The sequence below is a fragment of the Gemella parahaemolysans genome (genome assembly GCF_053758945.1).
Genome location: NZ_JBSMTP010000011.1, coordinates 1 through 46,748, shown reverse-complemented (window position 1 = coordinate 46,748; position 46,748 = coordinate 1). Strand labels below are relative to the sequence as shown.

39 protein-coding genes, 6 tRNA genes and 1 CRISPR repeat array are annotated in these 46,748 nt (G+C 29.3%); of the genes, 39 read left to right on the top strand and 6 right to left on the bottom strand.

Features of this window, described 5'->3' with window-relative positions; translation table 11 throughout:
* Positions 1-166 precede the first annotated feature (166 nt).
* Both ACWOBP_RS06950 and trkA read right to left on the bottom strand, forming a co-directional pair.
* Positions 167-1,660: a TrkH family potassium uptake protein gene (locus ACWOBP_RS06950; protein WP_455338066.1), complete on the bottom strand. Its 1,494-nt coding sequence runs from the start codon at positions 1,658-1,660 to the stop codon at positions 167-169.
* 3 nt (positions 1,661-1,663) lie between these two features.
* Entirely contained in the window at positions 1,664-3,037 is a 1,374-nt protein-coding gene (trkA, locus tag ACWOBP_RS06945; protein ID WP_455338065.1) for a Trk system potassium transporter TrkA, read from the bottom strand.
* 252 nt (positions 3,038-3,289) lie between these two features.
* Between trkA and dnaG the strand changes: the two genes are divergently transcribed.
* Together dnaG and rpoD are read left to right on the top strand one after the other, a co-directional pair.
* A complete protein-coding gene (gene dnaG, locus ACWOBP_RS06940; RefSeq protein ID WP_455338064.1) occupies positions 3,290-5,080 on the top strand; it encodes a DNA primase in 1,791 nt (596 codons plus the stop codon).
* A gap of 11 nt (positions 5,081-5,091) precedes the next feature.
* The gene (gene rpoD, locus ACWOBP_RS06935) at positions 5,092-6,177 is read left to right on the top strand and encodes an RNA polymerase sigma factor RpoD (protein WP_455338063.1); all 1,086 of its coding nucleotides are present in this window, start codon (positions 5,092-5,094) and stop codon (positions 6,175-6,177) included.
* A gap of 722 nt (positions 6,178-6,899) precedes the next feature.
* Here rpoD and ACWOBP_RS06930 read toward each other — a convergent pair.
* Positions 6,900-7,163: a TM2 domain-containing protein gene (locus ACWOBP_RS06930; protein ID WP_455338062.1), complete on the bottom strand. Its 264-nt coding sequence runs from the start codon at positions 7,161-7,163 to the stop codon at positions 6,900-6,902.
* A 168-nt stretch (positions 7,164-7,331) separates the two neighbouring features.
* Entirely contained in the window at positions 7,332-7,718 is a 387-nt protein-coding gene (locus tag ACWOBP_RS06925) for a rhodanese-like domain-containing protein (protein ID WP_294683053.1), read from the bottom strand.
* A gap of 120 nt (positions 7,719-7,838) precedes the next feature.
* Between ACWOBP_RS06925 and ACWOBP_RS06920 the strand changes: the two genes are divergently transcribed.
* From ACWOBP_RS06920 to rpsI, 29 genes are all read left to right on the top strand, one after another.
* The gene (locus tag ACWOBP_RS06920; RefSeq protein ID WP_455338061.1) at positions 7,839-8,594 is read left to right on the top strand and encodes a TrmH family RNA methyltransferase; all 756 of its coding nucleotides are present in this window, start codon (positions 7,839-7,841) and stop codon (positions 8,592-8,594) included.
* A 68-nt stretch (positions 8,595-8,662) separates the two neighbouring features.
* On the top strand, positions 8,663-9,616 hold the full coding sequence (gene corA / locus ACWOBP_RS06915) for a magnesium/cobalt transporter CorA (protein WP_455338060.1): 954 nt from the start codon (positions 8,663-8,665) through the stop codon (positions 9,614-9,616).
* 22 nt (positions 9,617-9,638) lie between these two features.
* Positions 9,639-9,845, top strand: a complete 207-nt coding sequence (locus tag ACWOBP_RS06910) for a DUF1146 family protein (protein WP_455338059.1) — start codon at positions 9,639-9,641, stop codon at positions 9,843-9,845.
* 20 nt (positions 9,846-9,865) lie between these two features.
* A complete protein-coding gene (locus tag ACWOBP_RS06905) occupies positions 9,866-11,014 on the top strand; it encodes an AI-2E family transporter (protein WP_455338058.1) in 1,149 nt (382 codons plus the stop codon).
* 266 nt (positions 11,015-11,280) lie between these two features.
* Positions 11,281-11,700 carry a cell division protein SepF gene (locus tag ACWOBP_RS06900; protein ID WP_455338057.1) on the top strand — a complete coding sequence of 140 codons (420 nt, stop codon included), beginning with the start codon at positions 11,281-11,283 and terminating at the stop codon, positions 11,698-11,700.
* 1 nt (position 11,701) lies between these two features.
* Positions 11,702-11,983 carry a YggT family protein gene (locus ACWOBP_RS06895; RefSeq protein ID WP_455338056.1) on the top strand — a complete coding sequence of 94 codons (282 nt, stop codon included), beginning with the start codon at positions 11,702-11,704 and terminating at the stop codon, positions 11,981-11,983.
* Between the two features lie 4 nt (positions 11,984-11,987).
* The gene (locus ACWOBP_RS06890; protein ID WP_455338055.1) at positions 11,988-12,758 is read left to right on the top strand and encodes a YlmH family RNA-binding protein; all 771 of its coding nucleotides are present in this window, start codon (positions 11,988-11,990) and stop codon (positions 12,756-12,758) included.
* A 136-nt stretch (positions 12,759-12,894) separates the two neighbouring features.
* Entirely contained in the window at positions 12,895-13,779 is an 885-nt protein-coding gene (locus tag ACWOBP_RS06885) for a phosphate/phosphite/phosphonate ABC transporter substrate-binding protein (protein ID WP_455338054.1), read from the top strand.
* 199 nt (positions 13,780-13,978) lie between these two features.
* Positions 13,979-14,052, top strand: a tRNA-Asn gene (locus ACWOBP_RS06880).
* A 2-nt stretch (positions 14,053-14,054) separates the two neighbouring features.
* Positions 14,055-14,142 (top strand) — tRNA-Ser (locus ACWOBP_RS06875).
* Between the two features lie 10 nt (positions 14,143-14,152).
* Positions 14,153-14,227: transfer RNA gene (locus ACWOBP_RS06870), tRNA-Glu, on the top strand.
* A 30-nt stretch (positions 14,228-14,257) separates the two neighbouring features.
* A tRNA-Asp gene (locus ACWOBP_RS06865) sits at positions 14,258-14,333 on the top strand.
* 5 nt (positions 14,334-14,338) lie between these two features.
* A tRNA-Phe gene (locus tag ACWOBP_RS06860) sits at positions 14,339-14,411 on the top strand.
* 26 nt (positions 14,412-14,437) lie between these two features.
* A tRNA-His gene (locus tag ACWOBP_RS06855) sits at positions 14,438-14,513 on the top strand.
* Between the two features lie 135 nt (positions 14,514-14,648).
* Positions 14,649-14,996 (top strand): thioredoxin, encoded by a 348-nt coding sequence (locus ACWOBP_RS06850; RefSeq protein WP_455338053.1) that lies wholly within the window; start codon positions 14,649-14,651, stop codon positions 14,994-14,996.
* Positions 14,997-15,207: 211 nt separating this feature from the next.
* Positions 15,208-15,945, top strand: coding sequence for a phosphonate ABC transporter ATP-binding protein (phnC, locus tag ACWOBP_RS06845; protein WP_455338052.1), 738 nt, complete (start codon positions 15,208-15,210; stop codon positions 15,943-15,945).
* Positions 15,920-17,479 (top strand): PhnE/PtxC family ABC transporter permease, encoded by a 1,560-nt coding sequence (locus tag ACWOBP_RS06840; protein WP_455338051.1) that lies wholly within the window; start codon positions 15,920-15,922, stop codon positions 17,477-17,479. Before phnC ends, ACWOBP_RS06840 begins: the two co-directional genes overlap by 26 nt.
* Before the next feature lie 31 nt (positions 17,480-17,510).
* Complete coding sequence (gene rimM, locus ACWOBP_RS06835) at positions 17,511-18,020, top strand: ribosome maturation factor RimM (RefSeq protein WP_455338050.1); 510 nt, start codon at positions 17,511-17,513, stop codon at positions 18,018-18,020.
* On the top strand, positions 18,020-18,751 hold the full coding sequence (trmD, locus tag ACWOBP_RS06830; protein ID WP_060913888.1) for a tRNA (guanosine(37)-N1)-methyltransferase TrmD: 732 nt from the start codon (positions 18,020-18,022) through the stop codon (positions 18,749-18,751). The genes rimM and trmD overlap by 1 nt, the downstream gene beginning before the upstream one ends.
* 81 nt (positions 18,752-18,832) lie before the next feature.
* A complete protein-coding gene (gene rpsA / locus ACWOBP_RS06825; RefSeq protein WP_455338049.1) occupies positions 18,833-20,041 on the top strand; it encodes a 30S ribosomal protein S1 in 1,209 nt (402 codons plus the stop codon).
* Between the two features lie 156 nt (positions 20,042-20,197).
* The gene (der, locus tag ACWOBP_RS06820) at positions 20,198-21,505 is read left to right on the top strand and encodes a ribosome biogenesis GTPase Der (protein ID WP_299323406.1); all 1,308 of its coding nucleotides are present in this window, start codon (positions 20,198-20,200) and stop codon (positions 21,503-21,505) included.
* Positions 21,506-21,735: 230 nt separating this feature from the next.
* Positions 21,736-22,461: a zinc metallopeptidase gene (locus ACWOBP_RS06815; protein ID WP_455338048.1), complete on the top strand. Its 726-nt coding sequence runs from the start codon at positions 21,736-21,738 to the stop codon at positions 22,459-22,461.
* A 224-nt stretch (positions 22,462-22,685) separates the two neighbouring features.
* Positions 22,686-23,051 (top strand): holo-ACP synthase, encoded by a 366-nt coding sequence (gene acpS, locus ACWOBP_RS06810; protein WP_455338047.1) that lies wholly within the window; start codon positions 22,686-22,688, stop codon positions 23,049-23,051.
* Positions 23,041-24,171, top strand: coding sequence for an alanine racemase (gene alr / locus ACWOBP_RS06805; RefSeq protein ID WP_455338046.1), 1,131 nt, complete (start codon positions 23,041-23,043; stop codon positions 24,169-24,171). Before acpS ends, alr begins: the two co-directional genes overlap by 11 nt.
* 1 nt (position 24,172) lies before the next feature.
* A complete protein-coding gene (locus ACWOBP_RS06800; protein ID WP_455338045.1) occupies positions 24,173-26,341 on the top strand; it encodes a Tex family protein in 2,169 nt (722 codons plus the stop codon).
* Positions 26,342-26,352: 11 nt separating this feature from the next.
* Positions 26,353-28,212 (top strand): acyltransferase family protein, encoded by a 1,860-nt coding sequence (locus tag ACWOBP_RS06795; RefSeq protein WP_455338044.1) that lies wholly within the window; start codon positions 26,353-26,355, stop codon positions 28,210-28,212.
* Positions 28,213-28,420: 208 nt separating this feature from the next.
* Positions 28,421-29,884, top strand: a complete 1,464-nt coding sequence (gltX, locus tag ACWOBP_RS06790) for a glutamate--tRNA ligase (RefSeq protein WP_455338043.1) — start codon at positions 28,421-28,423, stop codon at positions 29,882-29,884.
* A gap of 258 nt (positions 29,885-30,142) precedes the next feature.
* Positions 30,143-30,580, top strand: coding sequence for a 50S ribosomal protein L13 (gene rplM / locus ACWOBP_RS06785; RefSeq protein ID WP_003144827.1), 438 nt, complete (start codon positions 30,143-30,145; stop codon positions 30,578-30,580).
* A gap of 19 nt (positions 30,581-30,599) precedes the next feature.
* The gene (gene rpsI / locus ACWOBP_RS06780; protein ID WP_003145894.1) at positions 30,600-30,992 is read left to right on the top strand and encodes a 30S ribosomal protein S9; all 393 of its coding nucleotides are present in this window, start codon (positions 30,600-30,602) and stop codon (positions 30,990-30,992) included.
* 193 nt (positions 30,993-31,185) lie between these two features.
* Here the strand turns inward: rpsI and ACWOBP_RS06775 are convergent, their stop codons facing one another.
* On the bottom strand, positions 31,186-31,806 hold the full coding sequence (locus ACWOBP_RS06775; protein ID WP_455338042.1) for a hypothetical protein: 621 nt from the start codon (positions 31,804-31,806) through the stop codon (positions 31,186-31,188).
* Between the two features lie 229 nt (positions 31,807-32,035).
* Here ACWOBP_RS06775 and ACWOBP_RS06770 point away from each other — a divergent pair, with 229 nt between their 5' ends.
* The 4 genes from ACWOBP_RS06770 to ACWOBP_RS06755 all read left to right on the top strand — a co-directional run bounded on the left by ACWOBP_RS06770 (position 32,036) and on the right by ACWOBP_RS06755 (position 36,958).
* Positions 32,036-32,698: a gamma-glutamyl-gamma-aminobutyrate hydrolase family protein gene (locus ACWOBP_RS06770; RefSeq protein WP_455338041.1), complete on the top strand. Its 663-nt coding sequence runs from the start codon at positions 32,036-32,038 to the stop codon at positions 32,696-32,698.
* A gap of 278 nt (positions 32,699-32,976) precedes the next feature.
* Positions 32,977-33,579, top strand: coding sequence for a 30S ribosomal protein S4 (gene rpsD, locus ACWOBP_RS06765; RefSeq protein WP_003145898.1), 603 nt, complete (start codon positions 32,977-32,979; stop codon positions 33,577-33,579).
* 622 nt (positions 33,580-34,201) lie between these two features.
* Positions 34,202-35,317, top strand: a complete 1,116-nt coding sequence (gene ald, locus ACWOBP_RS06760) for an alanine dehydrogenase (protein ID WP_455338040.1) — start codon at positions 34,202-34,204, stop codon at positions 35,315-35,317.
* Positions 35,318-35,584: 267 nt separating this feature from the next.
* On the top strand, positions 35,585-36,958 hold the full coding sequence (locus ACWOBP_RS06755) for an amino acid permease (protein ID WP_455338067.1): 1,374 nt from the start codon (positions 35,585-35,587) through the stop codon (positions 36,956-36,958).
* 67 nt (positions 36,959-37,025) lie between these two features.
* On the opposite strand, the gene ACWOBP_RS06750 is transcribed toward ACWOBP_RS06755, so the two are convergent.
* Complete coding sequence (locus tag ACWOBP_RS06750) at positions 37,026-37,571, bottom strand: thermonuclease family protein (protein WP_455338039.1); 546 nt, start codon at positions 37,569-37,571, stop codon at positions 37,026-37,028.
* A 243-nt stretch (positions 37,572-37,814) separates the two neighbouring features.
* On the opposite strand from ACWOBP_RS06750, the gene cas9 reads away from it, so the two are divergent.
* From cas9 to csn2, 4 genes are read left to right on the top strand one after another with little or no spacing between them, the layout of a single operon-like run.
* Positions 37,815-41,993, top strand: a complete 4,179-nt coding sequence (gene cas9, locus ACWOBP_RS06745; RefSeq protein ID WP_455338038.1) for a type II CRISPR RNA-guided endonuclease Cas9 — start codon at positions 37,815-37,817, stop codon at positions 41,991-41,993.
* Complete coding sequence (gene cas1, locus ACWOBP_RS06740; RefSeq protein ID WP_455338037.1) at positions 41,968-42,843, top strand: type II CRISPR-associated endonuclease Cas1; 876 nt, start codon at positions 41,968-41,970, stop codon at positions 42,841-42,843. Before cas9 ends, cas1 begins: the two co-directional genes overlap by 26 nt.
* 4 nt (positions 42,844-42,847) lie before the next feature.
* Positions 42,848-43,153, top strand: a complete 306-nt coding sequence (gene cas2 / locus ACWOBP_RS06735) for a CRISPR-associated endonuclease Cas2 (protein ID WP_455338036.1) — start codon at positions 42,848-42,850, stop codon at positions 43,151-43,153.
* Complete coding sequence (gene csn2 / locus ACWOBP_RS06730) at positions 43,150-43,824, top strand: type II-A CRISPR-associated protein Csn2 (protein WP_455338035.1); 675 nt, start codon at positions 43,150-43,152, stop codon at positions 43,822-43,824. Before cas2 ends, csn2 begins: the two co-directional genes overlap by 4 nt.
* A 162-nt stretch (positions 43,825-43,986) precedes the next feature.
* Positions 43,987-46,723: direct repeats of the CRISPR family, unit length 36 nt; unit sequence GTTTGAGAGATATGTAAATTTTGAATTCTACAAAAC.
* Positions 46,724-46,748: the final 25 nt, after the last annotated feature.

The window sequence follows — 46,748 nt, the reverse complement described above, 5'->3', positions numbered from 1 at the left end:
TAGCATGCTTTTTCGCTAACGATCTTATGCTTATGTTTTCATTTATATACTCTAGTACGACTTTCTTTTTAAATTCAAAATTATATTTAGTCATAAAAATACCGACCTCCAAAAAGTTAGATTTTTTGGTCTAACTTTTTGGGGTCGGTACAAACCTCGTCTTTTTTTATTCGTGATAATTATTGATTATTCTATGGTTTTCTCTAGCTTTTTTTCTACGTTTTTTCCAAGTATTAGCAGAGAAGAACACTATTAATGGCATTAATTCTAAACGTCCCAGTAACATTGAAATAGACAAAACTATTTTTGTAAAGTAAGGTATCTCAGAAAAATTACTCATAGGACCATAGTGATTAAATGCAGGACCAGCATTGCTAATAGATGTTACTGTTAAAGAAATTGCATCTTCAAAGTCGTTAATTTGAAATGTTATTAAGAAAAGGATAATAACATATACAAAGCCAAATAATAGTAGATAGTTAGATAATGGGGTAGTGTCTTTAACTATTTTTCCATCTATCTTAAACATTGAAATTTTTCGTGGATTTAATGCTTTACTTATGCTTTGTTTAGCATTTTTAACGAAGAAGATTAGACGTGGAATCTTAATTCCACCGGCAGTACCACCAGTACAGCCGCCAACAATCATAAGAATCAATATTATCATTTTAGAAAATACAGGCCAGATGTTAAAATCGTTGTAGGTGAACCCTGTAGTTGAGACTACTGAAGAAACGGTAAAAAATACATCTAGTAAGCTGTGATTTGGTGTGTCATAAGACCTATAGATATCTAAAAACATTATTATTGATAAAATAGAAATCATACCGAAGAACCAACGTAACTCTTCACTTTTCAATACCTTAAAGTATCTTTTAAATACAATGAAATATATTAAGGTAAGATTCATAGAGAAAATTAGCATAAAAATAGCTATGACTACAGTAATATATGTACTATTATAATATGCTATTCCAGTATTCTTTACAGCGAATCCCCCAGTCCCAGCAGTAGAGAATGCTAGATTTATACTATCGAAAGGTCCGATTCCACCTATCATTAATAAGAAGAATAAAATGATAGTTAGGGAAATATAAATTCCGTATAGATAAATTGCTGTTTGTTTCATAGAAGATACAACTTTCCCAAAGTAAGGGCCAGGAACTTCAGCTTTTGCAATATGAATAGTGTGAGGTGAACGTGGGAGAATTGCTAATGCAAATACTATAACTCCCATCCCCCCGATAAAATGTGTAAAACTACGCCAAAATAACAAACTTTTTTCTATAGATTCAACGTCTTGTAATATTGTTGATCCTGTCGTAGTAAAACCACTAACTGTTTCAAAGAAACTATCAATATAATGAGGTATTTCTCCAGATAAATAGAATGGAAGTGCACCAAGAATAGAGAAGATAACCCATGTTAATGTAACAATTACATATCCTTCACGTTTATAAAAATCACGTTCGATAACATCTCTTGTAAGAAAATGTATTATTAATGATAGAATAAAACAAATAAAAATTGTACTGAAAAATGAATTAGTAATTTTAATGGGTTCATGATAAATCACTGACACTATGGTAGGTAAAATTAATAAAGCAGCTAAGAGCATTATCATCTTACCAACAACGTGGAAAACCATTTTAAAGTTCATAGATTACCTCCTTACAAGAATATCGTCAATATGTTCAATTTTATGACCATAGTTTACTACGACAACATTATCATGTACTTTTATCTCATCTTCACCATTTGGAAAAATTTGTTTATTATTACGAATTATAAAAGCAATAAGCATATTATCGTTAATATCTAACTCTCTTAGTTTCTTTCCAAGAACTTTAGTATTGGGGCTAGAAATTTTAAATTCAATAACTTCAGCTTTACTGTTAGCTATACGATAGTAGCTTTCTATATCAGTGGCTCTACTACATTGTAATGATTTAGTGTACTTTTTAATAATATTTCCAACAATTTCTTTTGGTGTGATATATGAATATTGACCAATATCTTCAGCTATTTGTTTTAGTGATGCTCGGTTAACTTTAGCGACTGTCTTTTTAATTCCTAATTTATCAGCGTATAGGTTAATTATAATATTTTCTTCATCCAGTCCTGTTAATGAGATACAACTGTCAAATGTTTGGATACCTTCCTCTATCAAGGTATCACGATCACTTCCATCTGCCCATATAACGTCAATTTCAGGGAAAGTCTCGCTTAAAGAAATTGCCTTCTCTTTGTCAATCTCGATTACTTTCGTGTAGAAAGATGCTTTTTGTAAAAATTCTACTAAATAATAAGCAACTTTTCCTGCTCCAATTATTAAAGAAGAGGTTACTTTTTTTTCAAGATTTTCTTTATTTCCTAGTAATTTATAGAATTTTTTTAAATTTTTATTAGAAGCGGTAATATGAACTTTATCACCTACTTCAAAAATATAATTTCCTCGAGGAACAAAAACAGTTCCTTTTCTTTCTACAAGACATACTAATGAAGGAAAATCAATATATTTTCTACTATCAATAAGTGAAACACCGTTAAGTAAGCTGTTTTCATTGATAATAACTTCTAAAATATTGAATTTATTGTTAGAAAAGCTCTCAACTTTTATTGCAGTAGGATATTTTAACATATAGAAAATTTGTTTTGCAGCTTCATATTCTGGATTAACCATTAGGTCAATTCCTAGAGATTTTTTTATGAATTCTTTTGTTTTTGAATATTCAGGGTTACGAATTCTCGCAATTGTGTATTTAGCGCCCATCTGTTTAGCAGCTATACATGCAATCATGTTTATTTCATCACTAGTTGTAACCGATATAAACATATCTGTATTTGCGGCATCGGCTTCAGATAATATATCTGAATTCGCTCCATTTCCGACTAATCCATTAATATCATATGTTTCAACTAGTTTTTCAACACGACGTTCATTTGTGTCAATAATTGTTACTTCATCAAATGTGTTAGAAAAGTCTGCACATAATAACTCACCAACTTTTCCACCACCGACTATAATTACTTTCACGTTAATACTCCTTTTTTTAATGATATTCATATTATAACGCAAAATATAATAAATTTCTATAAAGTATTTTTTTAGAATTAATAATCATATATGAAATAGATAAAAAGTAATGTCTAAAAAATTAATCATCGAAGATTTATAAATAATTAAACAATCTATATTAAAATAATTAAGTTTATGATATAATTAATGTTGGGAAAAAATCTTCTCATTTTATTCTTAATAATTAGTTTTTAAATAAGGAGGAGTCAGGTGGCAAAAATATCTAAACAAGACATCGATTATATTTTTGATAACATTGATATAGTAAGTTTAGTTAGTGAATATGTCAAGTTAGAAAAAAGAGGTCAAAACTACTTAGGATTATGTCCATTTCACAATGAAAAAACACCATCTTTTACTGTTTCTCCTGAGAAAAAAATAGCCCATTGTTTTGGATGCGGTAAAGGTGGAAATATTTTTCAGTTTGTATCGCTGATAGAAAATATTACATATAATCAAGCAATCGCTAAACTAGGAACAAGGTTAGGACTAGATTTAGAGTCAAATGATAATAAAGAAGCTAGTTACGATTTTAATAATGAATTGGATATAATGTATTATGGGCACAGGCTTTTATCGGATTATTATAATTATATTCTACTAAATACAAAAGAAGCAGAAGATGCACTTAAATATTTATTAGATAGGGGACTAAGTGAGGATGTTATTAAACACTTTAATCTTGGCTATGCTCCTCGAGATAACAATATTGCTTTAAACTTTTTTAATTCGAATAAGATTAATTTGGATTTAATGGTTGAAGCGGGATTACTAGGAAAAAATGATAATGGAGATTATTATGATGTCTTCAAAGATAGAGTAATGTTCCCTATAAAAAATAATCAAAATCAAGTTGTAGCATTTTCAGGAAGAACAATGTCTTCTGATAAGAATGTTCCGAAATACTACAACACGCACGAAACGAAAATTTTTGAAAAAAGAACAGTTTTATATAATTTTTCAGATGCGCGTTCATTTATAGCTAAAGAAAATGAAGTGATTTTATGTGAAGGATATATGGATGTTATTAAAGCTCATCAAAATGGTATGAAAAATACCGTTGCTTTGATGGGAACAAATATAGATAATAATAAATTAAAAGAACTGTTATCACTTGTAAAAAAAATAACGCTAAGTTTAGATAATGATGAAGCGGGATCGAAAGCTCAGATAGAGATTGGAAACAGAATTATCCAAACAACTGACAATATATATAAGTTGAAATTTTCTGGTGCGAAGGACTTAGATGAATTTTTAACTGAAAAAAATATTAAAAATCCTGATTTTGATGTTGAAAATTATTTAAGAAATAATAAAGAACACTTTATTAATTATAAAATTGAATATTATAAAAATGATTCAAAGTCAAATATAGAACAACGTATCAAATATAAAAACGAAATACTTGTTAATATTGCTTATGTAGAAGATGAATCATTAAAATATATATTGCTTACTAATTTGGCAGAGGAGTTTGGAATCGAACGGCAAGTTCTTCTTAAAGAATTAGGTAAAGTGAATGTGAAGAGGAAGAAAGCAGCGGTAGAGTGGGTGGCACCAACAAATCCAGAACTGTTGTTTAGAACAATTAATTACGACAAGAAAATGTGTAAATTATTTAAATACTTTTTTGTCGATAGATCATTATTTGTAGAAAAATATAACGACTTAGAAAAATGTCAATTTCCGCAAGAAGCCTTTGTGAACCTAATGGATTACTTGGTAATTTATTATAATAATAATTTAGAATTCCATATCTATAAGTTTATTCATAGCATTGAGGATGATGAAGTGATACGACTTGCAACATATATAGATGAAACAGATTTTCTAATTGAAGAAAATCCAACTGTTGATGTTGTAGGTGATTATATACGCTATTTTTCAAATACACAAATGACATTAAAAGAAATAAAAGAAAGACTTAGAGTAGCCATTCAAGAAATGGATACTGAAACTCAAAAAGAATTATTAATAAAGTTAAAACAATATAAAAAATAGAGGAGAATGACATGGCTAAGAAAGTAAAAGATTTTGAAACAATAAAAAAAGAATTACTAGAAAAAGGTAAAAAACAAGGAGAGTTAACGCAAGAAGAGATCGTAGATGCTTTATCGAAATTAGATGTTTCTTCAGAAGCAGTCGACGATTTTTATGAAGAGCTAAATAATGAGGATATCATATTAATCAATGCTAATCATGAAGAAGAAGAGGAAGAAGAATTAGATTTAGAAGATTTATCAGTTCCAGCTGGGATTAGAACAAATGATCCAGTGAGAATGTATTTAAAAGAAATCGGGAAAGTACCACTATTATCAAAAGAAAAAGAATTAGAGCTTTCTAAAATTATCGAAACAGGGACTGAAGCAGAAAAAGAACAAGCTAAAAAAGATTTAGCTGAAGCTAACTTACGTCTTGTAGTAAGTATCGCAAAACGTTATGTAGGTCGAGGAATGCTATTCTTAGACTTAATCCAAGAAGGTAACATGGGATTAATCAAGGCGGTAGAAAAATTCGACTACTCAAAAGGGTTCAAGTTTTCTACTTATGCAACTTGGTGGATTCGTCAAGCAATTACCCGTGCTATTGCAGACCAAGCTAGAACTATTCGTATTCCAGTTCACATGGTTGAGACTATTAACCGTCTAATTCGTATTCAAAGACAATTGCTTCAAGATTTAGGTCGTGAGCCAAAACCTGAAGAAATCGCTAAGAAAATGAATATGACTCCAGAAAAAGTTCGTGAAATTTTAAAAATAGCTCAAGAGCCAGTTTCATTAGAAACACCAATCGGTGAAGAGGATGATTCACATTTAGGAGATTTTATCGAGGATAAAGAAGCACAATCTCCAGTAGAACATGCAGCAAATGAGTTATTAAAAGAGCAATTAGAAGAAATATTAGAAACACTTACTGATCGTGAAGAAAATGTGTTGAAATTGCGTTTTGGGCTAAAAGATGGTAAGACTCATACTTTAGAAGAAGTAGGTAGTGCGTTTGGGGTAACTCGTGAACGTATTCGTCAAATTGAAGCAAAAGCTATAAGAAAATTAAAACACCCATCTAAGCTTAATAAACTAAAAGGCTTCATGGAATAATTCCAAAGTGTTAAGTTAATAAGATGTGAATTTAAGAATTCAAAATAAAGAATATAATACCCTTTTTATTAAAATAATTAATAAAAAGGGTATTATAGCATTTTGTAGTTTATTATCTTGGTGAAATATGGAATATAAATAGTTTATGATAATTCAATATCAGTGTATTAAAAATAAGTTTGTCGTTATTATTTTTTAATATTTATTATAAGTGCATAAATTGAAAGGGAAGATGCGATAATTCCTAATTGAATATCGTTAAATGTAGTAATAAAGAAAAATAGGATACTTATGACAATAACTGTGAATTGGTATTTTTTGAATAAGAATATCAAATATGTTTCTTTTAATTTTGTGTATTTTGGTAATAAGTAAGATAAAGCTCCATAAATATTAAGAATTGTAAAGTATAACATAAATGAAATACTTGCGTTTTGAATGGTTGACAATAATAGAAAGATTAAAAAATTTATAAATAATTGTACCTTCATTTATAGATACAAATTTATTAAATAGGTCAATAAATATTTTTAAAGAAGAGTATATTGATAGAATCATTATAAGGGATTTTAAGTATATTTTTAAAACTGAATATAATGAATGTAGTATATATTTTAAATTCATAAAGAGGTTCTCCTTTGATAAGATATATATTATACATAAAGAAAAACTTCAGTAAATATAAGGTTATTAATAAGTTATATTTATTGAAGTTTTTATCATTAGTGATACGGGATAAATATATCACCATGTTCATTTGCTGGTCTGAATAATGTTACTATGAAAGAAAAAACTGCTATGATTGATGGAATAAAAGTCCAACAAAATAGTAGACATAGTAGTCCTTTGAAGTTCTTTCCTACATAAAAGTATTGAATTCCGAAGTGCCCTAAAAAGAAGGTGATTAATAAGAATACTACTTTATTAACATATCTTCCAGGAATATATCCGCGGTTATTAGTGGGATCATAATAGTATTTAGTCATTAGTAGACCTCCATATGGATTATTTAAGGATAATAATAACATAAAATAATTTAGTATTCAATAGTAAAAAAAAAGCTAAGCTCTATATTTTTAAGTAATTTAATATCATTCTTTAAAATAATAAAAAATATACCTAACATAATAAATTAGCCAGGTATATTAAAATTATTATCGTTTTGTTTTAAGGTTTTCTTTCCAATCTTGAAGACCATTTTTTAGCATATAAACGTTTGTATAGCCATTCTTTTTAAGAGTTAAAGCAGCACGTGGAGCTAAAGTTCCATTTTTATCACATAGATAAATAGGTTGATCTTTTCTTAAAGATGTATATAAGAAATTGAATTGAGAAGAAGGCATATTACGAGCACCGTTAATGTGAGCGTATTTAAAATCTTCTTTTTCTCTAACGTCGATTAATTGAACTTTTCTAAGATTTTTTCTGAATTCTTCATAAGGAAGTTTCGTTACAGCGCCTTTTAATCTGAAGTAATTAAATAGTCCCACTGCTCCTAAAACAACCACTAAAACTATTGTCGATAGTAAAAATGATGACATAATGAACTCCTTTTAATAAAATATATGTAAGTGAATTATATCATAATTTGAAAATTTGTTCAACATTGATTATAATTAGTATGAACGCTAAAAATATAAAATGTATTAATTGGAGATAAAATGATTACATCGATTGGAAATAAAAAGATAAAAGATATTCAGAAATTAAAAGAAAATAGAAATATAAAAAAATATGGTAGGTATTTAATAGAAGGAAAACATCTGGTAGAAGAAGCGTTAAAAGCAAGAGTAGTAGAGGAAATAGTAATTTCTGAGAGTTTTGATGACTATAGTATAGTTGATTCTTTCACTGGCGATTTAATAAAAGTCACTGATAGTGTCATGAAAAGTATATCTGATACGATAACTACGCAAGGGATTATAGCGGTATGCCGTATTGATAAAAAAGAGTTAGATATTAACAATTATAGTAAAGTTCTAATCTTAGATAAGGTTCAAGATCCAGGAAACTTAGGAACAATTATCAGAACAGCAGACGCCTTTAATTTTGATTGCATTATTCTGGGAAAAGGAACGACAAGTTTATATGGCCAAAAAGTTATTCGAAGTACACAAGGTAGCAACTTTCATTTAGATTGTTTTGATAATATAGATTTAGTTGAGTTAATTGATAAAATGAGTAATTTCAATATTTTTGCTACTAGTCTAAAAGCGGATAAATATATAGAACAATTAGATAATATTACAGGAAAAGTTGCAGTTGTCTTTGGGAATGAAGGTGCGGGAGTTAGTGAAGAAATATTATCAAAAGTAAATAATCTACTTAAAATTGCAATGCCTGGAAGAGCCGAGAGTTTAAATGTATCCATTGCAGCAGGGATTGTAATGCATTATATTTCTACTAATTTAAAATAATAAATTTACTATTTTTTATAAGTGTGGTATTATGGTAAATGTGAAAATAATGAGAGAGGTGAAATCTAATGTTAAAAACTATTGCAGTAGACAAAAAAGGTGATATCCTTACTGACGTTAGTTTAGAAAGACTAAAAGAGCAAGACATAGCTTGGTATTGGGTTGATTTTGATACGCCAACACGAAGTGAAATACAATTGCTTACAACATTCTTCAAGTTTCACGAACTTTTAATTGAAGACTGTTTAACACTTTTACAAAGACCAAAAATTGAAATTTCAAGACAACAAATATTTTTAGTATCGCATGTCCTTAAAAATATTGATTCAGATTATGAGACTTTAAATATGTTTGTTGGAAAGAACTATATAGTAACGTTCCACCTCTCACACATACGTTACGTAAATAAAATAGTTCCAAAAATCTTACAACGTGGATCGGAGTACTCTCCACTACATGTGATGCACATGTTAGTGTCGGAAATTGTAGAAGGGTATATCCCGATAATTTCTAAAATTGAAAATCGTCTTGATGAGATAGAAGAAACCGATTTTTATAAATCAGGTAGTAAAATTATGGATGAGGTTTTTGAATTAAGAGGAGATTTATTAAAGCTTCGTCGTGGTCTAAGACCAATGCGTGAGGTTCTACACAGATTCTTAGTTTCGCGTCGTGTAGAAATGACAGATAATGATAGAAAATACTTCCATGATATCTATGATGACCTTGTTCAACAGACAGAGATAATTGAGGCAAACCGTGAGTTAGCTAGTGATATTCGTGAGAACTTTATGACATACAACTCACTTAAATCTAATAATATTATGATGATATTAACGGTTATATCTACAATTTTCTTACCGTTGACCTTCATAGTAGGATGGTATGGTATGAACTTTAAGTATATGCCAGAATTAGAATGGCAATATGGGTATTATATCGTTGTTGCTATAATGTTTGGTATAGCATTTGGTATGCTATGGTTCTTCAAGAAAAAAGGTTGGCTTGATATGTTTAAATAACATTGTCAAAAAGGTTGGAATAATGAATATTTTTAAATTAATGATCTTATTTTTTATGATATTACTTGCAAATTTCTCAATGATACGAATTGATTTTGTGAAGTTTTTCAAAAAAAATAGTACGAGAGAAATAAAAGTTTTCGTAATGTTAGTTTCTTTTGCACTAGGATATATTGCATATATGACCATTATTACAATTTATGAATTATCTTTAACTATTGTAAGATAATTCATTAGAAAGGAAATTGTATGGATAAAGAATTAAAAAAAAATAAAAAAGAAACAAGGAGTGAAAAGTCACGTGAAGATAAATTATTAGCTTTTATTGGTGGTAAATTTATAATTTATATACTATTAATAATTATTCTTTTGGGTATAGCTATTTATCTTTATACAGAAATATCGTATATTTTTACACCAATTAATACGATAATTTCAAGCATTATTACACCGATTATAGTTGCGTATGTATTTTACTACATGTTGAATCCATTGGTGAATTTTTTTGAGAAGAAAATGTCTAGGTTTATAGGAAGTTTACTTGCGATATTCGTTGGTATAATTACTATACTTATTGTAATTATTGGAGTAGTTCCTATTATTGTGGAACAAACACAGAATTTAATAACTGCATTACCTAGATATATTGAGATAGTTAAAGGTTACTTAGAAACATATTCAGATAATGCGTACGTACAGGTAGTTGTAGAATATGTTAATAATAATCTTAATGTTTCTAAAATTAGTGAAAAACTAGTTAGTATTGCTACATCTATTGCACAAGGGGTAGTATCATCTATTTCTTCTACTGCTTCAGTTTTAGTTACTATGCCATTTGTGTTATTTTTCTTATTAAAAGATGCATCACATTTTAACAAGTTTGTAATCAGTTTACTACCGAAAAAACTTGAACAACCAGTAGCTGATACTATTGATGAAATTGATGAAAAAGTTGGGTCGTATATTCAGGGGCAAATGCTAGTATCACTATGCATAGGTATTATGTTATTTATAGGTTATAATGTAATAGGTTTACACTATGCTTTCTCATTAGCTACTATAGCTGCATTCTTAAGTATAGTCCCTTACCTAGGACCTGTTATCGCAATTACACCTGCAATGTTAGTAGCAGCTTCAACAAGCTGGGTCATGGTTGTTAAGATGCTTGTTGTTTGGGGAATTGTTCAGTTTTTAGAAGGGAATATTATTTCACCTAATATAATGGGAAGAAGCATGAATATGCATCCGCTTACTGTTATCTTTGTAATTCTTATAGGAGTTAATATTGCAGGTGTAGTGGGAGCTATTCTAGGGATACCTGTATATTCTATCTTGAAAGTTTTAATAGGAAAATTATTACTTTCAATAAAAGATAGATATAATAAATTTTATGGATAAAGTTAATAAGAAGCTCTAGAGTTTAAATCTAGAGTTTTTTTTATTTTTTAGTAGAGTAAAATTTTTTTAAAATATATAAAGAGGTATAAGATTAAGAAAATATAAAAAATATATCTACTTTAAAATTAATGAACAATATGTAAACCGAAGAAAATAACGTTACTATCAAAAAAAGTTTTGAAAGTGTTTGTTACTTATTACTTTATAAATCATCACTTACATGCTATAATGATATAGTTAAATATTAGTAATTGAGGTTTGAGAATATGAATATGATGAAAAAGTTCAATAATCTTTTTGTAGGAGAAGATGATTTTGAAGAAGTAGTAGAAAAAGAAGAAGTGAGACAAGAACAACCTAAGCCAAAACCGATAAAAAAGGAGAATTCAGTGGTAACTAAACAAAATGTACAAAACCAATCAACAGGAAGAACTAGTAATGTTATATTAACAGAACCATTAGTTTTTGCTGATAGCAAGGATATTGTAGATGACATTAAGCGAAACAAAGTAGTAATTATAAATTTAAGTAAATTAGATGTTGAAACATCAGACAGATTATTAGATTTCATTTCTGGCGGAATTTATGCATTAGGAGCTAGATTAAAAACAATAGGTGAAGATATTTATTTATGTGTTCCTAATGGTGTTGAAGTTTCAGGAGACTTTTACGAAGGAGAGTATTAATTTGCTAAATATTACAGAATATTTTTGGGTATATAAATTCGTAAAATATCTTTTTAACTTTTATGAATATAGCTTGTTAGCTTATATTTTAACTTCTTGGGTACCACAAATAAAAAATAATTTTATTGTAGAATTTCTTGAAGCTATTTGTGAACCATATTTAAAATTCTTTAGAAAAATAATTCCACCATTAGGAATGTTAGATATTTCACCAGTAGCTGCACTTATAGTATTAAGTATTATAGAAAATATTATAATAACATTATTATTTAAAACAAATTAGTGTCATGAGGAAATTGAATTTTTTACAGCAAGCATCTGCTGAGCATAGAGAAGTAGCTGAGAAATTACTACAAAGTGTTAGTTTTGTGGAGAATCGTAACACTGTTACAAAATTCTTAACAAATTTTGAACAAGTGATTCTAAGTCAAATAGTATCGTATAACTATAGTGACTTTAAAGTTGAATTTTTTGGTGGTTTTAATGATGCTGAAAGAAAAAAAGCTAAGATTATTTCTAATGAATATTATGATGTAGATTTTGACATTGTTTGTTTAAAAGCGAAATTTAATAATAAATTCAATAAAGTAGAACATAGAAATATTTTAGGAGCTATTCATAATCTTGGTATTAATTTTAATAGATTTGGTGATATCATTGTTTTAGAAGATGAAGTTTTTATTTTTGTTGATGAAGAAATTGCGGATTTTATCTCAATGGAATTCACAAAAGCAGGAAGGGTAAGCTTAAATTTTGAAAGAGTTGATCTTTCTGATGTGACTATCAAAAAAAAGTATGAAGACTTTGAAATAATTAGTTCATCCTTTAGAATTGATTCAATAGTAGCGAAGATTACTAATAAATCTCGTAGCAAGGTAAAAGAATTTTTAGAACAAGATTTCATTAAACTAAACCATGTTGTTTTAAGAAATGGAGAGAAAACATGTGATACAGAGGACATTATTTCTATTAGAAAGTATGGGAGATTCGTAGTAAAAGATTATAGTCAAAATAAAAAAAGTTTAAAATATAGAATAACAATTTCAAAATTAATTTAAAAATAGCTAGTATAAGAAATACTAGTTATTTTTTTGTTGTTAAATTTTTATGAGCGTTTTCATTTTGTTAAAGTAAATTTTGTGATATACTTTGTGGTATAAAACAAAATATATATATAAATATGAGGTAGGTAAAATGAAAAAAATATTATTAACTATTTTTTCTTTTTTATTGGTATTTTCTTTAATTGGATGTTCTCAAAAGAGTACAACGAAAGAAGAAAAAGTTTTAAAATTAGGTGTAGTGCCTAGTAGTAATAGTGAAAAGCTAGTAGATGACCTGACACCATTTGCAAAAGCATTGGGCGATAAATTAGGGATGAAGGTCGAAGTGTTTACGGCAAGTAGCTATATAGGAGTTATAGAAGGAATAGGAAGTGGAAGTGTTGATTTTGGATTAGTTCCACCGTTCTCAGCAGTTCTTTCTAATAAGCAAAGTAATACAAAAAACCTTCTTGTGGGAAGAAGTACGAGTGGTAAACCTGGTTACTTTGCAGAAGTATTTGTTAGAAAAGATTCTGACATAAAAAGTATAGCGGATTTAAAAGGTAAGAAAATAGCTTTTGTTGATCCATCTTCAGCTTCTGGGTATATATATGCAGGAGCAATGCTAAAAGAAGCTGGTATTGATTTAGAAAAAGATATTCAGTATCAATTTAGTGGCGGACATGATAAAAGTTTACAATTATTATTAAATAAAGATGTTGATGCAGTAGCAAGTTATGAAAATGTCATAAGAAAATATACAAAAGAATTTCCAACATTAAAAGAGGATGTTAAAGTTATCGCTAAAAGTGAATTAATACCAGGAGTAACGGTGGTTGCATCAAACAATCTTGATGAAGAAATGCAGAAAAAAGTTAAACAAGCGCTATTGGATATTCAAAATGATAAAGAAACACTACAAATTTTAACAAATTTATTTAGTATTACAGGTTTTGAAGAACCAAATAATGATGCATATAAAGCTATAGAAAAAATCTCTGAAAAAATGAATATAGACTTAAATAAAGTTAAATAATAAGGTTAAATAGAAAATAAGTTTAAATATTTTTCAAAAAAACAATATTTTTATTAAGTGATAAATCTTGATATATCAACGTTTTAGAAGTTTATTTAAAATAGAAATTAAAAAACAGAAAAAAAGTTATACAAAAGTATTGACATTATGTTAATACTTTTGTATAATAAATATTGTTCGTTAGGAACACAAATATTTATCCACAGTAGCTCAGTTGGTAGTAGCATCTGACTGTTAATCAGAGGGTCGCAGGTTCGAGTCCTGCCTGTGGAGTTGGAGTAGTACTCAAGAGGCTGAAGAGGCGCCCCTGCTAAGGGTGTAGGTCGGGAAACCGGCGCGAGGGTTCAAATCCCTCCTGCTCCGTTTTTTTATTGGCCCGTTGGTCAAGTGGTTAAGACACCGCCCTTTCACGGCGGTAACACGGGTTCGAATCCCGTACGGGTCACCATTTGAATTAATACATTGAGAATAAGAGTTAGGTCCCGTGGTGTAGCGGTTATCACGCCTGCCTGTCACGCAGGAGATCGCGGGTTCGATTCCCGTCGGGACCGCCATTATTGCCTTGATAGCTCAGTTGGTAGAGCAATGGATTGAAGCTCCATGTGTCGGCAGTTCGACTCTGTCTCAAGGCATTTTTTTATTTTATCTTACTATTTTGGCGGCTGTGGCGAAGTGGTTAACGCATCGGATTGTGGTTCCGACATTCGGGGGTTCGATTCCCCTCAGCCGCCCCATTTTTTTGAATTAGAGTGAAGAAGTAGTGTAACTGTACATTACTTCTTTTTTGTTTACTTTTGTAAGCAAAATATTAGCATAATTTAAAAAAGAGGAGTAAAATAGTATCTATAAAATATTAGGAGATTAAAATCATGGAAAAAACATTCGAACAACACTTAGAGAACTTTAAAGTAATTGATTCAAAAACTGCATTAGAAAAAATTGAATCAAAAGAAAAATTCGTATTATTTATTGGAAGATCTTCATGCCCATTTTGTAGAAAATTCATGCCGAAAATTAGTGAAGTTGTAGCTTCTAATAATGTAGAAGCGTTCTTCATTAACTCTGAAGATTTTTCTGATGCTTCAGGAATTGAATCATTACGTTCAAAATACTCTGTAAGAACTGTACCTGGTTTACTAGTTGCTGAAGCTGGTGAAGTCAAAGTTGTATGTGATTCTAGCTTATCTGTAGAAGAAATTATTGCATTTATTAAATAATTTTTATACTCGTCTATTTTAAGTAGGCGAGTTTTTTTATTTTGATATAGAAATATTAAGATAAAAATTAAGGCTGTAAAATATTAAAGAAAATATAATATTAAAATACTGAAAAATACTATGTTAAGTGATATAATAGTAATTATAAAATTTTACTAACTATAATGGATAGTAATGCATATAAATCATTATAGAATAATGAGGTGATAGAGTGAAAAGTGAGAAGTTAGAAGTTAAGAATCTAGTGTTTAACTACGGCGTGAAAAACATTTTAAATGATATATCATTTGAGGTTTCAAATGGGGATTTTATTGCAGTCGTTGGTAAAAGTGGTGCAGGGAAATCTACGTTGTTAAGGTGTTTAAACTTGTTAAATAAACCTAAATCTGGTGAAATTATTATTTCTGACGAAAATATAGTTAATTTTAATAGGGCAAAATTGAAACTATTAAGAAGAGATATTGCTTTTATATTTCAAGATTATAATGTACTAGATAATTTATATACAGTTGAAAATGTTTTGACACCTTATTTAGTAAAAAAATCTGTCATGGGTCTTTTATTAGGATATACAAAAAAAGAATATAATGAGGGTGTTGATTTCCTAAAGCAAGTTGGACTAGGAGATGAAGCTTTTAAAAAGTCTAAGTATTTATCAGGTGGTCAAAAACAAAGGGTTGCTATAGCTAAAGCATTAGCACAAAATCCAAAAATTCTACTAGCTGATGAACCTGTAAGTAGCTTAGATGAAAAAAATACGACTCTTATAATGGATACATTTAAAAAATTAAATGTAGAAAAAGGAATAACAGTACTTATAAATCTTCACGATGTTAATCTTGCGAAAAAATATAGTACGAAGATTTTAGGATTAAAGGATGGAAAAGTTTTATTTTATAAAGATTCTGAGAAGGTGACTAAAGATGAATTTGAAGAACTTTATAATTAAAAAATCTATAACGAAGTTAGCTTCATTGGCTTTTATTGTTTTGATTATTTTTATTGCATATAGCCAATATGATACAAAGACTTTTTCATTAGGATTTAAAAGGATACAGAATCTTCTGGGACGCATGTATCCTGTTGATTTTTCTATTTTACCTGAATTGAAACAACCGATTATAGAAACAATTAATATTGCTCTATTTTCATCAATATTAGCTTTATGCACAACGTTAATATTACTACCAATACTAACTAATGTACTATTTAAACTTAAGATAATTCCAAAAATATTTAGTGCGGTATTCTCTGTTTTCAGAACAATGCCATTTCTAATAATTGCTGCAATCTTAGTAAGTTTATTTAGTACTGGAGTATTTAGTGGTTTTGTGAGTATTTATTTAATAAATATTCTAACATCAGCTAAGCTATTGAAAGAATATGCTGAAGAAGTTGAGATTAAACAGCTAGAGGCTATGGAATCATTAGGAGCTTCAAAATTTATTATCTATAAAAATGCGATTTTATCTAATCTTAAGCCCCAAGTTATCTCGGTATACTTTTTAACTTTGGAATCAAGTATACGTGGAGCAAGTGTTTTAGGATTAGTAGGAGCAGGTGGAATAGGTCAAAGATTATGGCAAGAACTAAATCACTTAAGATATGATAGAGTTTCTATAATAATTATTACTCTTGTTATTTTAATCTTCGTAATTGATCTAGTAAGTTATTATTTTAGAAATTTACAGAATACCTCTCAATTAACTTTTGAAAAGTTTATGCTTAGAAGAAATCTAGTAAAATTTGGTATTCCTGTTGTTATAGTAGGAAGTATACTATATGTTACTAATTTCATTAACATATCACAAGAGAGATTTTTCATAGGATTAAAACAGTTAAATGTGCTAGCTAAAGGGATTATAAATCCTGATTTAGCATATGTTCCAAAAATGCTTAGCGAGCTGTTTATTAGTATAGAAATTGCATTTAGTGCGACGATTTTTGCGGCTATAACAGCTATATTTACATCTTATTTATCATCGGTGAATCTTTTTGGTAAGTATAAAGCATTAGGTGTAAAAGTCTTTATCAATATATTAAGAACATTTCCACCGATAATAGTGGCATTAATATTTTTCAGAGGATTTGGACCAGGTGCAATTAGTAGTTTCTTTGCATTATATATTTATACAGTTGGTGTTATGACGAAAATGTATAATGAGGTATTAGAAGGAATTAATAACAATGTATTACTAATGACAAAAAGTCTAGGGCTTGGAAGTTTTATTAGTTATGTTAAGATAATATTTAATGGATACTTCCCTGAATTCGTTACTATAGTTTTATATAGATTTGAATCAAATATCAAAAATTCAACTATTTTAGGCATGGTTGGTGCAGGTGGTATTGGACATTTGCTTGTAAATAATATAGAATATAGAAATTGGAATAGAATTTCAACATTATTAATTGGTTTATCGTTATCGATAATTATTATAGAAAATATCTCATACTTTATTAGAATGAGAGTGAAAAAATAATTAAAGAAAATATTAAAACAAGGAGAAATAGATGCGTCTAAAAGTAGGAAAAATTGTTAATACTCATTCTTTAAAAGGAGAGGTGAAAGTAATTTCATCAACTGACTTTGAAGAACAACGTTTTAAAAAAGGGAGCGAATTATTAATAACTAGAGGAAATCAAGTTGTTAAAGAAGTAGTTGTAGAAAGCTACAGAACTCATAAAAATAATCTTCTAGTAAAATTTGTAGGAATTGATACAATTGAAGAAGCAGAAAAATTTAAAAATCTACAAATCAAAATCGATTCTGATAATATCGGAGAACTTGAAGAAAATGAGTTTTATTTCCATGAAATTATCGGATGCGAGGTGTTTGATGAAAATAGTAAATCACTAGGTGAGGTAGTTGAGATCCTTACACCTGGCGCAAATGATGTATGGGTAATAAAAGCAGAAAATGGTAAAGAAATTTTAATACCTTACATTGAAGATGTGGTTAAAAAAATAGATGTTGCTAATAAAAGAATTGATATCGAAGTTATGGAAGGGTTAATTGACTAATGAAGATTGATATATTAACGCTGTTTCCAGATATGTTTGATTCATTAAATCATTCAATCTTAGGAAAAGCAAAAGATAATAAGTTATTGGATATAAATATAGTCGATTATCGTAAATTTTCTGGAAATAAACATAACCAAGTAGACGATTATCCATTTGGTGGAGGTCAGGGGATGGTATTAAAACCAGAACCGATATTTAATGCTGTTGAGAGTTTAGATAAAACCGATAAAACACGAATAATTTTACTGTGTCCACAAGGTGAAAGATTCAGTCAGAAAAAAGCAGAGGAACTTTCTGAAGAAGAACACTTGATTTTCATCTGTGGTCACTACGAAGGTTATGATGAAAGAATTAGAGAGTACTTAGTAACAGATGAATTATCGATTGGTGATTTTATTTTAACAGGTGGAGAATTCGCTGCAATGACAATGGTTGATAGTATAGCGCGTCTTGTTCCGGATGTCCTAGGGAAGGAAGAATCTCACAAGGATGATTCATTCTCAACGGGATTATTAGAATATCCTCAATATACACGACCAAAGGACTATAAAGGAATGGTGGTTCCTGATGTATTGACAAGTGGGCACCATAAAAATATAGAAACTTACAGAAAAAAAGAAAGTTTACGAAGAACATTGACTAGACGACCAGATCTACTGGAAAACTATGAATTAAGTAAAGAAGAAGCCAAATTACTTGATGAAATAAAAAAAGAATTAAAAAATTAACGTAAAATAAATGACATAACTGTATTTTTGATGTATAATATTAATATAGTATGTATTGTAAGCACAGGAGGATTAGAAGTAATGACAACTTCATTTGAGGAATTATTAAATAGCTCAGAAATGCTGAAAAAAGGAGATAAAGTAACTGGTACAGTATCTAAAATCGATAACGATAAAGTATACGTTGATGTAGCAGGAGCTCAATATGACTGCGTAATTTTACGTAACCAAATTACTAGAAAGCCATTTGAAAACATTGAAGACGTATTATCAGTTGGTGATGAAGTAGAAGCTCAAGTAACTGGAATTAGAGCAGACCGTGAAAAAAGATCAGAAGATGTACCTGGTGTAATCTACTTATCTCACAAAATTTTAGAAAATGCTGAATATAAAAAATTAATGGAATTATCATGGACTGGAATTATTGAAAAATTCGAAAACGGAGAATTAATTCAAGCAACAGTTTCTGGACAAACTAAAGGTGGATTATTAGCTGATGTAGAGGGATTACGTGCATTTATCCCAGGTTCATACATTGACACTAAATTCAGAAAAGATTTATCTAAATTTGTAGGAAATGAATACACATTCAAAATTGAAGAAGTAGATAAATCTAAAAACAAAATTATCTTAAATAGACGTGTAATCTTAGAAGAAGAAAAAGCTAAAAAATTAGCTGAAGTTTATGGAAATATTAATGAAGGTGATGTAATCGAAGGTAAAGTTAGTCGTATTACTGACTTTGGAGCATTCGTTAACATCGGTGAAGTTGATGGATTATTACACATCTCAGAAATTTCTCACGCTCGTGTAGAAAAAGTTGCTGACGTATTATCAGTTGGAGACACTATTAAAGTTGCAGTTATCGCTGTAGACAAAGAAAATGAAAAAGTTTCACTTTCAGCTAAAACTTTATTACCAACACAATGGGAAGTAGCTCGTGCTACAATTAAAGCTGGAGATCTATTAGAAGGTGTTGTTCGTAACACAACTGCATTTGGAGCATTTGTTGAAGTATTACCAGATGTTGAAGGATTAGTTCACATTTCTCAAATTTCTCACGAAAGAGTTACAAACGTAGAAGACGTTCTTAAAAAAGGTGATAAAGTAAATGTAAAAGTTTTAGAATTTGATTTCGAAAGCGAAAGATTGTCTTTATCAATCAAAGAACTATTAGAAAAACCAGTTAAAGAAGAAGTTAAGGAAGAAGCTGAGTACGATACTTCTTACTTAAAAGATGAAGATACTTCATTCAATCTAGGGGACAAATTTAAAGATATCGAACTTTAATTTGAAAAAATAAAGAAATAAAGGCAGTAGATAGCTTGTCTATTGCTTTTATTTTTTAGGTAGAAATAAATAGTGAATTTTAGTTGAAATGTGGATTTTAACTATATAACTTTCGCTATTTTAGCTAAAAATATTGACAGATATGGAGGTAAAAACATGGCAAAACCAACAGTTGCGATAATAGGTAGACCAAACGTCGGTAAATCTACAATTTTTAATAAAATTATTGGTGATAGATTATCTATTGTAGAAGACGTAGCAGGTGTTACTCGTGATAGAATATACTCAAAAGCAGAATGGTTAAATTACTCATTCTTTATGATAGATACTGGAGGAATTGAATTAGAAGATACTCCTTTCCAAAAACAAATAAGAGCACAAGCTGAATTAGCAATCGACGAAGCAGATGTTATTATTTTCTTAACAAATGGTCGTGATGGAGTAACTAGTGATGATGAAGAAGTTGCTAGATTACTTTATAAAACAGATAAACCAGTTGTACTTGCAGTAAACAAAATTGATAACTTTGATATGAATCATATGATTTATGATTTCTATTCATTAGGATTTGGTGATCCATTCCCAATTTCTGGATCTCATGGATTAGGTATCGGTGATTTACTTGATGAAGTTTGTAAAAACTTTAAAGTACTAGAAGAAGAGGAAGAAGATGACAAGATTAGATTCTCTCTTATCGGTCGTCCTAATGTAGGTAAATCTAGTTTAATTAATACGATTTTAGGTGAAGAACGTGTTATTGCATCTGATATTGCCGGAACTACACGTGATGCAATCGATACTGATTTCAAACACAATGGAGATGAGTATGTAGTAATCGATACAGCTGGTATTAGAAAACGTGGTAAAGTATATGAGAGCTGTGAGAAGTATTCAGTACTTCGTTCTCTAAAAGCTATCGAACGTTCAGATGTGGTCTTAGTGGTTCTTAATGCTGAAGAAGGTATTATTGAACAAGACAAAAAAGTTGCAGGATATGCACACGAATCTGGAAAAGGTGTAATCATCGTTGTTAATAAATGGGATGCAATTGCTAAAGATGATAAGACGATGAAAGAATTTGATGAAAAAATTCGTGATAGTTTTGCTTACTTAGACTATGCTAAAATTATCTATGTTTCAGCGAAAACAAAACAACGTGTATTTAACATCTTCCCGTTAATTAAAGAATCATATGAAAATAGACAACGTCGTATTCAAAGTTCAACACTTAATGAAATCGTTGTTGATGCTGTTTCTATGAATCCAACTCCTCAAGATAAAGGTAAGAGACTTAATATTTTTTATGCATCACAAGTTGCTATTAATCCACCGACATTCGTGTTCTTCGTGAATTATCCAGAGCTTATGCATTTCTCTTATGAGAGATTTTTAGAAAATAGAATTCGTGATTCATTTAATTTTGAAGGAACTCCTATTAAGCTATTAGCTCGTCAAAGGAACTAATAATAAGACGAAGATATTATTATACGATCTAGAAGTAAATAAACTTTTGGATCGTATTTTTATGTAGAAAATTTTAAATACATCTAATAAATAATATGAAAACAAAATGAAAATAATGGAAATTAATTACTTGAATTATCAATGGTAAAATTTAGTCAAAATACTAGCAAATAACTTTAGAACGTGGTATAATTCTTTCTATATACTTTACTAATTAGGAGGTAATCTATATGCCATTAGGATATTATGGAATGTCAGGAAGTTATATACTTTACTTTTTACTAATTATGCTGATTCCTTTATGGGCTCAATTTAAGGTAAAAAGAACATACGAAAGATATAAAAAAGTAAGAACAAAATCAGGATTAACTGGAAAAGAAGTTGCAGAAATTATAATGCAAGCAAATGGAATAACAGGTGTTAAAGTAGTAAGAGGTGAGGTTGAGTTATCAGATCACTACGATCCAACTAATAATATTGTAGTACTTTCACCTATTGTTCATGATCAACCGACAGTTGCATCAGTAGCGATAGCAGCTCACGAAATTGGTCACGTTATTCAAGATAAAGTAGCAGACTATAAACCAATGAGATGGAGACACTCATTAGTACCATTAGCTAATCTTGGAGGGAACTTATCAACAATTCTTATTATGGTAGGATTCTTATTAACAGGATTAATTGGGCAATTCGGTTATACTGTTGCTTGGATTGGAGTAGGATTTATGTTATTTGCAGTACTATTCCAAGTAGTGACATTACCAGTAGAGTTCGATGCTTCGAAACGTGCATTAGAACAAGTGGTTGACTTAAACATCGTGGATGATCAAGAACACAGACACTGTCGTAAAGTTCTAACGGCAGCAGCTTTAACTTATGTTGCAGCAGCAGTTGTAGCTTTAATGGAGATGTTAAGATTCGTCTTCATATTATTAAATAGTAATAATAGAGATTAATGAATAATGGATTGTCAATGGAAATTGGCAATCTTTTTTGTTTTATAATGTGCACATTTTTAATTATTTTTAATATCAAAGTTTTACTTAACTATATCTATTGGAAATATAAAAAATAGCTAAACTTATATAAATAATAAAGGAAAATATCAAGCCATTATTTCTTTCATAATATCTCTATTAATGATATAATATTGTAAGACTATATAATAAAGAGGTAATAAATGATTTACGGAATTGGTTGTGATATTGTCGATATTCATCGTTTTGAGAAATATATCGATGACAAAAAGCGACTTGAAAAATTATATACAAAAAATGAGTTAAATGAATTTTATAAAATAATGAATCATAGAAGAAAAATGGAATACTTGGCTAGTCGTTTTGCTGTTAAAGAGGCAACATCAAAGGCGCTAGGAGTTGGAATTTCTAAGGAATTTTCTTTTCATGATGTCGAAGTGAAAAAAGATGATAAGGGGAAACCTTATATTGATTACAAAAATTTTAAAACACATCTTACAATTAGCCATACTGATACAACGGTTGTGGCATTTGTTGTTTTAGAGAAGGGGGATAATAATGATAATTAAAGATAGACCGACAAAACTTAGAGTAGATTTAGATGCACTACTTAATAATTATAATAAGCTAAATAGTCTTAATATTGAAAAAATCGGGTTAGCAGTTGTTAAAGCAGATTCATATGGACTTGGTGCAAAAGTTATTGCGAGACATCTTTATGAAAATGGGGTTAGGCACTTTGCAACTGCAACATTAGAAGAAGCGCTAGAATTAAAAGATATAATTAAAGACAGCATGATTCTTGTATTAGGGGTAATAAATCCTCTAAATGTTAAATATGCTGTAGAAAATAATATATCTTTAACATGTCCATCAAGAGAGTGGTTAGAAGATGCTTTATTACAAATACAGGGATTCGATAAAAAATTAAAAATACATGTGAAAATTGATACCGGAATGGGAAGGATTGGAGCATCTGAATTAGAAGAATTAGAAGAAATTAATAACTTATTGGCTTCAGAAAAAATAGATTTCGAAGGGATTTTCTCTCATTATTCAAATGCTGATGGAGAGAATGATAATTATGATAATTATCAGACAGAAAACTTCGAAAGAAGTATTAAAGTTTTCACGCACAAACCCAAATACATTCATATTGAGAACTCAGCAGGAACAGTAAAATATAGTGACAGAGAAGATCAATATAATCTTTCTAGAATAGGTATTACCTTATATGGTTGTTATCCTAGTGAAAATATAGAAAAACTAGATAAGATAAAATTAGAATCGGTAGCTTCGTTAGTTAGTAAAGTAACTCATGTTAAGAAATTTTCAAAAGGACAAAGGTTAGGGTATGGGATAAGTTACGAGGCTAAAGAAGATGAGTATATCGCAACAATACCTGTAGGCTATGCTGATGGCATTTTAAGGAGAGCTCAAGGGTTCAAGATTAAAGTAGGTTCAGAAAATTGTGAGATAGTAGGACGTGTTTGTATGGATCAACTTATGGTACGTTGTAGTGAAAGCATAAAAGTAGGAGACGATGTTTTAATTTTTGGAGAGAATAATGGCCAAAAAATATCAGTCGATGATTTTGCTACATATCAAGATACAATAAGTTATGAAATATTCTGTTGTATAAATAAACGTGTTCCAAGAGTTTATTATAAAAATAAAATGGAGTTATAAAATGTACGAGAAAATTACAAAAAACTTAGCAACTAAGTTAAAAATACAAGATAAGTATATAGTGAATGTATTAAACTTACTAGAAGAAGGAAATACAATTGCTTTTATTGCAAGGTATAGAAAAGAACTAACAAATTCTCTAGATGAAGTTGCTATTAAACAAATTCAAGATGAATTTAATTATCTAAAATCACTTGAAGAAAGAAAAGAAGAGGTAATTAGATTAATTTCAGAAAAAGGTCTACTTACAGATGAACTAAAAAAAGATATTTTAGCTCAAGAAAAATTACAAAGGGTAGAAGATCTATATCGTCCGTTTAAAGAGAAAAAACGTACTAAGGCTACGATAGCTAAAGAAAAAGGTTTAGAGAAACTAGCTAATTATATTCTGAAACTTCCTAAATCATTAGAAGATTTGAATAAAGAAGCTGCTAAGTATATAAATGCTGAAAAAGAGGTTAATACAGCTGAAGAAGCAATTAACTATGCATTAGATATTATTGCAGAAAATATTTCTGATAGTGCTAAATATCGTGAATACGTACTTGAAAACACTAGAAAATTCGGTCAAATTACTTCAGTACTTAAAAAGGGTGGAGAAGAAAAAGACGAAACTGCTACTTATAAAAATTACTATGAGTTTGGAGAACAAATTTCGAAAATTGCTTCGCACAGAATTCTTGCATTAAACAGAGCTGAAAAAGAAGGTATAATTCGTGTAAGTATCGAAAATGATAAAGACAGATTACATAACTATATACTACGTGGTTTGACAAAAAATCGTCAGACTGCTATTAGTAACTTGCTACTAGAATGTATAGCTGATAGTATGAAGAGGTTAATTTATCCATCAATTGAAAGAGAGATTCGTAGTGATTTGACAAAAAAAGCTGAGGAAGATTCTGTTGTTATCTTCTCAGAAAACTTAAAACAACTATTAATGCAAAGTCCACTAAAAAATAAAAAAGTTTTAGGAATTGACCCTGCATTTAGAACAGGTTGTAAGATGGCAATTGTTGATGAATATGGTAACTTTATAGATAAAATGGTAATATATCCGCATAAACCAGCTTCAGCAGATAAACAAGAAAAATCTAAAAAAGACTTAATAAAATTTATTAATAGACATAATATTAATTTAATAGCGATTGGTAATGGTACTGCATCTCGTGAAACTGAGAAATTCGTAGTAGATAATTTAAAAGAAGCAGGATTAAAAATTGACTATGTTATCGTAAATGAAGCGGGAGCGAGTGTGTACTCGGCTAGTGAAGTAGCACGTGAAGAATTCCCAGACTTTAATGTAGAAGAAAGAAGTGCTGTATCTATAGCACGTCGTATCCAAGATCCATTAAGTGAACTTGTAAAAATTGATCCTAAATCAATCGGTGTAGGACAATACCAACACGATATTACTCCTAAGTTTTTAGAAAAAGAGCTTACTTTCGTAGTAGAAACTGCGGTTAACAAAGTAGGGGTAAATGTTAATACCGCATCTGTTTCGCTACTATCATATGTTTCAGGTGTTAATAAACAAATCGCTAAAAATATCGTAGCGTATCGTCAAGAAAATGGAAAAATAGAAACAATTAAAGAAATAGCCAAAGTACCAAGACTTGGTAAAAAGACATTCGAACAATGTGTAGGATTCTTTAGAATTCCAGATAGTAAAAATATTTTCGATGCTACGGGTATTCACCCAGAAAGCTATAAAGCTGCAGAGAATTTACTAAAAGAGCTGAAACTATCTACTAAAGAAGTAGGAACAGAAGAGTTTGCTACTACAATAGACGGAGTAGATAAAAAAGCCCTAGCAGAAAAAATCGGTGTTGGACTTGAAACATTAGAAGATATAATTAAAGATTTAAAACAACCGCTACGAGATGAACGTGAATCATTTGCTAAGCCGTTGTTAAAATCTGATATTCTAACTATCGATGATCTTCAAGTTGGTGTGAAACTAGCAGGTACTGTTAGAAATATTACGCAGTTTGGAGCATTTATTGATATTGGTTTAAAACAAGATGCTATGGTGCATATTTCAAAAATTAGTAAAAATTATATAAAAAATCCACTTGATGTTCTTAGTGTAGGTCAAATCGTAGATGTTTATGTAATAGACATAGATAAAGAACGAGGACGTGTTGCACTAGCAATGTTTAAAGATTAAAGGAGGTAAAAATGAGTAATAACAAATCAAAATACCTTCCAAGTATAGATAGTTTGAGGGCATTGGCAGTATTAGCCGTTATTATTTATCATGTTGATGTAAATTACCTACCGGGTGGATTTTTGGGGGTTGATTTATTTTTTGTTTTATCAGGATATTTAATTAGTTCATTAATTATAAAAGAATTCAGAAAAACAGGGACTGTAAATTTATATAACTTCTATATAAGAAGGGCTAGACGTCTGTTACCAGCCGTTTACTTTATGATAACGGTTGGATTAGTAGTAATGGTGCTTTTTAATGAAGTTCTACTTCGAAAAAGTCATCTAGATGCTATATTTGGTTATATATACTCTAGTAACTGGTGGTATATATTCCATAAGCTTGACTATTTTGATAGCTTCGGTGCGCAAAGTCCATTTAAACATTTATGGTCTTTAGCAATAGAAGAGCAATTTTATATGATTTTTCCATTGCTATTTTTATTAGTCAATGGAAAGAAAAAATCAAAAGATGGAACGTATAAATTAAATAAGAACTTTTTATATGTTGTTCTTGGGTTAATATTAGTATCATTAATAGCTCATATTCTTTTATTTGATATAAACAATATTAGTAGAATTTATTTTGGAACTGATACAAGAGCATTTTCTCTGCTTGTAGGAGTAGTAGGAGCAATATTATATCCTATGGAAAGATTACATTCTAAGGTAACCCCTCAACAAAATATGATTTACAGTATACTTTCACTAGTTTCTATTGCAGGATTAATAACTGTTATGATTTACACATCTGAGTATAATACATGGTTATATAGAGGTGGATTTCTTCTTGTAGCTATATTAGGTTTAATTGTTATTATTAGTAGTGGTAAACAACACACATTAATGTCTAAATTATTATCATTTAAACCTATTGTGTTTATTGGGAAAATCTCATATAGTTTATACTTATGGCACTTTCCAGTATTAGTACTAACAACTCCGGTATCAGAGATTGGTAATCCAAACATATTCTTCGTTATTCTAAGAATAATTTTAACATTTGTTTTAGCAATTATGAGTTATGTATTTGTTGAAACTCCGATAAGAAAATTAGGATTTATAAATTACATAAATATTATTTTCAAAAAAATAAGAAAACGATCTAGAAAATCTCGTAATATTTATGTAGGTATTGTTGGAGTAGTTTCAATATTATTCTTAATGGGTATTTTTGGGAAAAGTGTTCCATTTATTTCTACAGCTTTTGTAAAAGAAATGGAAACTAATAAAGAAACTCAGTTTGTAAATAACGGAAATAATAAAGATAATAACCAAGAAAAATCTAGTGATTTTAACAAAGATAACAAAGAGAATAAAGATGATAAAAATAATTCTGATAAGAAATATAGTTCAGTATTGGTAATGGGAGATTCATTGACAGTTGATATTGGAGAAAAATTCCAAGAACTATATCCAGGAGCTGTTATTGATGGGAAAATTGGACGTCAATTATATGTAGCAGTAGAAGAGGCGAAAAGCTATTCTAAATACAATAATGAAAATTCAGCGATAATTTTCCAATTAGGAACTAATGGTCCATTTACAGAAAGTCAAATTGAAGAATTAGTAAAAGAGTTCGATAAAGCTGATATTTACTTCGTTAATATTAAAGTACCAAGAGCTTGGGAAAAAACGGTAAATACAGCATTAAAAGAAGCGCAAGAAAAGCATTCAAATGTTAAACTTATTGATTGGTATTCAGTGGCAAATAGCACTAAGGATTTATTCGAACCAGATAGAGTTCACTTAAATCAAACTGGTATAGCTGAAATGGTAACATTAATAGAGAAAAACTTAAAACGCCCAGTGGAAATTAAAGAAAATTAAAAATAATTTAGAGAACTAAGTAGTAAAATGCTATTTAGTTCTTTTATTTATAAAAGAATTAGTATTTGATAATAGATTTGATTAAAATATTATGAAATTAAAGTATCAATTCTGTTTGAAATATTTAACTTTCGTTGAAATATCAATATAGTTTGTGATATAATATCTTAGTATTATAATTTATTTAATAATAAAAAAGGAGATAACTATGACAAAAGTAAGAGTAAGATATGCACCATCTCCAACAGGAAATTTACATATCGGAAATGCAAGAACTGCATTATTTAATTACCTTTTTGCTAAACATAACGGTGGAGATTTCGTATTAAGAATTGAAGATACGGACTTCAAACGTAATAAAGAAGAAGGTGAACGTAGCCAGCTTAAATACATGAACTGGTTAGGTCTAGATTATGATGAAGGTATTGGAAAAGAAAAAGAATTTGGCCCATACCGTCAATCTGAGAGAATCGATATTTACCAAAAATATGCTGATCAACTTATCGCAGAAGATAAAGCTTATAAATGCTACATGACAGCTGAAGAATTAGAAGCTGAAAGAGAAGAGCAAATTGCTAACGGATTACCACCGCGTTACAGTGGAAAACATGCTAACTTAACAAAAGAAGAGCAAGAAGCTTTTGAAAAAGAAGGTAGAAAACCTGCTATCCGTATCCGTGTTCCTCAAGACAGAACATACAAATTTAACGATATGGTTAAAGGTGAATTATCATTCGAAGGGCATGACTTTGGCGATTTCGTAATCGTTAAAAATGATGGAGTAGCAACGTACAACTTCGCTGTTGTTATCGATGACTACTTAATGAAAATTTCTCATGTATTACGTGGAGATGACCACGTTTCTAATACACCAAAACAACTTGTTGTATATGAAGCATTAGGATTTGAACCACCGAGATTTGGTCACATGACTCTAATCGTAAATGAAAATAAGAAAAAATTATCAAAACGTGATGAAAGTATTATTCAATTTATCGAACAATACGATGAATTAGGATACCTGCCAGAAGCATTATTTAACTTTATCGCTTTATTAGGATGGTCTCCAGAAGGTGAACAAGAAATCTTCTCTAAAGAAGAATTCGTGAAAATTTTTGATGAAAAACGTCTAAGTAAATCACCTGCGTTCTTCGATAACAATAAACTTACTTGGATTAATAACCAATACATCAAAGCTCAACCTTTAGAAAGAATCGTAGATTTATCATTACCATTCTTCATTAAAGAAGGTGTAGCGACAGCTGAAGAAGTAGAAGCTAATAAAGCTTGGTTTGAAAAATTAATTTCATTATACCAACCACAAATGAGTTACGGAGCTGAAATTGTTGAGTTAACAAAACAATTCTTTGTAGAAGATGTTAAATTCGATGAAGAAGAATTAGAAATCTTAAAACAAGAAACTACAGCAACAGTATTCGAAGATTTCTTAACAAAAGTTACTGAAGTAGAAGAATTCACAGCTGATAACATCAAAGCTTTAATCAAAGCAATTCAAAAAGATACAGGGGTAAAAGGTAAAAACTTATTTATGCCGATCCGTATCGCATCAACAGGATCAATGCACGGTCCAGAATTAAACACAAGTTTAGAATTACTTGGTAAAGAACGTGTGGCTGCTAGAGTAAAAGCTGCATTAGAAACAATTAAATAGTATAAATTAAGAAAAAAATAACGAAAGATTAAGGGTGAAATAAGTTAGAATTACTAAATTTTAGAGTAGCTCTTAATTTTAATTTTTCAGGGCGAAAAAAGATAGAGAAATATAAATAAAAGTAAAGAAAATATCTTGACATTTATCGTTAAATAAGGTATTATTACTTATGATATTGTTTATATATCTTCACGAGTAAGCCCCGGAAAACTTAGTCGTTATGACAGATTAAAAACAACATCTAGGAGGAAAAAAGACATGCGTCAAACATATATGGCAAAGCCATCAACTGTAGAAAAAAAATGGTATGTAATCGATGCTGAAGGACAAACTTTAGGTCGCTTATCATCAGAGGTAGCTTCAATTTTAAGAGGAAAACACAAACCTACTTATACACCACACATCGATACTGGGGATAATGTTATCATTATCAACGCTGAGAAAATTGTGTTAACTGGTAAAAAATTAACTGATAAAATTTACCGTCGTCACACAATGCACCCAGGTGGGTTAAAAGAAAGAACTGCTGGATTAATGGTAGAAAAATATCCAGAAGAACTTTTAGAACTATCTATCAAAGGTATGTTACCAAAAAATACTTTAGGTAGAGCTCAAGGAATGAAACTTCACGTTTACCGTGGAGCTGAACACCCACACGCAGCACAAAAACCAGAAAAATACGAATTACGTGGATAATATAGGAGGAAATAATTAAATGGCACAAGTAGAATATCGCGGTACAGGACGCCGTAAAAGCTCAGTAGCACGTGTAAGATTAGTACCTGGAACAGGGAAAGTTGTTATCAACAACAGAGAAATGCGTGAATACTTACCATTAGAATCATTAGTATTAGACTTAATGCAACCTTTAGAAGTTACATCTACTACAGGTAACTATGACGTTTTAGTTAACGTTAACGGTGGAGGATACACAGGACAAGCTCAAGCAATCCGTCACGGAATTGCACGTGCTTTACTAGAAGTAAACCCAGAATACCGTAAAGACTTAAAACCAGCAGGATTACTAACTCGTGACCCTCGTATGAAAGAACGTAAAAAATACGGTCTTCGTGGTGCGAGACGTGCTCCTCAATTCTCAAAACGTTAATATTGGTCTTATACCAAATTACGTCAAGACATCAGAGAACTTTCTCTGGTGTCTTTTTTTATGAAAATTGAGAGGTGAAATTAAAAAAATTAATGATGTAGCTAACTAGAAAATACAAGTAATCCATTTTAAGAAAAAATACTTGAAAAATCATTATATTTATAATAATTTTCAAGTATTTTAAATTAATATATTATTCGTAAATCTCTGAATCTTTTAAAGTGAAAACTACTTCAGTTCCAGATGGATAATTATCTAATGATAAGAGAAGTATTTTTTCTTCAATTTTTTTAGGTTTAATTTCTGCGCTTACTTGAGCTATTTCATTCAATTCATCGTATAAATTTTTAAATAATTTTGCATCTTTTACTTTAATCTTTGGATTTATTTGATAAATTGGTGTTTCACCAAACCAAGTATCTTCATTTTGGAAATCGATTTCTGATTTCTCATTGATTTTTAATTTTATTGCGATATCATAATCAAATGTATAACGATCAAAAAGTTTAGCTAGATTACTGATATAGTCATGGGATCCTTTATTTGATCCATTGATAAATTTTAATTTTGCACTGTAATCTATAGCATTAAGATCGAAAATTTCTGCCATTTTGAAAACATCAAATTCATCGTAAACATCAGAAGTTACAAAATTGACTTTAATATCATATCCCACACGTTGAAATTCTTGATATTTTTCTAGTAGCTGTTCTACTGTAGCATCTTCAATGTTTTCTTTTACATTTGTAACAGATTCTTTTCCATCTTCAATAACTTCTTGTTTAGGATATTTAACTGTTAATATATAACTCATTCAATTATACCTCCTTAAATTTAACACAATTTATATTATACATATCTTTTCATCTATTTACAATAGTGTAATATTAGATTTAATAAATTTACGATTATTATCATAATTTATTAATTAATTGTTTTTTCAAATTTTCAGAAACGTCTGAAAATAGTGAATTTATAATCTTGACATTTTTATGCAAACTTTATATAATAAGAAACATAAATTAAAGAGGAGGTCATTGCATATGAAAATAATTGCAATTTCAACAAGAAGTGTAGATTATCAATCGGATGCTGGTATAGCAAAAAGACGTTTATACATTAATGGTTATTTTTCAGAAGTTGCAGAAAAAGCTGGATTTATTTTATTCCCAGTTTGTTCTGATAATGGATTAGAGGAAATTGCAACGATGTGTAGTGGCCTAATAATTGCTGGACGAGATAGAGATATAAATCCGAAATATTATGGAGAAAATCCCCTAGAAGGGTTAGAGTATCCTGATGATCCTTATGAGGATGAGTTAGACTTTAAACTTATTGAACTTTTTGAGAAGATTAATAAGCCTATCCTAGGGATTTGTAGTGGATTACAGAGTTTAAATATCTATCACGGTGGTACGTTAAAACAACACATTGAGGAACATACTAGTAAAGAAGAGCTAGTTCGTCATAAGATAGATATAGAGGAAAATTCATTTGTTTATAGCTTATATGGAAGTAAAACTGAAGTGAACTCAATTCATCACCAAGCAATAAAAGATGTTGCAGAAGGATTTAAAGTTACTGCTGTAGCAGAAGATGGAACTATTGAAGCGATAGAGAAGGGAAATCTTATTGGTCTTCAATGGCATCCAGAGGTCGATTACGAAATAGATACCTTTAAAAAATTTCTTGACTTATGTGAATAATTAAAATAAATTCGCTATTTAAAAATAGAAATAAAAAATAAAGAATATGTTATCAAAATAGTTGACTATTGTGTAAAATGATGGTAAACTATTCTTTGTGTAAAATAATAGCAGTGGATTAATTGTTATTGCCTCTATGTTATACATTTATATAATGTGGCAACTCGTAGCCTATGCTGCTAGGCGAAGTTCCAGTTTTATAACATATACAACAACGATAATCGTGCTTTTTGTTTTCACAACAATAAAAAACAAAAAGATAAAAGGAGGAGCACATAATGGCTCGTTTTACAGGTTCAACTTGGAAAAAATCTCGTCGTTTAGGAATTTCACTAAGCGGTACTGGTAAGGAGTTAGCAAAACGTCCTTACGCACCAGGACAACACGGTCCTAACTTAAGAAAAAAACTATCTGAGTATGGTTTACAATTACAAGAAAAACAAAAACTTCGTTACCTACACGGTATGAATGAAAAACAATTCCGTAAATTATTCGATAAAGCTGGTAAATTACAAGGTCTTCACGGTGAAAACTTCATGGCATTACTTGCTACACGTTTAGATTCAGTAGTATACAGCTTAGGTTTAGCTAGAACTAACCGTCAAGCTAGACAATTAGTAAACCACGGACACGTTCTTGTAGATGGTAAAAAAGTAGACATCGCTTCTTACGCTGTTAAACCAGGTCAAGTAGTTTCAGTAAGAGAAAAATCTAGAAACCTTGAAATCATTAAAGAAGCTGTTGAAATCACTAACTTTGTACCTGAGTACTTAACTTTTGATGCTGATAAATTAGAAGGATCATTAGTAAGACTTCCAGAAAGAAGTGAATTACACCCAGAAATCAACGAACAACTTATCGTTGAGTACTACAGCCGTTAATAAAACGAATCCCTTTGAGCATTTGCTTAAAGGGATTGTTTTTTATTTACCAAATAAAAAACATGAATGAGTTTGCTAAAATCTTGTTTAAATTAAAATAAGTATGTAAATTATGCAGGAAAAATTAATATGCAAATTGCTAATAATCAACACTCTAGAAAATAATAACCAAGCTATAGTTATAACACATTATAATAATTTGTATTATTTATAAATTACAAATTTTCATTAAATTAATAATAATTTATTAGATTGATGAAATAAATTAATTTTTATAAATATATTTAACAATATAAATAATGTATATATCATAATGAATAATTTCATATATTTTAAATATATATTTTAGAATATTACTAAAGAAAATGAAAAAATAATAGAATTTTAAAATTTCGACAACTGTTTTTCAAGTTTCTTTTCTTATATAAATTAATGTAATTTTAAAAAAAAATAGCATTAATTTATTTTTACAAAAATTGTAGAGATAGTGTTTTATAATATTCTCAAAGAAAAACAAAAAGGAAAATACTTTCATAAATACTTTCAACAGAAAAACGCTTTCATTATTGATTTAACTGTGATAATATATAAGTACAGAGAAAAAAATTAGGAGGTAAGGGAAATGATTATCGGAGTACCAACAGAAATCAAAAATAATGAAAGTAGGGTGTCAGCTATACCGGGAGTAGTACACGAATTAGTACTAGATGGCCACACTGTATACGTGGAAAAAGGAGCAGGATTAGCTTCAGGTATTTCAGATGCTGAATATAAAAAAGTAGGGGCGGTTTTATTAGATAAAGCTGAAGATGTATGGAATAAATCGGATTTGATTTATAAAGTAAAAGAACCGATTCCTTCAGAATATAAATATTTTAGAAAAGGATTGATTATTTATACATATTTGCATCTAGCAGCAGATCCAGAGTTAACTAAAGCAATGGTAGATTCAGGAACTATAGGGATCGCTTTTGAAACAGTAAAAGTGGGAAGAACATTACCATTACTTAGACCAATGAGTGAAATTGCAGGAAGAATGGCAATTCAAGAAGGAACAAGATTCTTGTCTAAAGTGCAAGGTGGAAAAGGTAAATTGTTACAAGGGGTACCAGGAGTTCAACCAGGTCATGTTGTCGTAATTGGAGCCGGAGTTGCTGGAACAGCAGCAGCTACAGCAGCCTCAGGACTAGGAGCGCGTGTAACAATGTTAGATGTTAACCTTGATCGTTTAACTGAATTATCACATATTTTTGGTGGAAAAGTAGAAACAGTCTACTCTAATAAATTGAACATTGCTAATGCAATAAAAACTGCTGATTTAGTAGTAAGTACTGTATTAATTCCAGGGGCAAAAGCACCAAAACTTGTAACTAAAGAAATGATTAAAGATATGCCTGACGGAGGAGTAATTGTTGATGTAGCAATCGATCAAGGAGGTACAACTGAATTTACAGAAGGACGTCCAACAAGTCATGATAACCCAATCTTTATAGAAGAAGGTGTGTTACATTACTCTGTTGCTAATATTCCAGGAGCAGTTGCAGAAACAGCTACATATGCATTATGTAATGCTACTGCAAAATATGTAAAACTTATAGCGAAATTAGGTGTTAAAGGGGCAGTAGCTAAGTTCCCTGAATTAGTACCAGGTGTCAATGTAGCTAATGGTAAAGTAACATTCAAAGCAGTGGCTGACGATTTAGGATATGAATATACATCAGTAGAAGATGCTTTGTAGTACAATAGTAGAATTTAAAAACAAAAAATAGTTATATTGTATAGGGAGTGAGATGTATATGATTTTATGTATCTCACTTCTTTTTGATTAGGAATTTAATTTAGTTAGAGCAAAAATAAAATTATACTATTTTATTAAGTTATTTATTAATATCCTTTTTTCTTTACTTACATAATTGAAGTATATAGTAGTAATTAGTTTCTAACTATGATATAATTTAGTGGTGCAAAAAATAAGGGATAATATTTAATAAAAATTAGGAGGCTTATCATGAGTGTTTTTAGAAAAAAATCAATTGACTCAATTTTAGCAGAATCAAGAAACAAGACATTGACTCCTACGATGAAAACTATGGATTTAGTTTTATTCGGAATTGGGGCAATTATTGGATCGGGAATTTTAGTATTAACAGGTAAAGCTTCAGCGGAAGCAGGACCAGCTGTAGTATTTTCATTCTTAATCGCAGGATTAGCATGTTGTTTAGCAGCTCTTTGCTATGCGGAGTTAGCTTCGACAATTCCATCAAGTGGAAGTACATATACTTATTTATATGTATCAGTTGGTGAAATTGTTGCCTATGCAATAGGATGGGTATTAATAGGTGGATATGTCTTAACTGCAGCGACAGTTGCTAATGGATGGTCTAGTTATTTTTCACGTTTATTAGCAGGTCTTGGAATAGATTTACCAAAAGAACTTTATACATTACCTTCAGCAGGTGGATATGGTAATATACCAGCTATTATTATTGTATTATTAATTACATTTATCCTATCAAAAGGAACATCAAGTAGTAAATTAGTAAATAACTTAATGGTAGCAGCAAAAGTTGGGATTGTAATCTTATTTATAGTTGTTGGTGCATTTTATGTAGAACCAACAAACTGGACAAATAATTTTGCTCCATCTGGGGCTTCAGGAGTGATGTTAGCAGCGACTACGGTATTTTTCGCTTATCTTGGATTTGACGCGATTTCTACTTCAGCAGAAGAAACTATTAATCCTGAAAAATCATTACCAAAAGCAATTATTATTACGATGCTAGTTTGTACAACATTCTACATCTTAGTATGTTTGGTATTAACAGGGGTAGTTGAATATAGCCGTTTAGGAACTGGTGATGCACTAGCGTTCGTATTAGAAGAAGTAGGTCAAAATAAAGTTGCTGGTGTTGTATCTTTAGGTGCAGTTATTGGACTAATGGCAGGAATCCTGTCATTTATGTATGCAGGTATTCGTATCACATATACAATTGCACGTGATGGACTATTACCGAAAGGATTAACTAAGGTTAATGCAAGTAAAGTACCAAGTACAGTAACATGGGGACTAGGAATTTTAACAGCGGTATTAGCTGGATTCTTACCATTAGGGAAACTAGCGGATTTAGCTAATGTAGCATCAATTATAGCATTTGCGTTAGTGAGTTATACTACAATTGTATTCTATAAAAAATTCCCAGATTTAAAACGTGGATTTAGAGTACCAGGGATGCCGATATTACCAATAATCTCTATTATACTATTTGGAGCGCTATTATACAGCGTAACATTAACAACATGGATTATCTTTATTGTTTGGGTAATTGTAGGGATGATAGTATACTTTACATTCTCATATAAGAATAGTAAATTAAAATAACTTATAAAATAGAATCGACTATAACGTGGGTGTTATAGTCGATTTTTATATATCGTTAATATCTATTTTAGTTATATGACCAGAGGTTACGTTTATTACTTTTGGCTTTATTTTGAGCTTTTTTATATTTATCTAAATATCTTGTATCTGGAGGTTTGACGTATTTGATTTCTGCTAAACCTTCTAATAGTAGTTTTTCTTGAATATTAATATCATCAGCATAGACGTAACATAAAGCTCTATGATATTTGTCTACTTTTTCATAAACATCAAATTCGATTTCAACATTTTTAGCTTCAGATAATAATTTTCCATTTAGTTCACTAGCTTCAGGTCCATATTTTTGTACTTCAACTCCTGGTTTGACAGTCTCAGGAGTATCAATTAATAAATATCTCACCTTTAATTCTTTATTGTTAAAGTTAACTATAATAGTATCACCATCAATTTTTTTTATAAAATTGACCTTGTACTTTGTTTTATCTCCCTTAATACTGACGCCATTAATAGTAGTTTCTTTATAATTCTCACTAGTTTGATTAATTATCAAAGCGATAATTAAAAATACCACTGTGAATAGACTAAAGAAAATAATAAATACTTTTTTATTCATAATAATTCCCCCTTAATATTAATTTTAACATTTTTGAAGATTTGGATAAAGTTACAAAATAACAATAGTAATAAAATTTAATAGTTGTTATACAAATTCATAAAAAACGAAAAAATTTTTTTACATTACTTTCAATATTTACAGTGTTTATGGTAAAATAAGAGATGTAAGTGTTTTACAAATTTATAAAACATTTAATAGGAAAATATAAATAGCAATTTTTTAAGTGGAGGAAAAGTAGATATGACCAATAAAACATGGTATCTAGGTTTGGATATTGGTTCTGCAAGTGTAGGTTGGGCAGCGACTGATACTGAGTATAAAATAATTAGAAAAAATAAAAAAAGATTATGGGGAGCTAGATTATTTGAAGAAGCTATAACTGCGGAAGATCGTCGAGGTTATCGTTCTAGTAGAAGGAGACTCGCTAGAAGAAAATGGCGCTTAAATCTTCTTGAGGAATTATTTGCTGCAGAAGTAAAAAGGATAGATGAGACATTCTTCCTAAGATTAAAAGAGAGTCAATACCATTACGAAGATAAAACTCATAAGGTTCCTTATGCGATTTTTAATGATAAAGACTATACAGATAAAGATTATTATAAAGATTATCCAACAATCTATCATCTAAGATCAAAGCTTATGTCTGAAAAAAATCCAGATGTAAGAAAGGTATTTTTAGCTATACACCATATACTTAAGAATAGAGGGCACTTTTTACTACAAGGTCAAAGTTTTAAAGATGGTAATTTAAACAATTTAATTAAAGAATTATTAGAACTTGATATACTTCATGTAGGATTTGAAGTAACAGAAGAAGTTGTTGGTAAAATTGCGGACATTTCATTAGAGAAAAAAACTTTAACAGACAAGGTAAATGATCTTAAGAAACTTTATCCAAAAGAAAAACAATTATTAGAAGTATTTAGATTAATTTTTGGTGGGAAAACTTCGTTGGATAAATTATTCGCAATAGATGAATATAAAGAATTAGATGCAGCTATAAAATCTGTATCATTTAAAGAGAAAATTTATGAAGAAGTTCGTCATGATTATGAACAAGTACTATCAAATTATATTGAACTTCTTGATTTAGCTAAGCTAGTTTATGATAGTATTATTTTATCAGATATTAAGAAAGAAGGAAAAACACTATCAGAATCAAAAGTAGAACTTTACGAAAAACATAAAAATGATTTATTAAAATTAAAAAATCTTGTAAAAAATGATTCTAAACTGTCTGAAGATAAAAAAGTGGAAGTGTATGCTTCGATATTTAAAGAAGATAAAGATAAAGGCACTAACTACGTAAATTATATTCATAAGAGTGAAGAGGGTAAAGGATGTAATTACGAAGACTTCAAGAAATTCTTAGTTAAGGAATTAGCAAAATTAGAAGAAAGTTCAGTTAAGGCTGAAATAATTAAAGAATTAGACTTAGAACAATTCTTACCACTTCAAAGAACAAAAGATAATTCAGTAGTACCTTATCAAATCCATAAAGAAGAATTGGTAAAAATTTTAGATAATGCTGTTAAATATCATGATTTCTTAGATGAAAAAGATGAGAGTGGTTATAGTGTAAAAGAAAAAGTTGTTCAATTACTAGAATTCAGAATACCTTACTATGTTGGTCCTCTTAACTCTAGTAAAAAAGCAAAAGAAGGTGGCTTTGCATGGTCTGTGAGAAATAAAGGATATGAAAATACACCAGTAACACCATGGAACTACAGTAAAGTTATAGATGAAAGTGCAAGTGCAGAAAAATTTATTACAAACTTAACTAACAAATGTACATACCTAAAAGGAGAAGATGTGCTTCCGAAGAATTCATTACTTTACTCTGAATTTGCACTGTTAAATGAATTGAACGCACTTAAATATGATGGTAATAGAATCAGTCTTGAAGCTAGAAATACAATTATAGAGAAGCTCTTTAAACAACAAGGAAAAAAAGTAACGAAAAATAGTATAAAAAATCTTCTTAAGGCTGAAGGTTATATAGACGGTAAAGGTGAAATTTCAGGTATTGATATTACCGTGAAAAATGATATTAAGGCATATAGAGATTTCAAGAAAATTCTAGGAGACAAGTTTAATTCTGAGCATGTAGAAAATATAATTCTGTGGATTACATTATATGGAGAATCTAGAAAACTAATAAAAGCCAAAATTGAATCTGTTTATGGAGATATTTATTCTAATGATGAAATTACTAAAATGTCTAGATTAGTTTACAAGGATTGGGGAAGATTCTCAAGAAAACTGTTGACAGAATTAGTTAGTAAAAAATTGTATAATGAAGAAACAGGAGAATGCCTAAACATTATTGGAGCAATGCGCCAAAATAATATTCTATTTATGGAATTATTGGCTGACAGATTCGATTATTCAGAACAAATCTCAAAATTCAATAAAGAACTTCAAGAAGAGGTGACAGAGATTACACCGGAAATTCTAGATGATTTATATGTATCTCCAGCGGTTAAACGTTCCATTTGGCAAACCGTTAGAATAGTAGAAGAGCTTAAGAAAATTATAGGTTGCGCACCAGCAAAAATCTTTGTAGAGACAACACGATCTAATCAAGAGAAGAAAAAACCAACAGATTCACGTAAAAAACAATTAGAACTTGCTTATAAAGCTGTTAAGAAAGATGTAAAAGAGCTAGAAAAAGAAATTGGTGTAATTAATTTTGATGTACTGAATGATAGACTAAGCTCTGTAGAACCGTCTAAACTAAAAGCGAAGAAATTATATCTATACTATACTCAATTAGGAAGATGTATGTATAGTGAGGAACCGATTAATATTAGTGAATTATTTGATAATAATAAATATGATATAGATCATATATATCCACAGTCCAAAATAAAAGACGATAGTTTCACTAATACAGTATTGGTAAAAAGAGAGAGCAATGCTGCGAAAACAGACAGATATCCATTAGGTTCAGATATTCAAACACCAAGTAATAGAAGATTTTGGAAATTCTTAAAAGAAAAAGGATTGATTACTGATGAAAAATATAATAGATTAGTTAGAACAGAAGAGTTCTCTGATGAAGAGCTAAGTGGTTTTATAGCGCGTCAATTAGTAGAAACATCGCAATCAGTAAAAGCAGTAGCTAGTATATTAAGGGAGCTAAATCCAGAGACTTCAATTTGTTACTCTAAAGCAGAAAATGTATCTAGCTTTAGACAAAATTTCGGAAAAATAAAAGACGGAAATAGTAAATCAAAAAATAATGAACAGTTAGTAAAAGTGCGTGAAATTAATGATTTACACCATGCCAAAGATGCTTATTTAAACGTGGTAGTAGGAAATGTCTATGATACTAAGTTTACGCGTAATGTATTTAATTTTATTAAAGATAAAAAAGATGGAAGAAAATATTCACTTAATAAGGTATTCTATGAAAATGTTTCAGATACAAAAACAGTAGCTTGGGAAATGGATAAAACAATTCATCAAGTAAAAAAAGTTATGGATAATAATAGTATCTTAGTAACAAGAAGAACATCTGAACAAAAGGGTGGATTATTTAAAGCGACAGTATACAAAGCTAAAATAGCAGCTAAAGCGAAAGAAGGAGTATATTACCCATTAAAAACATCAGATAAATTTATTAAAGATGTTAAAAAATATGGAGGGTATACAAGCATTGGAATAGCTTATTATTCAATATTTGAATATATTTTAGTAAATAAAAAAGGTGAGGAAAAGATAACAAGAATTATTCCAATACCAATATATGTTTCTCAAAATATTAGAGATAATAGTACACTTATTGAGTTTGGAAGAAGTCAAGTTAATATAAAAGATGGAGAACAGATAAAAGACTTCAAATTAAAATATGCTAAACTTTGTATTGGTAGTGAGATAAGAATGAATAATTATCCTTACTATATTGGAGGTAAGAGTAAAGATACATTCTATTATGATAGTGCAGTTCAAGTGATAATAGATAATCAGAGTGAACAATATCTAAAAATATTATCTAAATATCAAAATTGGAAAAAAGAAAATAAAGATGGTGAACTTTCGAAAAATATAACTAAAGAAAGTAATTTAGAATTATATAATAAACTAGTTGAAAAAATGAATTCCAAAATATTTACGAAGAAAAAACCCAATAAATATAATGAATTAAATAGTGAAGAGATTCGAAGTAATTTTAATAGTATTACAGCAGAGGAACAGGTAAAAGTATTATTAGAGATTTTGAATTTACTTACAAATAAAAAATCAACATTTGATTTAAAAAATATTAAATTGGGAGCTGCGAGGGGACAACAGTTATTTGATTTAACAAAACTAAATCAATTTTCTATTATGGAGCAATCTGTAACAGGTTTATATGAAAAAGAAATAACAATAATAGGGGATAAAGGGAATGACATGGAGAACAATAATAGTTAGAGATAGGGCGAAGCTAGATTATAGCTTGAATTTTCTAACAGTTAGAAAAGAAGCGGAGACTAGGAAAGTTAGTCTTAGCGAAATATACATGATTATTATTGAAAGCACAGCGGTATCTATTACCGCCGTGCTTTTAAATGAACTTATGAAAAACAAAATAAAGGTAATATTTTGTGATGAGAAAAGGAATCCTAATTCGGAATTAATACCATATTATGGAAGTCATGATACAAGCTTAAAATACAAGAATCAGTTAGAATGGTCTACTGAAAGTAAAGAACGAATATGGACAAGAGTAGTGTATGAAAAAATACAAAATCAAATGTTATTACTAAAAAAATTTGGCAAAGAAGAGTATGAATTATTAAAACAGTATCTTAATGAATTAGAATGGAATGATAATAGTAATAGAGAAGGTCATGCAGCTAAGGTTTATTTTAATGCTATATTCGGTATGGATTTTAGTAGAAATAAAGAATGCTTTACAAATGCTGCACTAGATTATGGCTATTCAATTATATTATCTGCATTTAATAGGGAAATTGTATCGTGTGGATATTTCACGCAGTTAGGTTTATGTCACAGAAATCCATATAATAAATTTAATCTAGCCAGTGATTTTATGGAACCTTTCAGAATATTAGTAGATGAAGTAGTATTTAGTTTAGAAGCTAATAAATTTACTAAAGAGCATAAAAATATACTTGTTAATATTCTAAATAATACAGTTGAAATTGATGATAAAGAACAAACTGTGGCTAATGCGATTAAAATATATGTTCGTAGTTTGTTTACGGCATTAAAAGAAAATGATTTAGAGTATATAAAGATGTATAAGTATGAGTTATAGATTTATGAGAGTATTAGTAATGTTCGATCTTCCAACAGAAACATCTCTTCAAAGAAGAAATTATAGAAAATTCAGAAAAACATTGATAAAAAATGGATTTATCATGATGCAAGAATCTGTTTATGTAAAATTAGCTATGAATCAAGGGAGTGCAGATTTAATTGTAAAGAGTATTCGAAAAATGTGCCCAGATGAGGGAGTAGTTCAAGTATTACAGATTACTGAGAAGCAGTTTTCTAAAATGGAGTTTTTAGTAGGAGAGAGTCAGACCGAATATGTAGATAATGATGAAAGGTTATTAGAACTATGAAGATTATTAATAAAAACTGGCAGAGAAAAATAGAAATAGAAGATAATATAATTTATACAGTAGTTTTTGAAAATAAAAAGTATTATAGAGGAAATATAATTGAATTAATCAACCAACATAAGGGAAATGAAGGGAGTTACATTTTGTCGAGTGATAATAAAGAAATATCGTTTGACAAGAATAGTTATATTATTACAGATATATTTAATATTGATATAAATAGTAAAAAAGTACTAACAAAAATATATAATTCATTATTAAAAGAGATAATAGAAGATATTACAAGTTTTAACGAATTATCAACAAATATTAGATTATATTTTGAAAAATTAATATTTAATAGTTCTTTAGAAATTGAACAAGGTGAAGAGATTGACATGCCTTCTTTATTGAAAATTGGAGATTTTAAAATACATGTTGAAAATGATGATGTTTTAGAAAAATTTATAAAGTTTTTAAAAGTATTAACAGAATTATGTAGTTATAAAATTATTTTTGTAGTAGGGCTTCATAACGTTTTCACAAAAGATGAAATAATAGAAATTTATAAAGAAGTATGTTTGAACAAAATAACTATAATAAATATAGAGTATCAACAATTTAAAAATCTATCGAATGAACATTATAAAGAAATAGTTTATATATTTGATAGTGATAATTGTGAAATATAGTATTGCAATTTTGCGAAAATACTTGTATAATATAGGTAGATTCAAAATTTACACATCAAGTTCAAATAAAGATTTTATCTAAATTGCCTTCGGGCCTGGATCGGTGTCGGTCCATTTTTTTATACCTAAATTCAAAATTTCTTCTCCAAATCTCAATTTGAGGTTTGAGAGATATGTAAATTTTGAATTCTACAAAACAAACTTTACTAACAAACGTAGTAAATTACTGTTTGAGAGATATGTAAATTTTGAATTCTACAAAACATCGTTGATTTCAATTGATCTTACACTAGAGTTTGAGAGATATGTAAATTTTGAATTCTACAAAACTGGTTATACGCGTAGTCTATACACTCTACGTTTGAGAGATATGTAAATTTTGAATTCTACAAAACAAAGTACGTTGGTGAGGATATTGAATACCTGTTTGAGAGATATGTAAATTTTGAATTCTACAAAACACGTTAGAATAGACAACGACGCAAACTATAGTTTGAGAGATATGTAAATTTTGAATTCTACAAAACTACATTACAAAATGTAACTAGTGAAATGCTGTTTGAGAGATATGTAAATTTTGAATTCTACAAAACTTTGATTTTGAAAATAATCAAATTGATAATGTTTGAGAGATATGTAAATTTTGAATTCTACAAAACGAAATTTAATAGAACGTTACCGCATGAAGTGTTTGAGAGATATGTAAATTTTGAATTCTACAAAACAGAGCCAGTAAAAATGGCAGCTTGTTTAACGTTTGAGAGATATGTAAATTTTGAATTCTACAAAACCAATTCTAAACGGGCAATGAAGAAGCGTGGTTTGAGAGATATGTAAATTTTGAATTCTACAAAACAGTATATGTTTTAATAAACTTCCCAGAAGAGTTTGAGAGATATGTAAATTTTGAATTCTACAAAACTGGAGGTATTGATGAAGCAATAATCTTTGAGTTTGAGAGATATGTAAATTTTGAATTCTACAAAACTGCATGTGCAAAGAAAATCGCTGATCATTGTTTGAGAGATATGTAAATTTTGAATTCTACAAAACTTTTCTATTATGCGAATGAGTTTAGACGTGTTTGAGAGATATGTAAATTTTGAATTCTACAAAACTTAATGAAGTTGATGAAGTTATCTCTATGTGTTTGAGAGATATGTAAATTTTGAATTCTACAAAACTAAAAAGTATGATGAAATAGAAATATCTCAAGTTTGAGAGATATGTAAATTTTGAATTCTACAAAACGTATGTGATAAGAGAACGTGTCACTATAGAGTTTGAGAGATATGTAAATTTTGAATTCTACAAAACCTTTATCATGTTGAAAGTTGTAAAATACCGTTTGAGAGATATGTAAATTTTGAATTCTACAAAACTAAATCGTTGCAGGAAACTAGACTTGACATAGTTTGAGAGATATGTAAATTTTGAATTCTACAAAACAATTTCACCTATAACAGATTTAAAACTATCGTTTGAGAGATATGTAAATTTTGAATTCTACAAAACTAGCAGTCCCCCAAATGTGCAGTCCTCTTCGTTTGAGAGATATGTAAATTTTGAATTCTACAAAACGAATATAATGAAGGTTGGACACCGAATTGGGTTTGAGAGATATGTAAATTTTGAATTCTACAAAACAGAAAAACTATATAAATTAATAGATATTGTGTTTGAGAGATATGTAAATTTTGAATTCTACAAAACTAGATTTTTATAAATCTTAAACAGTTTTTTGTTTGAGAGATATGTAAATTTTGAATTCTACAAAACGAAATGTGTGAGTTTAAATTTGGAATTGAGTTTGAGAGATATGTAAATTTTGAATTCTACAAAACTTTTAAAAATGCCTTTATACCGGGGGTTACGTTTGAGAGATATGTAAATTTTGAATTCTACAAAACTGCATTAAGTTTATCTCTTTCGCTAACCACCGTTTGAGAGATATGTAAATTTTGAATTCTACAAAACAGTATGTCTGAATATATGAGTATGAATGTTGTTTGAGAGATATGTAAATTTTGAATTCTACAAAACAATACTGGGCTATTGTTTCAGCACGTTTACGTTTGAGAGATATGTAAATTTTGAATTCTACAAAACACTAGTAGATTCTAAATTAGCTGAGCTTGAGTTTGAGAGATATGTAAATTTTGAATTCTACAAAACACTATAAGTTTAAATTATTTAAACTTTATAGTTTGAGAGATATGTAAATTTTGAATTCTACAAAACTTTTTCGGCGATTTTCTGCTTTCGTTTTTGTTTGAGAGATATGTAAATTTTGAATTCTACAAAACCTTCACCAACGTACTTTAATTCACCTTTTAGTTTGAGAGATATGTAAATTTTGAATTCTACAAAACTTTAATGACATAGGTTCAGCTTTCCTTGCGTTTGAGAGATATGTAAATTTTGAATTCTACAAAACAGTATTTCCTTGTTGTTTCTTACTTTCTAAGTTTGAGAGATATGTAAATTTTGAATTCTACAAAACAGTACTTGGTGCATATTTTACAAAAACAGCGTTTGAGAGATATGTAAATTTTGAATTCTACAAAACCTACATTCATAAAACAGAAGCAGCACAGAAGTTTGAGAGATATGTAAATTTTGAATTCTACAAAACTATGTGGACGTTCAAGTATCCAGTCAAAGCGTTTGAGAGATATGTAAATTTTGAATTCTACAAAACATAATTTTGATTCTTTTGGTATTGGATTTTGTTTGAGAGATATGTAAATTTTGAATTCTACAAAACTCAGTGTTAAATAATGAATCAAAGGAAACAGTTTGAGAGATATGTAAATTTTGAATTCTACAAAACAAAATTACATGAATTATATAAAAAATTAAAGTTTGAGAGATATGTAAATTTTGAATTCTACAAAACAGATGTTTTCGAGAACTTTTACAAA

What these genes read in the sequence shown, in the direction of transcription:
- ACWOBP_RS06950 (WP_455338066.1), bottom strand. Translation starts at nt 1,660, where the DNA reads ATGAACTTTAAAATGGTTTTCCACGTTGTTGGTAAGATGATAATGCTC.
- rpoD (WP_455338063.1), top strand. Translation starts at nt 5,092, where the DNA reads ATGGCTAAGAAAGTAAAAGATTTTGAAACAATAAAAAAAGAATTACTA.
- ACWOBP_RS06930 (WP_455338062.1), bottom strand. Translation starts at nt 7,163, where the DNA reads ATGACTAAATACTATTATGATCCCACTAATAACCGCGGATATATTCCT.
- ACWOBP_RS06925 (WP_294683053.1), bottom strand. Translation starts at nt 7,718, where the DNA reads ATGTCATCATTTTTACTATCGACAATAGTTTTAGTGGTTGTTTTAGGA.
- ACWOBP_RS06920 (WP_455338061.1), top strand. Translation starts at nt 7,839, where the DNA reads ATGATTACATCGATTGGAAATAAAAAGATAAAAGATATTCAGAAATTA.
- corA (WP_455338060.1), top strand. Translation starts at nt 8,663, where the DNA reads ATGTTAAAAACTATTGCAGTAGACAAAAAAGGTGATATCCTTACTGAC.
- ACWOBP_RS06910 (WP_455338059.1), top strand. Translation starts at nt 9,639, where the DNA reads ATGAATATTTTTAAATTAATGATCTTATTTTTTATGATATTACTTGCA.
- ACWOBP_RS06905 (WP_455338058.1), top strand. Translation starts at nt 9,866, where the DNA reads ATGGATAAAGAATTAAAAAAAAATAAAAAAGAAACAAGGAGTGAAAAG.
- ACWOBP_RS06900 (WP_455338057.1), top strand. Translation starts at nt 11,281, where the DNA reads ATGAATATGATGAAAAAGTTCAATAATCTTTTTGTAGGAGAAGATGAT.
- ACWOBP_RS06890 (WP_455338055.1), top strand. Translation starts at nt 11,988, where the DNA reads ATGAGGAAATTGAATTTTTTACAGCAAGCATCTGCTGAGCATAGAGAA.
- ACWOBP_RS06885 (WP_455338054.1), top strand. Translation starts at nt 12,895, where the DNA reads ATGAAAAAAATATTATTAACTATTTTTTCTTTTTTATTGGTATTTTCT.
- ACWOBP_RS06850 (WP_455338053.1), top strand. Translation starts at nt 14,649, where the DNA reads ATGGAAAAAACATTCGAACAACACTTAGAGAACTTTAAAGTAATTGAT.
- ACWOBP_RS06840 (WP_455338051.1), top strand. Translation starts at nt 15,920, where the DNA reads ATGAATTTGAAGAACTTTATAATTAAAAAATCTATAACGAAGTTAGCT.
- rimM (WP_455338050.1), top strand. Translation starts at nt 17,511, where the DNA reads ATGCGTCTAAAAGTAGGAAAAATTGTTAATACTCATTCTTTAAAAGGA.
- trmD (WP_060913888.1), top strand. Translation starts at nt 18,020, where the DNA reads ATGAAGATTGATATATTAACGCTGTTTCCAGATATGTTTGATTCATTA.
- rpsA (WP_455338049.1), top strand. Translation starts at nt 18,833, where the DNA reads ATGACAACTTCATTTGAGGAATTATTAAATAGCTCAGAAATGCTGAAA.
- der (WP_299323406.1), top strand. Translation starts at nt 20,198, where the DNA reads ATGGCAAAACCAACAGTTGCGATAATAGGTAGACCAAACGTCGGTAAA.
- ACWOBP_RS06815 (WP_455338048.1), top strand. Translation starts at nt 21,736, where the DNA reads ATGCCATTAGGATATTATGGAATGTCAGGAAGTTATATACTTTACTTT.
- acpS (WP_455338047.1), top strand. Translation starts at nt 22,686, where the DNA reads ATGATTTACGGAATTGGTTGTGATATTGTCGATATTCATCGTTTTGAG.
- alr (WP_455338046.1), top strand. Translation starts at nt 23,041, where the DNA reads ATGATAATTAAAGATAGACCGACAAAACTTAGAGTAGATTTAGATGCA.
- ACWOBP_RS06800 (WP_455338045.1), top strand. Translation starts at nt 24,173, where the DNA reads ATGTACGAGAAAATTACAAAAAACTTAGCAACTAAGTTAAAAATACAA.
- ACWOBP_RS06795 (WP_455338044.1), top strand. Translation starts at nt 26,353, where the DNA reads ATGAGTAATAACAAATCAAAATACCTTCCAAGTATAGATAGTTTGAGG.
- gltX (WP_455338043.1), top strand. Translation starts at nt 28,421, where the DNA reads ATGACAAAAGTAAGAGTAAGATATGCACCATCTCCAACAGGAAATTTA.
- rplM (WP_003144827.1), top strand. Translation starts at nt 30,143, where the DNA reads ATGCGTCAAACATATATGGCAAAGCCATCAACTGTAGAAAAAAAATGG.
- rpsI (WP_003145894.1), top strand. Translation starts at nt 30,600, where the DNA reads ATGGCACAAGTAGAATATCGCGGTACAGGACGCCGTAAAAGCTCAGTA.
- ACWOBP_RS06775 (WP_455338042.1), bottom strand. Translation starts at nt 31,806, where the DNA reads ATGAGTTATATATTAACAGTTAAATATCCTAAACAAGAAGTTATTGAA.
- ACWOBP_RS06770 (WP_455338041.1), top strand. Translation starts at nt 32,036, where the DNA reads ATGAAAATAATTGCAATTTCAACAAGAAGTGTAGATTATCAATCGGAT.
- rpsD (WP_003145898.1), top strand. Translation starts at nt 32,977, where the DNA reads ATGGCTCGTTTTACAGGTTCAACTTGGAAAAAATCTCGTCGTTTAGGA.
- ald (WP_455338040.1), top strand. Translation starts at nt 34,202, where the DNA reads ATGATTATCGGAGTACCAACAGAAATCAAAAATAATGAAAGTAGGGTG.
- ACWOBP_RS06750 (WP_455338039.1), bottom strand. Translation starts at nt 37,571, where the DNA reads ATGAATAAAAAAGTATTTATTATTTTCTTTAGTCTATTCACAGTGGTA.
- cas9 (WP_455338038.1), top strand. Translation starts at nt 37,815, where the DNA reads ATGACCAATAAAACATGGTATCTAGGTTTGGATATTGGTTCTGCAAGT.
- cas1 (WP_455338037.1), top strand. Translation starts at nt 41,968, where the DNA reads ATGACATGGAGAACAATAATAGTTAGAGATAGGGCGAAGCTAGATTAT.
- cas2 (WP_455338036.1), top strand. Translation starts at nt 42,848, where the DNA reads ATGAGAGTATTAGTAATGTTCGATCTTCCAACAGAAACATCTCTTCAA.
- csn2 (WP_455338035.1), top strand. Translation starts at nt 43,150, where the DNA reads ATGAAGATTATTAATAAAAACTGGCAGAGAAAAATAGAAATAGAAGAT.